The organism is Kitasatospora sp. NPDC042419 (genome assembly GCF_056437345.1).
In genome coordinates this window covers 57,672-114,424 of the sequence record NZ_JBWKAW010000013.1, presented here as the reverse complement: position 1 = coordinate 114,424, position 56,753 = coordinate 57,672, and the positions used below count along the sequence as shown (strand labels likewise).

General features: G+C 74.7%; 47 protein-coding genes (1 of these 47 only partly in view). 28 read left to right on the top strand and 19 right to left on the bottom strand.

The genetic code is table 11. The features are described 5' to 3' along the window. The first annotated feature begins 192 nt into the window (after positions 1-192). Positions 193-813: an L-threonylcarbamoyladenylate synthase gene (locus AC067J_RS23970; RefSeq protein WP_478302339.1), complete on the top strand. Its 621-nt coding sequence runs from the start codon at positions 193-195 to the stop codon at positions 811-813. A 349-nt stretch (positions 814-1,162) separates the two neighbouring features. On the opposite strand, the gene AC067J_RS23965 is transcribed toward AC067J_RS23970, so the two are convergent. The 3 genes from AC067J_RS23965 to AC067J_RS23955 all read right to left on the bottom strand — a co-directional run bounded on the left by AC067J_RS23965 (position 1,163) and on the right by AC067J_RS23955 (position 3,194). Beyond that, positions 1,163-1,444: a hypothetical protein gene (locus AC067J_RS23965; RefSeq protein WP_478302336.1), complete on the bottom strand. Its 282-nt coding sequence runs from the start codon at positions 1,442-1,444 to the stop codon at positions 1,163-1,165. Positions 1,445-1,555: 111 nt separating this feature from the next. Then, complete coding sequence (locus AC067J_RS23960; protein WP_478302334.1) at positions 1,556-1,927, bottom strand: hypothetical protein; 372 nt, start codon at positions 1,925-1,927, stop codon at positions 1,556-1,558. A 526-nt stretch (positions 1,928-2,453) separates the two neighbouring features. Then, positions 2,454-3,194 carry a response regulator transcription factor gene (locus AC067J_RS23955; RefSeq protein WP_478302333.1) on the bottom strand — a complete coding sequence of 247 codons (741 nt, stop codon included), beginning with the start codon at positions 3,192-3,194 and terminating at the stop codon, positions 2,454-2,456. Positions 3,195-3,592: 398 nt separating this feature from the next. Between AC067J_RS23955 and AC067J_RS23950 the strand changes: the two genes are divergently transcribed. Beyond that, positions 3,593-4,660 (top strand): helix-turn-helix transcriptional regulator, encoded by a 1,068-nt coding sequence (locus AC067J_RS23950; protein WP_478302331.1) that lies wholly within the window; start codon positions 3,593-3,595, stop codon positions 4,658-4,660. Positions 4,661-5,083: 423 nt separating this feature from the next. On the opposite strand, the gene AC067J_RS23945 is transcribed toward AC067J_RS23950, so the two are convergent. Beyond that, positions 5,084-5,218 (bottom strand): hypothetical protein, encoded by a 135-nt coding sequence (locus tag AC067J_RS23945; protein ID WP_478302329.1) that lies wholly within the window; start codon positions 5,216-5,218, stop codon positions 5,084-5,086. Positions 5,219-5,282: 64 nt separating this feature from the next. After that, a complete protein-coding gene (gene lanKC / locus AC067J_RS23940) occupies positions 5,283-7,871 on the bottom strand; it encodes a class III lanthionine synthetase LanKC (protein ID WP_478302328.1) in 2,589 nt (862 codons plus the stop codon). Between the two features lie 513 nt (positions 7,872-8,384). Between lanKC and AC067J_RS23935 the strand changes: the two genes are divergently transcribed. From AC067J_RS23935 to AC067J_RS23915, 5 genes are all read left to right on the top strand, one after another. Then, the gene (locus tag AC067J_RS23935; protein ID WP_478302326.1) at positions 8,385-9,272 is read left to right on the top strand and encodes a LysR family transcriptional regulator; all 888 of its coding nucleotides are present in this window, start codon (positions 8,385-8,387) and stop codon (positions 9,270-9,272) included. Positions 9,273-9,360: 88 nt separating this feature from the next. Next, positions 9,361-10,920, top strand: coding sequence for an AMP-binding protein (locus AC067J_RS23930; protein ID WP_478302324.1), 1,560 nt, complete (start codon positions 9,361-9,363; stop codon positions 10,918-10,920). 521 nt (positions 10,921-11,441) lie between these two features. Next, positions 11,442-11,612, top strand: a complete 171-nt coding sequence (locus tag AC067J_RS23925; RefSeq protein ID WP_478302323.1) for a hypothetical protein — start codon at positions 11,442-11,444, stop codon at positions 11,610-11,612. A gap of 707 nt (positions 11,613-12,319) precedes the next feature. Then, positions 12,320-13,018 carry an alpha/beta hydrolase gene (locus AC067J_RS23920; protein ID WP_478302321.1) on the top strand — a complete coding sequence of 233 codons (699 nt, stop codon included), beginning with the start codon at positions 12,320-12,322 and terminating at the stop codon, positions 13,016-13,018. A gap of 669 nt (positions 13,019-13,687) precedes the next feature. After that, a complete protein-coding gene (locus AC067J_RS23915; RefSeq protein WP_478302319.1) occupies positions 13,688-14,368 on the top strand; it encodes a polysaccharide deacetylase family protein in 681 nt (226 codons plus the stop codon). A gap of 136 nt (positions 14,369-14,504) precedes the next feature. Here the strand turns inward: AC067J_RS23915 and AC067J_RS23910 are convergent, their stop codons facing one another. After that, positions 14,505-15,230, bottom strand: a complete 726-nt coding sequence (locus AC067J_RS23910; RefSeq protein ID WP_478302317.1) for a HEAT repeat domain-containing protein — start codon at positions 15,228-15,230, stop codon at positions 14,505-14,507. A gap of 157 nt (positions 15,231-15,387) precedes the next feature. Continuing rightward, the gene (locus AC067J_RS23905) at positions 15,388-17,142 is read right to left on the bottom strand and encodes a pentapeptide repeat-containing protein (protein WP_478302316.1); all 1,755 of its coding nucleotides are present in this window, start codon (positions 17,140-17,142) and stop codon (positions 15,388-15,390) included. Between the two features lie 443 nt (positions 17,143-17,585). Here AC067J_RS23905 and AC067J_RS23900 point away from each other — a divergent pair, with 443 nt between their 5' ends. Continuing rightward, complete coding sequence (locus AC067J_RS23900; RefSeq protein ID WP_478302314.1) at positions 17,586-17,786, top strand: hypothetical protein; 201 nt, start codon at positions 17,586-17,588, stop codon at positions 17,784-17,786. 111 nt (positions 17,787-17,897) lie between these two features. On the opposite strand, the gene AC067J_RS23895 is transcribed toward AC067J_RS23900, so the two are convergent. From AC067J_RS23895 to AC067J_RS23885, 3 genes are all read right to left on the bottom strand, one after another. Then, positions 17,898-18,866, bottom strand: a complete 969-nt coding sequence (locus AC067J_RS23895; protein WP_478302312.1) for a histone H1-like repetitive region-containing protein — start codon at positions 18,864-18,866, stop codon at positions 17,898-17,900. A gap of 203 nt (positions 18,867-19,069) precedes the next feature. Beyond that, positions 19,070-20,473 (bottom strand): cytochrome P450, encoded by a 1,404-nt coding sequence (locus AC067J_RS23890; protein WP_478302310.1) that lies wholly within the window; start codon positions 20,471-20,473, stop codon positions 19,070-19,072. Positions 20,474-20,843: 370 nt separating this feature from the next. After that, positions 20,844-21,662, bottom strand: coding sequence for a maleylpyruvate isomerase family mycothiol-dependent enzyme (locus AC067J_RS23885; protein ID WP_478302308.1), 819 nt, complete (start codon positions 21,660-21,662; stop codon positions 20,844-20,846). 181 nt (positions 21,663-21,843) lie between these two features. Here AC067J_RS23885 and AC067J_RS23880 point away from each other — a divergent pair, with 181 nt between their 5' ends. After that, positions 21,844-21,999 (top strand): hypothetical protein, encoded by a 156-nt coding sequence (locus tag AC067J_RS23880; RefSeq protein ID WP_478302306.1) that lies wholly within the window; start codon positions 21,844-21,846, stop codon positions 21,997-21,999. Between the two features lie 246 nt (positions 22,000-22,245). Here AC067J_RS23880 and AC067J_RS23875 read toward each other — a convergent pair whose 3' ends face one another. Further along, the gene (locus AC067J_RS23875) at positions 22,246-22,770 is read right to left on the bottom strand and encodes a GtrA domain-containing protein (RefSeq protein WP_478302305.1); all 525 of its coding nucleotides are present in this window, start codon (positions 22,768-22,770) and stop codon (positions 22,246-22,248) included. Between the two features lie 490 nt (positions 22,771-23,260). Then, positions 23,261-24,505 carry a serine hydrolase domain-containing protein gene (locus AC067J_RS23870; protein WP_478302303.1) on the bottom strand — a complete coding sequence of 415 codons (1,245 nt, stop codon included), beginning with the start codon at positions 24,503-24,505 and terminating at the stop codon, positions 23,261-23,263. A gap of 420 nt (positions 24,506-24,925) precedes the next feature. Here AC067J_RS23870 and AC067J_RS23865 point away from each other — a divergent pair, with 420 nt between their 5' ends. Together AC067J_RS23865 and AC067J_RS23860 are read left to right on the top strand one after the other, a co-directional pair. Then, the gene (locus AC067J_RS23865) at positions 24,926-26,479 is read left to right on the top strand and encodes an IPT/TIG domain-containing protein (RefSeq protein ID WP_478302301.1); all 1,554 of its coding nucleotides are present in this window, start codon (positions 24,926-24,928) and stop codon (positions 26,477-26,479) included. Between the two features lie 601 nt (positions 26,480-27,080). Continuing rightward, positions 27,081-27,920: a hypothetical protein gene (locus AC067J_RS23860; protein ID WP_478302527.1), complete on the top strand. Its 840-nt coding sequence runs from the start codon at positions 27,081-27,083 to the stop codon at positions 27,918-27,920. A gap of 133 nt (positions 27,921-28,053) precedes the next feature. Here the strand turns inward: AC067J_RS23860 and AC067J_RS23855 are convergent, their stop codons facing one another. Next, positions 28,054-28,614, bottom strand: a complete 561-nt coding sequence (locus tag AC067J_RS23855; protein ID WP_478302299.1) for a hypothetical protein — start codon at positions 28,612-28,614, stop codon at positions 28,054-28,056. Positions 28,615-29,093: 479 nt separating this feature from the next. Between AC067J_RS23855 and AC067J_RS23850 the strand changes: the two genes are divergently transcribed. Next, positions 29,094-30,194: a hypothetical protein gene (locus AC067J_RS23850; protein WP_478302298.1), complete on the top strand. Its 1,101-nt coding sequence runs from the start codon at positions 29,094-29,096 to the stop codon at positions 30,192-30,194. Positions 30,195-30,455: 261 nt separating this feature from the next. On the opposite strand, the gene AC067J_RS23845 is transcribed toward AC067J_RS23850, so the two are convergent. After that, on the bottom strand, positions 30,456-31,025 hold the full coding sequence (locus tag AC067J_RS23845; RefSeq protein WP_478302296.1) for a cupin domain-containing protein: 570 nt from the start codon (positions 31,023-31,025) through the stop codon (positions 30,456-30,458). Positions 31,026-31,367: 342 nt separating this feature from the next. On the opposite strand from AC067J_RS23845, the gene AC067J_RS23840 reads away from it, so the two are divergent. The 12 genes from AC067J_RS23840 to AC067J_RS23785 all read left to right on the top strand — a co-directional run bounded on the left by AC067J_RS23840 (position 31,368) and on the right by AC067J_RS23785 (position 45,633). After that, the gene (locus AC067J_RS23840) at positions 31,368-31,787 is read left to right on the top strand and encodes an RrF2 family transcriptional regulator (RefSeq protein WP_478302294.1); all 420 of its coding nucleotides are present in this window, start codon (positions 31,368-31,370) and stop codon (positions 31,785-31,787) included. After that, positions 31,784-32,830 (top strand): DsbA family oxidoreductase, encoded by a 1,047-nt coding sequence (locus AC067J_RS23835; RefSeq protein ID WP_478302292.1) that lies wholly within the window; start codon positions 31,784-31,786, stop codon positions 32,828-32,830. The genes AC067J_RS23840 and AC067J_RS23835 overlap by 4 nt, the downstream gene beginning before the upstream one ends. Before the next feature lie 924 nt (positions 32,831-33,754). Next, positions 33,755-35,305 carry an ABC transporter substrate-binding protein gene (locus AC067J_RS23830; RefSeq protein ID WP_478302291.1) on the top strand — a complete coding sequence of 517 codons (1,551 nt, stop codon included), beginning with the start codon at positions 33,755-33,757 and terminating at the stop codon, positions 35,303-35,305. Further along, positions 35,302-36,351, top strand: coding sequence for an ABC transporter permease (locus AC067J_RS23825; RefSeq protein ID WP_478302290.1), 1,050 nt, complete (start codon positions 35,302-35,304; stop codon positions 36,349-36,351). The genes AC067J_RS23830 and AC067J_RS23825 overlap by 4 nt, the downstream gene beginning before the upstream one ends. After that, entirely contained in the window at positions 36,348-38,594 is a 2,247-nt protein-coding gene (locus AC067J_RS23820) for a dipeptide/oligopeptide/nickel ABC transporter permease/ATP-binding protein (RefSeq protein WP_478302289.1), read from the top strand. Before AC067J_RS23825 ends, AC067J_RS23820 begins: the two co-directional genes overlap by 4 nt. Continuing rightward, the gene (locus AC067J_RS23815; RefSeq protein ID WP_478302288.1) at positions 38,591-39,733 is read left to right on the top strand and encodes an ABC transporter ATP-binding protein; all 1,143 of its coding nucleotides are present in this window, start codon (positions 38,591-38,593) and stop codon (positions 39,731-39,733) included. The genes AC067J_RS23820 and AC067J_RS23815 overlap by 4 nt, the downstream gene beginning before the upstream one ends. A 51-nt stretch (positions 39,734-39,784) precedes the next feature. After that, positions 39,785-40,984, top strand: a complete 1,200-nt coding sequence (locus tag AC067J_RS23810; protein ID WP_478302286.1) for an acyl-CoA dehydrogenase family protein — start codon at positions 39,785-39,787, stop codon at positions 40,982-40,984. Between the two features lie 135 nt (positions 40,985-41,119). Beyond that, positions 41,120-42,340 (top strand): LLM class flavin-dependent oxidoreductase, encoded by a 1,221-nt coding sequence (locus tag AC067J_RS23805; protein WP_478302285.1) that lies wholly within the window; start codon positions 41,120-41,122, stop codon positions 42,338-42,340. Between the two features lie 44 nt (positions 42,341-42,384). Next, positions 42,385-43,419, top strand: coding sequence for an alpha/beta hydrolase (locus AC067J_RS23800; RefSeq protein ID WP_478302283.1), 1,035 nt, complete (start codon positions 42,385-42,387; stop codon positions 43,417-43,419). Then, the gene (locus AC067J_RS23795; RefSeq protein WP_478302281.1) at positions 43,416-43,988 is read left to right on the top strand and encodes a flavin reductase family protein; all 573 of its coding nucleotides are present in this window, start codon (positions 43,416-43,418) and stop codon (positions 43,986-43,988) included. The genes AC067J_RS23800 and AC067J_RS23795 overlap by 4 nt, the downstream gene beginning before the upstream one ends. A 5-nt stretch (positions 43,989-43,993) precedes the next feature. Beyond that, the gene (locus tag AC067J_RS23790) at positions 43,994-45,094 is read left to right on the top strand and encodes an LLM class flavin-dependent oxidoreductase (protein ID WP_478302279.1); all 1,101 of its coding nucleotides are present in this window, start codon (positions 43,994-43,996) and stop codon (positions 45,092-45,094) included. 215 nt (positions 45,095-45,309) lie between these two features. After that, a complete protein-coding gene (locus AC067J_RS23785) occupies positions 45,310-45,633 on the top strand; it encodes a hypothetical protein (protein ID WP_478302277.1) in 324 nt (107 codons plus the stop codon). 243 nt (positions 45,634-45,876) lie between these two features. On the opposite strand, the gene AC067J_RS23780 is transcribed toward AC067J_RS23785, so the two are convergent. After that, positions 45,877-46,476: a TetR/AcrR family transcriptional regulator gene (locus tag AC067J_RS23780; RefSeq protein WP_478302525.1), complete on the bottom strand. Its 600-nt coding sequence runs from the start codon at positions 46,474-46,476 to the stop codon at positions 45,877-45,879. A gap of 55 nt (positions 46,477-46,531) precedes the next feature. Here AC067J_RS23780 and AC067J_RS23775 point away from each other — a divergent pair, with 55 nt between their 5' ends. Further along, positions 46,532-47,395, top strand: a complete 864-nt coding sequence (locus AC067J_RS23775) for an alpha/beta fold hydrolase (protein WP_478302276.1) — start codon at positions 46,532-46,534, stop codon at positions 47,393-47,395. A gap of 208 nt (positions 47,396-47,603) precedes the next feature. Here the strand turns inward: AC067J_RS23775 and AC067J_RS23770 are convergent, their stop codons facing one another. Both AC067J_RS23770 and AC067J_RS23765 read right to left on the bottom strand, forming a co-directional pair. Beyond that, complete coding sequence (locus AC067J_RS23770) at positions 47,604-48,401, bottom strand: DUF4253 domain-containing protein (RefSeq protein ID WP_478302274.1); 798 nt, start codon at positions 48,399-48,401, stop codon at positions 47,604-47,606. 137 nt (positions 48,402-48,538) lie between these two features. After that, positions 48,539-49,462: an alpha/beta hydrolase family protein gene (locus AC067J_RS23765; RefSeq protein WP_478302272.1), complete on the bottom strand. Its 924-nt coding sequence runs from the start codon at positions 49,460-49,462 to the stop codon at positions 48,539-48,541. Positions 49,463-49,619: 157 nt separating this feature from the next. On the opposite strand from AC067J_RS23765, the gene AC067J_RS23760 reads away from it, so the two are divergent. Continuing rightward, complete coding sequence (locus tag AC067J_RS23760; protein ID WP_478302270.1) at positions 49,620-50,210, top strand: TetR/AcrR family transcriptional regulator; 591 nt, start codon at positions 49,620-49,622, stop codon at positions 50,208-50,210. A 192-nt stretch (positions 50,211-50,402) separates the two neighbouring features. On the opposite strand, the gene AC067J_RS23755 is transcribed toward AC067J_RS23760, so the two are convergent. Then, positions 50,403-52,004: a serine hydrolase gene (locus tag AC067J_RS23755; RefSeq protein ID WP_478302268.1), complete on the bottom strand. Its 1,602-nt coding sequence runs from the start codon at positions 52,002-52,004 to the stop codon at positions 50,403-50,405. 606 nt (positions 52,005-52,610) lie between these two features. Here AC067J_RS23755 and AC067J_RS23750 point away from each other — a divergent pair. Together AC067J_RS23750 and AC067J_RS23745 are read left to right on the top strand one after the other, a co-directional pair. Then, complete coding sequence (locus AC067J_RS23750) at positions 52,611-53,453, top strand: hypothetical protein (protein ID WP_478302266.1); 843 nt, start codon at positions 52,611-52,613, stop codon at positions 53,451-53,453. Between the two features lie 515 nt (positions 53,454-53,968). Further along, the gene (locus AC067J_RS23745) at positions 53,969-55,438 is read left to right on the top strand and encodes a glutamate synthase subunit beta (protein WP_478302265.1); all 1,470 of its coding nucleotides are present in this window, start codon (positions 53,969-53,971) and stop codon (positions 55,436-55,438) included. Positions 55,439-55,582: 144 nt separating this feature from the next. On the opposite strand, the gene AC067J_RS23740 is transcribed toward AC067J_RS23745, so the two are convergent. After that, a protein-coding gene (locus AC067J_RS23740) for a hypothetical protein (RefSeq protein WP_478302263.1) crosses the window boundary here: on the bottom strand, positions 55,583-56,753 show its 3' end. Its footprint extends 2,927 nt past the window's final position; only the last 1,171 of its 4,098 coding nucleotides appear in the window; the start codon falls outside the window, past its right edge — the gene reads right to left on this strand; its stop codon occupies positions 55,583-55,585.

Below are 56,753 nucleotides of genomic sequence, written 5' to 3'. Positions count from 1 at the left end.
CTCGCTGCCACCAGGCCCAGCCCGGTGGACAGCGAGCGGCGGTGGTGCGCCGGCGGGTGCTCGACTCCGGTGGCGAACGCCTCCGGGTGTCCGATGCCCGCCTTTGCAGGGAGACCGGTGGTGGTGGCCGCCTCCCGGCCTTCGCCGCGGGCCGTCGCCGCGTCGGCCTGGCGGATCCCGTAGGGTCGGCCAATGGCGAAGTACTTCGACGTGCACCCGCAGTCCCCCCAGACCCGCACCATCAACACCGTGGCCGACAGCCTCCGTTCCGGAGCGCTGATCGCGTACCCGACCGACTCCTGTTTCGCCCTGGGCTGCCGCATGGGCAACCACGAGGGCCTCGACAGGATCCGGTCGATCCGGCGTCTCGACGACCGCCACCACTTCACCCTGATGTGTGAGAACTTCGCGCAGCTGGGGCAGTTCGTCCACATCGACAATGCCGTCTTCCGCGCAGTCAAGGCGGCGACGCCGGGCAGCTACACCTTCATCCTCCCCGCGACGAAGGAGGTCCCGCGCCGTCTGATGCACCCGAAGAAGAAGACGGTGGGGGTCAGGATCCCCGACCACGTCGTCACCCGGGCCCTGCTCGCCGAACTCGGCGAGCCCCTTCTCTCCAGCACCCTGCTCCTGCCCGGCGAGGACGAGCCGATGACCCAGGGGTGGGAGATCAAGGAGCGGCTCGACCACGTGCTGGACGCCGTGGTGGACTCCGGCGACTGCGGTACGGAACCGACGACGGTCGTCGACTTCTCCAGCGGCGCGGCGGAGATCGTCCGGCGCGGGGCCGGCGACCCCGCGCGTTTCGAGTGACGGCGCGGCCCCGGTCGGGCTGACGAAAGCCGTCAGGGTCGGGTGCCGCCGAGCCCGGCCTGCCCGGACCGCCCGAGGTGCGGGAGTGCGGGGACCTGGGGATGCCGCCGGAAGCCTGCATCCGGAGTCGACGGCCTCGGCTGCGGCGGACGAGGTCGGCGGCAGCCGGCGGCGGTGCGGCGGCGGCCCCCTCGGGACCGCGCTCTGCCGCCGCCCGGTCCCGGAGGTCGCGCGGGCAGCGGGGTGCGGCACGCCGCCGGCGGAGCCGCCCGAGTCACCGCCGTGGACGTAGGTCGCCCTCCGGCGTGACACCACTGCGGGCTCCGGCCTGCGGCGTGCCGCACGGCGGTCAGCCGAACAGGCCGGTGAGCCGGCGCCACACGGACGTGGGCAGGACGTCAGGGCGCCCCGCCCGCCCGCCTCCGGCCGTTCGGGCCGCGGCGAGTGCCGGCCCGTACGGTGCTCCGGCCGCCGTAGCGGACCGGTCGGCGCGGGCCGCCCCGGTCGGCAGCGCGCCCGCGGGCACGGCGACCGACGGCCGGGAAGAGGCGGGGGCAGGGGCGGGTTCGTGGGCGCGGACGGCCTCGGCGCGCACCAGCGCGCCCATCGCGGCATAGACATCGAATGGCATGACGGATCTCCTGCGGTCTGCGGAGTCGGACGGTGGTCGCGGCAGGCCGGGCGCCGACCCGATCCGCGGCGACACCGTCCGCGCGTCCCGGCACCTCCCGGCCGGGCACCGTCAGCAGCGCAGGACCACCTCACGGACGGACGCGGCGCCTTCACCGATCCGGGAGGGCCGTCCGCCGCACCCTCCGGGCGCCGAAGCCCCGGCACGGACGGCACGGTGGACGACGACGCCCGCCGACACGTCCGCCCGGTCGCGGCGGCGCCCGGAGGGTACGGGGCAGCCCTGCGGGTCGGGCGCGCCGGGCGGCACCACGGGGACGCCCTCACCTGCGGGCCACTCCTGGCCTGCCGCGCAGAGGCCGCCCGCCGCCCGCTCCGGGACGCCGGTGTCACCACCGCCGCCGAGCAGGGCGAGTGCGGCGCCCAGCAGCACCGCGACCACGAACCGGGCCGCGCAACGGCCGAGCCGGGTCGTACGCGCCATGGGGCATCCTCCAGGAATCCGCCCCCAGCCAACTCCCGGCCCGCCTTCGGCAACCTCCCGAAGCGCGCCCGCCTCACCCATCAGGGGACCTGGTTCACCCCGACGGCGTACGACCGGGACGTCCCACGGTCACTCTCCGTGCACGTCAGGGCCGGCCGGCCCCGTCCACGAGGCTCGGGCACGTCAGAAGGCCGGCGACCGGACCCTGTTGCCGGGGACGGCATGCCGGGCTGCCCGTGTGCCGTGGGGTCCCCCGAAGCCCGGTCTCCGGAGGACGCGCGTTCCCGTTCCGCGAAGCACCGGGTCGGAAGTCCGCCGGGGTGCCTGGGGCCCCGATCAGCCGGGTCGCGGCTCCCTGCACGGGACGTGGGTGGGCTTCGACCTCGTCCTGCTCCCGGCCGTGGCGTCCGTGGCGGCTACGGACACGGCTGCGGCTGCGGCTGCGGGAAGGTCGCGGGAGAGCGCCGTTCGCGAAGGTCTCGGCGCCGGACCGCTCCGGTCGGCGGGGTCGTCGGCCCGGGGCCGCTCAGTGGTGGAGCAGGTACCGATCGGGGCCGTCGGCGTGCGGGGCTTGCCGGAGGCGTTCGCCGTCGGCATCTCCGTCGTCGCCGTCGCCGTTGTCCGGTGCCCGGCCGTCCGCGCGGCGGTGGTCGTCGGGTCTCCCGGTGAGACCGTGGCGCTCCGCCAGCACACCCGCCTGGAAGCGGCTGTCTGCGCCCAGCGTGCTGTACAGGCCGGCGATGTGCCGCCGGCAGTTGCGCAGCGACAGGCCGAGCCGGCGGGCGATGGCCTCGTCCTTCAGCCCGTCCGCGAGCAGCCGCAGGATCGCGGTGCGCAGTTCGCCGGAGACCGCGCGGGCGGCGGCCGGTCCGCTGCGGAAGGCTTCGCCCCGGTGCCAGAGCGTCTCGAAGGCGTCGGCCAGGTGGGCCACCACCGAGGGGTCCGTCACCAGCACCAGTGCGTCGGGCCTGCCCCGTTCCGGCAGGAGAGCGCTCTCCCGGTCGATGACCAGCAGCGGGCCGTGGCTGTCCCCGGTGGTCCGCACCTCGGCGCCGGCCCGGGCCGCGGTGCGGGCCTGGCGCTGGGCGGGCAGGTGGAAGCGCGCCGGGTGCTGGTGGACGATCCGGGTGCGCAGCGCGGGGTCGGTGCGCGGCAGTTCGGCCAGGACGAGGTCGGCCAGTGCCGCCGCGGTCGGGTCTGCGCCGGGGCAGCACAGGAGGACCTCCCGGCGGGCCTGAAGCAGCCGGTCGCCGACGGTCGCGCGCACGGCTTCGGTGGCAAGCGCGGCCCCGGCGGCGGGCGCGGCTTCGGAGTCCGCCGGCGCGGGTGCGGCCGGGGCGGATACGGCCGGGGCGGCGGGCGCGGCGGTTCGCGGCAGCGCTCGGACCGCCGGTGGGGATGCGGGTGACGGTGGGCCTGCGGGTGGGGGTGCGGTGAACGGGGCCCGGGCGGTTCCGCGGTCGTTCATGGCGGCCCTCTCGGTGACGGTGACGGTGACGGTGGCGATGGCAGTGGCAGTGGCGATGGCGATGGCGGTCGACAGTCGGCGGTCGCGTCCGGTGAACGGTCGATCACCGGAGCAGCCGTTCGATAGTCGTCACAGTTTGCGAGGTCAGCCAAGCGGAGAGGGGGCCAGGAAGATGATGGCCGACTGAGGAGGGGTGGATGAATCCGGTGAATACGGACCCGATCCGGCCGTTGGGGCAGGAGGCCCTGCTCGATCGGGAAGCGCGGCTGGTCTACGAGTGGGCGGTGCGGCACCGGCGGGTCGAGCCGGCCGACCTGGCGCGGATGGCCGGTGAGCTCGGGCTCACCGAGGCACGCTGCCGTCGGGCCGTCGACCAGCTGGCCGCGCTGTGCCTGCTGATCCGGCGTCCGGAGGCCGAGCGGGGCTGCTTCGCCGTGGCCGGACCGGAGGCGGCCGCGGCGCGGTTGACCGGGCAGAAGGAGGCGCGGCTGCGCCTGTACGAGGCCGAACTGGGCCGCCGCCGGGCGGCGCTGGCCAGCCTGCGCGCCGAGGTGGCCTCGCTGGAGCCCGTGTACCGGTCACAGAGCGACCGGACGGACGACTCGGTCCGGTTGCTGGAGGAGGCGCAGGTGGTCCGCTCCGTGCTGGACTCCCTGGTCGGCGCGGCCGAGGAGGAGGTACTGGCCATCCAGCCCGGGGGCCGCCACCCGGGCCAGGCCCTGGCGGAAGCACTGCCCCGGGACCTGGCCCTGCTGGAACGGGGCGTGCAGGTGCGGAGCCTCTACCAGCACCCGACCCGGTTCGACCCGCCCACGCGCTCCTACGCGCAGGCGATCACCGCTGCGGGGGCGCAGATCCGCACCCGCGCCGAGGTGCCGGACCAGCTGGTCCTGGTGGACCGGGCCACGGCTTTCGTGCCGGCCCGGCTCGCCGCCGGCGGGGCGCTGCTCGTCCGCGAGCCGTCCCTGGTGGCGTACTTCGTCCGACTGTTCGAACACGAGTGGAGCCAGGCGCTCCCGTACGACACCGCGCCCACCGCGGCCCGCGCGCTCTCCCGCGAGGTCGAGGACGTGATCGCGGTGCTGCTCGCGGCCGGGGAGAAGGACGACGCGATCGCCCGACGGCTGGGCATGTCGACCCGCACCTGCCGGCGGCACATCGCCGAACTGCTGCAGCGCCTGGGCGCGCAGAGCCGGTTCCAGGCCGGCGTGCTGGCCGAGCGCGAGGGAGTGACCGTCCCGGTGGACGCCACGGCGTCGCCCTGAGCCGGGCCGGCCGCCGGGCCGGGTGGCGCGCGGGCGGGACGGAGGTGAGAGGACGGACGGTGCCGGGGACCGTGGCCGGTGGCCGGGGCCGGGCCGGGGCCGGGGTCAGCGGGCCGGGCCGGGGGCCGGGGTCAGCGGGCCGGGCCGGGGGCCGGGGTCAGCGGGCCAGGCCCGGCCCCGGGGCAGCAGCCGGGGCGTGGGTGACGGCGCGCCGGGCCGACGCCCCGGGACGGAACACGGGGCGGAACACGGGCGACTGCCCGCCGGACGGGCCGGCGGGCAGTCGCCTCGCAGTCAGCCGACCACTGCGCGGCCTCGGCCGGGGCAGCCGCCGTCAGGCGGGCGTCGGTACTGACGGGGCCCGCCGGGGCGGCCGAGCCGTCCCGGCGGACCCGAGCCCTCGCGGGGCCGGGACCTGCGACGTCAGGAAGCGTCCTCGTCCACGAGGTGGGTGTGGGTGAACTGGTGGAAGGAGCTGCTGAGGTAGCTGTACTTGGCGACGGCGAACGTGGTGTCGTTCTCGGTCTCCAGCGCCTGCAGAGCCAGGATCTGCGCCATGGTTCGGTTCCTTTCAGGTGGTGGTACCGGCCACCGGACGGTGGCCGGCGTGCTCCCGCCGGCGTCAGGGCCGGGGGAAGTCCGTGATGCCGGGCAGCGGCACCGGGCCGTGCACCGCCTCGTGCAGGACGGCCAGGATCCCGGCCGCGCCGGTGGCCAGGTCCGCCGAGAGCCGCATCGAGCGGCGGCCCGGGAACGCCAGGTGGCCCCGGTGGTTCATCACCTGCCACTCCAGCAGCCTCAGGTGGCGGTCGGCCCCGGCCCGGTTCCCGGTCCGCAACTGGTGCAGGGCCAACCCGGCCCGGCCCTCGAACAGGCCCGACGCCGCGACCAGCTCCGGGAGGCAGCCGCGCTCGGCGGCGGCCGCCGCCTCGGCGAACCGGGCCGGGAGGCGGTCCGGGCCGGTGCGGCGGGCCAGTTCGGCGATCACGCCGGCGGTGCCCACTCCGCCGGCGGCCAGGTACGGCAGCTTGCGGTGGTGGCGCTCCTCCAGCAGGAAGAGCATCCCGTCGGAGATGTCGGCCCCGTCCAGCTCGCGGCCCAGTGCCGCCTCGGCGGCCGCCAGCCAGCCGGGCTCCCCGGTGTGCCCGTGCAGCCGCAGGAACAGCGCGGCCTGTCCGCTCCAGCCGTCCAGCAGACCGCGCAGCCGCGACGCCCGCTCCTCCCGCGCCAGCTGGTGCCCGAGCGCCAGGGCGTGTTCGGCGAGCCGGTCCTCGCCGAGCGCACCGGCCAGGTCGAGCAGCCCGAGCGCGATTCCGGCGCGTCCCGAACCGAGACCCGGGTCGGCCGGCACCTCACCGGCGAGCAGCCGCTCGACCAGCGCGCCGGCCTCCTGGTACGCACCGAGGCGCGCCAGCGTCCAGGCGATGCCGGTCAGCCCGTCGTACAGTCCCGGCGGCAGGTCCCGCGCCGCGTTCGTACGGGCCAGCAGCCAGTCGGTGTGCCCGGGCGGGGCGGGGTGGCCGCAGGCCTGCAGCACGTGCAGCACTCCGGCCGCGCCGTAGGCCAGGCCCAGGCCGCCGTGGCCCGGTCCGAACTGCGCGATGTCGCCCGGGAAGAGACGGTCGTTGCGCTCCGGCGTCGCCATCGCGACGATGCCGGCGGCCAGCGAGTCCAGCACCGGGCGCCAGGCGGCGGTGTCCGCGGCCGGCTCCTGCGGCCAGGCCGGCGCCGGACCGGTTCCGGCGTCGGCCCCGTGGCGCTCGGTGGCACCCGGCGGGAGCTTCCCGCCGGCCGCCCGGTGCAGCGCCTCGGCGAGCTCGGCCCCGTACCCGGGCGGCACGGGGTAGCGCCGCTCGACCTCCCGGCCGGCCAGTTCGGCCTTGCCCGAGTCCAGTGGGAGCAGGATGTTCACCGGCAGGAAGAGGTAGAGCCGCAGCGCGGCGAGCGCGTACTCGTCGACCGCGGTGCCGCGCCGGGCCCGGGGCGAGACGAAGCCGGGCGTGCCCAGCGGAGGGGCGGCGGTGTCCTCGGTCGGGAAGGAGATCTCGAAGTCGACCAGCGCGCAGCGCCCGTCCGGCCGGACCAGCACGTTGTTGGGCTGCAGGTCGCCGAAGACCAGCCCGCGCGCGTGCAACGCCGCCAGCATGCCGGAGACCTGGTCGAGCACGTCGAGCGCCCAGGCGGTGTACTCGGCCAGCTCGGCCTCGCCCGGGTCGGGGTGGGCGAGCGGGCAGGTGCGGGTGAAGACCTCCTCCAGCCGCTCGCCCTCGATGTACTCCTCGACGAGGTAGTGGTGCTCCCAGACCTGCCGGTACTCGTACAGCGCGGGCACGAAGTCCAGCCCGGCCAGCGCCTCCAGCACCCGGCGCTCACTCAGCAGCCGCTGCACCGCGTCCCGGCGGGCGCCGTCCAGACCGGCGTGCGGCCGGGCCTCGCGCAACACCACCTGACGCCCGTCGCGCCGGTCGGTGGCCAGGTAGACCCCGCCGCCGTTGGAGAAGTGCAGCGCCCGGCTGACCTCGAACGGGAACTCGGTGGTCCCGGCCTCGGCCTCCCGCGCCGCGTCAGCGGCCAGTTGGCCCGCGACGACCTCCGGCACCGGTACCCAGTCCGGCACCGAGAAGACCGTGCCGCGGGTGTCGGGCACGAGTTCGCCGTCCGGCCCGAACATGGCCGGCACCCGCTCGCCCCGCGCGTCGGTGCAGTAGCGCTCGACGAACGAGCCGTAGCGCAGGTAGAGCGGACCGTCCCCGTAGCGCAGGTCGCTCAGCACGTACGGGCCCGCCACACCCTTGAGCAGGACGGACAGGTCGTCGAGCACCCGCGTCAGCCCGGCCTCGTCCTGCGGGTAGAGCGTGATCAGCTTGCCGCTGGAGCGGCGGTCGGCGTACTTGCTGTTCGCCGAGACCACGGTCGCCGGGCTGCGCAGGAACTTCCACGTCAGCTCGTGTTCCAGGCAGTACTCCAGGACCTGGTCGATCACCCGCCCGGCCTCGTCCAGCGCCGCCGAGACGTGCACCTTCCAGCCCTGGTCGGGCAGTTGCGCCCCCGGCGGCCTCAGGTGCACCCAGCCGCCGTGTGCCTGGCGCTGCCAGCCGGGCGGCAACGGGGCGGTGGCGGCGGCGAAGCGGTCCTCCGCGCGCTCGGCACGCACCGGCTCGTCGTAGAACAGCGGGTCGGCGAGGCAGTGGCGCTCGTAGAGGTCGTCCATGACGCCCGCCTCAGCCCGCGGTCCGCAGCCGGAGAGGCTGCTGCCGGCGGGGCTCCGGTCGGAGGGGCTGCGGTCGGAGGGCTCGCGCCCGGCACCCGTCCAGGTCCGGACCGGTGGCCGTCCGGATCTCGGATGTCGTCGTCAAGGGAACCCCCCGGATGCAGTGGACCCCGCCGACCGCGGGCTGCCATCGACCCTGCCAGCCCGGCCGCACGAGGTCGACAGATCCCATCCGCCACCTTCCTGCCAGACCGCTCCGGCCCCGGGACACACCCGCGTGACCGGCCCGGTCGGAGCCGGAGGCGGGCAGGGCGGGAGTCGGGCGAGGCGGAGGCGGGCAACGAGGCGGGCAACGGTGCGGGCCCGGAGTCGGGCAGGGCCGGAGGCGGGCCGGTGCACAGCGGTCCGAGCGCGCGCCGGCCACCGGGGCCGGCAGGCCCGGCACCCGCCGACCGGCTGCCCGCCCCCGGGGGCAGCCGCCCACCCACCGGGCGCAGCGGCCAGACTGGCGGCATGGACCTGCTCTCCCTTCGCTACTTCCAGGCCGTCGCCCGGCACGAGCACATCACCCGGGCCGCGGAGCAACTCCGGGTCGCCCAACCATCGTTGAGCCGGACCATCCTGCGCCTGGAGGCGGAACTCGGGCTGCCGCTGTTCGACCGCCGGGGCCGCCGGATCCGCCTCAACGAACGCGGCGCGGCCTTCCTACGCCGAGTCGACCGGGCGCTGGCCGAACTCGACGACGCCCGAAGGGAGATCGCCGACGCCGCCGGCGGGGGACCGGGCCGGGTGGCGGTGGTCGCCGAGACGCTCGTCCAACTGTCCGCGGTCCTGGTCGCCTTCCGTGAGCGGCGCCCCGGGGTGAGGGCACAACTGCTCCAGGCGCCGGTCGATGTGATGCGTCGTCATCTTCTGGCGGGGGAGGCCGACTTCGCGCTCGCCTCGCAGCCCCTCGCCGGACCGGGCCTGTCCTCCCTCGAACTGGTCCGCGAGGAGGTGCTGCTGGCCGTACCGCCCGGGCACCCGATCGCCGGCCGGGAATCCGTCACCGTACCCGAACTGGCCGCCGAGGAATTCGTCACCACCCGCACCGGACACTGGCAACGCACGCTGCTGGACGGCCTGTTCGCCCGCGAGGGGCTGGCTCCGCGCGTGGCCTGCGAGAGCGACGAGGCCGCCGCCACCCCGGAACTGGTCGCCGCCGGACTCGGTCTGGCCCTGATGCCCGCCGTCGCCCACCGCAGCCTCGTCGGACGCAGCCCGGTCGGGTGGCTGCGACTGGACGCCCAGGACTGCCACCGGACCTTGACCCTGGTCTGGCGCGAGGACGGCCATCTCTCCCCGGCCGCACTGGACTTCCGCCGCCTGGCCGTGGAGCAGCTCATGCCCGGGCACGCATGAGCACATGGCCGAACCGGTCGTGGAAGGCATGAAGGGGCCGCGGCTAGCGTCGACGGCGTCCACCGGTTCCCGACAGGGGAGAACGACGATGAGTCAGCAACGCACCGCCACCGCGGTCGACGGGTACGGCGGCGGCTACGTGGAGGTACTCCTCGGAGCACTGGCCGCCGACCCCGCACGCGAGGTCCTCACCACCGCCGAGGGCGTGCCGATCCGCGCGGACACGCTCCGCGACCGCGTGTACCGGCTCGCCGCCGAACTGGCCGACCGCGGGGTGGGGCGCGGCGACACCGTCGCCCTGCTCACCGGAAACACCGCCGAGGCCCTCGTCGCCCGCTACGCCGCCAACCTGGCGGGCGCCCGCGTGGTCGCCCTCTACGAGGGCATGAGCGCGCCCACCACGGCACACATCACGGCGAGCGTGGACGGCACCCTCCTGCTCGTCGACGACCGCCGGCACACCGCCGCCGGGGAACTCCTGCACCTCGGCGGCCTCCCCCCGGTCCTCTCCCTGGGGCCGAGCGATTTCGCCGAGGACGTCCTCTCCGCCGCCGAACGCCGCTCTCCGCACCCGATCGGCGGACTGTGCGGCCCGGACGACGACTGGTGCATCCGCCACACCGGCGGAACCACCGGCATCCCCAAGGGCATCCGGATGGCCCACGGCCCCTACCTGCGCAGCCTGCGGCTCGGCCGGCCCCTCGACGACGGCGCCCCGGCCCGCTACCTGGCCTGCACCGCACTCGCGCACCTCGCCGGCATCCTGACCGACGCGACACTCCTCCAGGGCGGCTCGGTCGTCCTGCGCCACGGCTTCGACCCCGGCGACGCGCTGGCCGCGATCGAGCGCGAGCGGATCACCGACACCTGGCTGCTGCCGCCCCTGCTCTACCAACTCCTCGACCACCCGGCCCTGGCCACCACCGACCTGTCCAGCCTGCGCCGGGTCTGCTACGGCGGCACCCCCGCCTCACCGGCCAGGATCCGCCGGGCGGCCGAGGTCCTGGGGCCGGTGCTCCACGGCTGGTACGGACAGGCGGAGACGCAGCACATCACCGAAGCGGGCCCCGGTGACCAGGACGTGATCGGCCACGACGGGCAGCTGACCGTCGGCCGGGCCTTCCCCGGGGTCGAGATCGCGATCCGGGCCGCCGACGGCACCACCGTCGCCCCGGGCCTGCGGGGCGAGGTGCAGGTGCGCTCGCCCTACACGATGGCCGGCTACTGGAAACAGCCCGAACTGACCGCCGAGGTCCTGCGCGACGGCTGGATCCACACCGGCGACATCGGCTACCTCGACGAGGCCGGCCACCTCTTCATCGTCGACCGGATCAAGGACATGATCGTCGTCACCGGCGGCCACGTCCACCCGTCGGAACTGGAGGAGCTCCTCCTCCAGCACCCCGCCGTCGCCCAGTGCGCGGTCTTCGGCGTCCGGGACGACGAGGCAGTGGAACACGTCCACGCCGCCGTGGTCCCCGCCCCCGGCCACCGGCCCACGCTGCAGGACGTCCGGCAGCACGTCATCACCCGCAAGGGCCGCCTCTACGCCCCCGAGGCCCTCCACCTCCTCCCCCACCTCCCGCTCACGGCAGCCGGCAAGCCGGACAAGAACCTCCTGCGCGCCCGGCTGGCCCGCCACCTCTGAGCTCGCCGACGAGCCCGCCGAACCCACCGAGCCCGCCCCCGGAGGACGGCACGGCCGCCCGGCACGAGGGCCCGCCGACGCCGCGGTGACGCCCCGGCGACAGGGCCGGGGCGTCACCGCGCACCCCTGGAAGGGACGGTGGCCGGCGGGCCGGTGAGCCCGGGCCCCGGCCGGGCGTCGTCGCCACCTAGACGACGCCGGCCGGGGCTGCCCCTCGTCGGCTACTCGTCGGCCACCTGTCGGGCTACTCGTCGGCTACTTGTCGGCTACTTGTCGTCCGGCTTCTTCCAGAGCACGTAGCTGACGTTCCAGATGTACTTCTGGCTCGTCCCGCCCCAGGCGGGCGTCCCGTAGCGTCCCTCGCCGCTGCGCACGCACCAGACGTCCTTGCCCACGTCACGGGACGGGGCGCTGTCGTACAGCTCGGTCGTCCACGACGCCTCCGGCAGCGAGCCGCAGCCCGCCAGGGTGGGCAGATCCGGCGAGGTCCAGCGTACCGGTGGTCACCGGTCAGCAGGTCGATGACGGTCGAGGGCGACACCCCGACGGTCGCGGTGAGGAAGGGGACCTGGCCGCCCTGGGCGTCCGTGACCACGATCGTCGAGTCGGTGCCGGGCTCGACCGTGATGGTGATCTTCCTGGGCTCGATGTCCTGGACGAACTTCCCGTTCATCGCCACGGTCAGCTTGTGACTCGTGGTGATCTTGAAAACACTGGTCTCGGACTTCCCGTCGATCGTCTGGTTGATCAGCAGGAGGATGGCGTCACCGGCCTCCCGCACCGACTTCTGCTCGTCCGCGAGCTTCGCGGAGAGCACGTCGACCCCCCACACGCCGACCAGCGCGATACCCGCCACCAGTGGATTGCCGCCCGCCTTCGTGGCCACCTGCACCAGCCCTCCGCGGACGACCTCCAGGACGATGGGCGTGATCGGACTCTGCGCCGCCCCCTTCACCACCGGATTCGCCTTCACCGAGCAACCCGCCACCGAGCAACCCGCCACCGCCAGCACGATCCCCAGGCCCACAGCTGCCGTCCTGCGCATGCCGCCCCCTCGTGATTACCCTCGACACCCGACGGCCGCTTCTTCCCCACGCCCCCGTCACAGCCGCCGATGATCTCTCTTTCCAGGCAACTCCGGTGACAAACAAGACATTTGACCACAGACGAGCCTCACACGCACCGTGCGTCGACGGAGGGCCGGCCCTGGCGGCAGAGCGGGGGCCGGAGCGGGAACGGGCACCGGGCCTGACACACCGCCCACGCACCCGCGACCGGCCGCCGGAGCCCGGACGGCGGTCGGCCGGGCGCGGCGCGGCGCGGCGGCGAGGGCCGGCGAGCTGCCTAACGTGGGCAGGGCAGTCGGACACCCCTCCCCCGTCTCGCAGAAAGGCTCCTCATGGCCGACAAGCCCTCCATCGTCCTGGTCCACGGTTTCTGGGGCGGCGCCGCCCACTGGTCCAAGGTCATCACCGAACTCCACCGCCGCGGCTTCCGCGACCTGCACGCCGTCGAGAACCCGCTGACCTCCCTGGCGGACGACGCCGAACGCACCCGCAAGATGATCCGCCAGGTCGACGGCCCCGTCGTGCTCGTCGGGCACTCGTACGGCGGCGCGGTCGTCACCGAGGCCGGCGACCTGCCGAACGTGGCCGCCCTGGTCTACGTCGCGGCGTTCGCACCGGACGCGGGCGAGAGCCCGGGTTCGATCAGCCAGGAGCTGCCGCCGGCGGCGTTCCCGAACATCGCCCCCGACTCGGACGGCTACCTGTGGGTGCGGCAGGACCGCTTCCACGAGAGCTTCGCGCAGGACCTCACACCCGACGAGGCGCTGGTGATGGCCGTGACGCAGAAGGCACCGCTCGCCTCCACCTTCGGTGACGCCGTCACCGCGCCCGCCTGGCGCAAGAAGCCGTCCTGGTACCAGGTGTCCGCCCAGGACCGCATGATCCACCCGGACAACGAACGCCGCATGGCCGAACGGCTCCAGCCCCGCAAGACGATCGAGCTGGACGCCTCGCACGCCTCCCTGGCCTCCCAGCCGGGCGCGGTCACCGACCTCATCGAGGCCGCCGCGAACGACGTGACCGGCCGGTAGCGGACACACCCGGTGCGGGGTCCCGCCCCGGCCCCGCACCGCACCACACGGCCTGGACCGGACCGGACCGGACCGGACCGGACCACAGGACCGGGCCCCACGACCGGTCCCGCCAGCACCCGCCGACCTTCGGGTCCTTGCGCCTCGGCCAAACCGCCGCCGCTTCCGGTGCCGATCGATGCATCGCCTGGAATCCGTTCACGTGTGCTTGGAGAAACACGTCCGACCCGCGATCACGGTCGAATTCGCACCCATCCCTGTGCTCGACGTCGGGGACACGTCAGAGGTCGCCGTCACACTGACCAACGCCGGCACATTCGCCGCCACGAACGTCGTGGTCCTCGGAAAGTCACCTCATACAAAGTCATTTGACGAAGCATCACGGAAACCTCTCTTGTCCGGAACGGAATCCGCGCTCGCCGTATCGCGGAACCGCCGGGTCGCGTTCAATGGTGTCGGGCCGAGACCCGCACGACCGTGCGGGGAACTCGGCCTCCCGCGGACCTCCCCGACCGGCCGTGGCGATTCGGCGACCCGGCGATCGAGAGGACACCCGCAGTGCGATCCACAGCGAAGACAGCGAACGTTCAAGCGAAGGACGGAACGACGCCCCGGAGGACGTTCCGGCTCCGGCTCGGCACCGCCCTGGCCGCGCTGATGGCATGCGCCGTGGCACCGGCGACGGCACAGGCCGCCCAGGGCACCCAGGCCGGGCCCGGCGACCCCGGGCGGCGCTGCTCCGCGGGCTACGTGGCACTCACCTTCGACGACGGTCCGACGGCGAGCACGCCCGCGTACCTGAAGGCGCTGCGCGACGCCGGAAACACCAGGGCCACCTTCTTCGTGACCGGCGACCTGGCGCAGGCACGCCCGGACGGGACCTCGCGGATCGCCGCGGAGGGCCACCGGATCGGCAACCACTCCTACACCCACGCCAACCTGGTCGAACTCGACGCACCCACCGCGTTCGCGGAACTGCGCGACACCAGCCGGCTCATCCGGTCACAGACCGGCCGGGCACCGACGCTCTTCCGCCCGCCGTTCGGCAGCACCGACGCACGGACCAGGCAGGACGCGTCCAGACTCGGGATGACCGAAGTCATCTGGACCGCCGACACCGTCGACTGGAGCGGCATCCCCACCGAGACCGTCGTCGCGAACGCGCTCACCGTGAAACCGGGCGGCATCGTCCTGCTCCACGACGGCCTGCCGACCACCCTCGCGGCGATCCCGAAGATCATCCAGGGGCTCGCCGAACGACGCCTGTGCGCGGGCCGGATCGTCTACTCGGCCGAACCGGTCGAGGCCTGGCCGGGGCTCACCTTCCACGCCAAGGCCGACCGCTGGTGACACGGCCGTCAGAACCCTCCGGCCGTACGGGCGCGACCGCCCGGACGGCCGGAGGCCTGGCACCCGGACCGCCCTGAACCGCACACCCCGACCGACGGCCCCTGTCAGGGCACCGCGCACCGCGCAGGAACGGCCGTCACAGGTCGGAGGCGTCGATCCAACAGACCGTCGCCACCAGATCGGGCGCCTTGCCGGTCGCTTCGGCCGCCAGAAGCGCCCAGTCCCGGCAGTCGGTCACGATCCGCGCCCAGGACGACCGGCGGTCGACGTCCCAGTCGATGCCCGGCGAGTGGCCCCCGAAGGCCCGCCCGTCGTGCTTGACCTGCCACACCTGGAAACCGAGCACCGCCTGATCGTGAGCGGCAAGGTCCTCGACGACCTCAGCGAGGTGAACCGTCGGCCAGGCCAGGCCCAGGCTCCCCGGCGGGACGCGCAGCGCAGCGGCCCGCGGCGGGATCACGACCTCACGCGCTCCGAGATCCGTCAGCGCCCAGCGAAGCGCCACTCCTTCACTGTCGTCAGGGGCCAGGCCTCGCTGCCGGAACGCTTCATGGGCCTGTTGGAGAGCCGGCACGGCAGAACGGATCCCCAGGTCCGCCAGGGCTTCGGCCGCCCACTGGCGGACGGTGGCGTTCGCGCTGCCCAGCAAACCGATCAGCACGTCTCCCGGCCGCGGATCCTTCAGCGCGGTGAAGACCTCGACGGCGCAGAGCTGCCCGAACACCCCCAGGTGGGGCACCGCCGCGATCAGCTCGTCCAGCACCTCCGGTCCCACGGCGGTCAGCGAATGCTGAGCCTCCTCTGCCACCACGCGCGAATCCGCACCGAGCTCGCCGACCCACCGGGCAATCCTGCCGTCCATGACCACGGAGTCTCGCTCATCCCGTCCACCACGACCAGGCAATAATCCGGGCACACCGGCGTCGGGGTGCCGGTGCCGACGCCGCCACGGGCGGATCCGTGCCGTTGCGCAGGTGCGCAACGCGGTGCCGCTCACCGGCGGAGCGCAGGTCAGGGTTTCAGACAGCGCGCCAAGGCCGGAGCTCGTCCGAGGCCCCGCTCCCGGCCTCCCCCAGGAGGTCCATGACCTGGAGCGGGTTGGCACCGACCTCCGCGGCGTAGAGGGTCACCACCTCTCGGAACCGCAGACTGCGGGGATCGTCCGCCTCGATCCCCGCCAGAAGCCCCTCGGAAGCCCCCAGCCGGGCGCTCACCCCCGCCAAGGAGTGGCCCTGGCGCGTGCGGAGCTCTCGCAGCAGTCGGCCGACACTCATCCCTTCCACGGGCGCGGTGAGCGGTTCCGGCACGGTGTTGTGCTCGGGCTCGGCCAGCGCCCACCGCCCCCACAGCCGCCGGGCGAGGACCAGGTTGTCCGGCGGGCACGTGTGCTTGTCGATCCTGGCCTCCGCAACGGCCTCGGCGGTGAGGTGGGTCGCCCCCACGAGCTTCGTGCCGTGCAGCGTCGCGCCGTCGAAGTTGGCCCTGCGCAGAACGGCGCCCTGGAGGTCCGCCTCGGTCAGATCGGTGTCCCGAAAGCTCACACGTTCGAGGAGGCACCTGGACAGCCGGACATGGCGCAGATCCCGGCCCCGGAAGGTCATGTAGGACAGGTCGGTGCCACTGAGGTCCGCAGACGTCCGCTCGGCGTGGGGCTCGCCCAACAGCTCGACGACGAAGTGGACGGTCTCGCGGCCCGCACGCACCCATCCCGTCGTCGACGGGTCGATCCGGCGAACGGACCTGACGTACCTGCAGAGCAGGTCGATCGCCATGCCCTGCATCTGCGGGAACTCACGCAGGAGTCTCCTCAGTTGAGAGAGGACCGAGCTCTCGTCCGCATCCGTGGTCACCACGTCCAGCTGCGCGATCACGGCGGCGACGTCCCCGATCCGCGGACTCCTCGGCGCCGGCCGGGGCTCGACCTCGAACTGCTCGGCGGGCAGCGGTGCCGTCAGCTCCTGGTACACCGAATGCAGTTGTTCCTCGGCCCTCAGCCGCTTCACCCTCTCCTCCTCGACGTCCCGCAGCGTCGCCTCCCAGCGCACGACCTGGTGCGCAACCGCCGCTTCGTGCTGCTCGACCAGGACCTGGCGCTCCACCGCCGCCGCCTCGACGGCGGCCCCCAGCTCGGCCTTCAACTCGTCGTAGCTGCGCCGGATGTGGTCCCGCTCCTGCTGGACGTGGGTGAGGTCCTCCTTCAACTCCCCTATCCTCGCGGCGAGGACGGCGCGTCGGTCCTCGTTGCGGCGCAGCGCCGTGGTGTCCAGCTCCGCCTGCTCCCGCAGGAGCTTGTTCTCCTCGTCGAGTGTGTCCCGCTCGGCGCGGGCCCGCTCCAGTTCGTCCCGCAGGTCCTCGACCAACTGCCGGAGGCCTTCGTACCGGTCGCCGAGGGCTTGGTGCTGCTCGCGGAGTTCGAGCAGGCGGGCCCGCGAGGGCTGCGTGACCCGGATCGCGTCCGTGTACAGCCGCAGCGTGTCGATCCGCAGGTCGTCGGTCAGCCGCGGCCCGCCGGCCCCGCCGTTCCCCCGGTCCTCCTCCAACGCCTCGAAGAACTCGTCGAGGAACTCCTCGGTCACACGGCGCGGGCGGTCCCGGGCGCCGCTCCTGCCGCCGCCGCGCATGTAGTGGGACAGTGTGCCGACATCGGGCTTGAGATGGGGCATGTCGTCGAGCGTCGAGCCGAGTCTTCTGGCCCTCACCCTCCCGATCGCCTCGCTGAACTCGCGCAGGCTCGTCCAACTGCTCCCCTCGTACAGCTCGCGGAGCCGTTCCATCAGCAGCCGGTCAGGACCTCGGACCTCCGTGTCTATCGGCTTGAGCTCGGCTTTCCGCCTTCTGCTCGGCAGGCCGTCGGCCACGTCCACCCCCAGGTCGGCGTTGCGCAGGTACGCAATGGTGACAGGCCGTCATCCGAACGGAAAAATCCGCTCGCTGCGCGTTCCGGCAACGGCCGCGCGTCGAGGAGTCTGGGACCGGCATCAGCCACTGCTGGTCGGAGGGTTCCCGTCCAGGGCCCGGAACCCGGTACCCGCCGCCCCGACCCGGACGTTGCCGAAAACCACTGCCGGCGGCCGACGCTTCCGTTCGAGGGAGCACGGCCACCGGTCGCGCCCCGCCGCGCCACGGCACCGGGGAGGGCGCAACCCGCTGAATCGTTCACATCCCGTCGGAGGCGGGCCCAGTACCCGCCGCCGAGCACCACAGGAGAAGACCCGCGATGACCATCCCGTTCGCCACCCGCTGCCTGATCGTCGGCATCGCGATCCTGCTCTCCGCCTTGCTCGGCGTGGCCGGTGGACTCCTCAGCCGCAGTGACGGCGCCACGATCCCCACCGCGATCTTCCAGGCCGGAAAGACCTTCACCGGATCGATGACCGTCTGCACGGGCATCCTCATCGCGCTGGGCCTGCTCCTCTGAGCGAAGGGCCGGACCAACGGTCCTGCCGTCCGGCATGCTCGAAGGCGCCGGGGGCCCGGCTCACGCCGGGCCCCTTGTGCTTTCCGGTCGACCGTCCGCCCGAGGTGTCCGTCAGGCGTCCAGCCTGGCGTACAGGCCCCGGCCCGAACGCCGGGCGCGGCCTGCCTTGGCCAGGCGCTCCAAGGCGGTGCGCACGGCGTTCACGCCCCCCGGTGTGCCGTCGATCCCGAGCGCGGCGACCACGTCCCGGGCCCGCAGGGCCTCTTCGGACTCCGACAGGACCTTGAGGATGCCCTCGGCGGTGGTGCCGGTGCGCCGTCGCGTGGACGCGGGCGCCTCCGGGGTGGCCTCGTCCTTCTGCGGTTCGACGGGCCGGTCCGTCTCCGGCTGCCCGGTGACCTCCTTCGCCGCGGTTCGCTTCGCGGCGCGGCGCGTCCGTGTGCCCGCGTCGGCAACCGTCTCCGTCTGCGTCTGCGTCTCCGTCACCGTCTCCGAAGCCGACGTCGCGACCGGCCGCTTCGCGGCGGCCTTGGCCGTGTTCCTTCGAGCACCGGCCTTCCTGGCCGCGGTCTTCTTGACGGCGCCCTTCACCTCCGCCGCCGCCTCCCCGGCCACGGTCTCCTCGGCCCCGGTCGCCTCGGCGGTGCTCTTCCCGGCCGTGGCCTTCTCCGCCGTCTTCCTGACGGCGGGCTTCCTGACAGCGGGCTTCCGAGCGGCGGGCTTCCTGGCCGCAGGCTTCCTCACGGCGGGCTTCGCGGCCGGGGCGCTGTTCGACACCGGTGCCGGGGTGGCGTCCGGCTCGGCCTCCGGCTCGGCTGCGGGGGCTTCGGCGAGTTGCTCGCGCTCGCCGGCCGCAGTGGGGACCTCCGCATCGGAGTCCTCGGGAACAGCAGCCTCCACCGCTTCCTGAAGAACCGGCGAACTCGGCAGCAGGCGCAGGCTCTCGATCGCGCCACGCAGGGCGTTCTCGTGGGCGACGGCCCTCGCCAACTCGGCCTCGAGTTCACGCCGACGTGTCTCGGCTTCGGGAAGCTCCCGTTCCAGCTGGGAGATGGTGTTGCTGAATCGACTGTCCGTCACGGCTTCTCGTTCCGTCCGTCCGCATGAGCGGGAGAGTGTTGCGACTGTCCCCCCTCCTACCACCGTTGGTGCTGTTTGAAGCGGAAGTGCGTTGTAGGAAAGGAATTTCGCCCGGCCCGACGGGAACCGCGGTGCGCCGACGCCACAACCATCGACATCGCTCCGTCCCGAACTCGCGCCCCCGTCAGCAGAATCCGCCGCGGTCAGGACGGCCTGACGCCCGGATGCGGATCGCCCGCCGGGGCCACGGGCCGCTCGCGGTCGAGGACACACAGGTTCAGGCGGTGCGGGCGCAGGACGGTGGTCAGCCGCACCGGGCGGTCGTCGGGCCGCCGGCCGGGCGGCGCGACCGGGTGCCAGCGGGCCAGGACGGTGGCCAGCGCGATGACCGCCTCGGCGCGGGCGTAGTCGGCTCCGAGGCACTGCCGCGGGCCGTTGGCGAACCCCGCGAACCCCCAACGTGGCAGCGCGGCGGCCCGCTCCGGCAGCCAGCGGTCGGGGTCGAAGCGGGCCGGGTCGGCGAAGATCTGCGGATTGTGGTGGGCGACGTACGGGCTGAGCAGCACCTGGCCCCCACGCGGCAGGGTGCGCCCGCCGAGCTCGGTCTCACGGGTGCACGTGCGCAGCAGGACCCAGCCGGGCGGATACAGCCGCAGCGCCTCGGTCAGCACCCGGTCGGTGCGGGGCAGGCGCGGCAGGTCGGTCCACCCGGCGGGGCGGCCGCCCGGCAGTGCCGCGTCGACCTCCGCCTGCACGGCGGCCAGGACTTCGGGGTGGGCCGTCAGCAGGCGCAGCGTCCAGGAGAGCTGCGACGCGGTCGTCTCGGTACCGGCCAGCAGCAGGGCGACGACCTGGTCGTGCACCTCGGTGTCGGACAGCGCCCGGCCGTCCTCGTCGCGGGCGGCGAGCAGCCCGGCCAGCAGGTCGGTGCGGCCCGGGCCGTGGGCCCGGTGGGTGCGCACCAGGTCCGCGACCGTCCGCTCCAGGGTGCGGAGCGCCGTCCGGTAGCCGGCGCCCGCGGGCAGCCGCATCACCCGCCGCAGGGCGCCGGCGAACGCGGTCTCGAAGGCGTGCTGCAGCCGGTCCGACAGCACGTCCGGGGCCTCGGTGCCGAGCAGGGTGCGGGTCACCACCCGCAGGGTGAACCGGTAGCAGGCGGGGAAGACGTCCACCACCTCGCCGTGCCGCCAGGAGCCGGCCAGCAGCGCCGCCTCCCTGGTCATCACCTCGGCGTAGGCGGCCAGCCGGTCGGGCCGGAACTCCGGTTGCAGCATGCGCCGTTGGCGCCGGTGCTCGGCATGGGCACAGGTGGCCAGCCCGTTGCCGAGGATCTCACGGAACCGCCCGTAGACCGGTCCGCCCTTGTCGAAGGTGCGGTCGTCGGCGTACACCTGCCGGAGCAGTTCCGGGTGGCAGGGCGCCACCATCCGGTAGGGCCCCAGCCGGATCTCCACCAAGTCCCCGTACCGGTGCAGCCGCGCCAGGAACCGCGCCGGATCCCGGACCAGCGCGGGCAGGTGACCGAGCACCGGCACCGCCCCCGGCGGGCTTCCGTGCACATAGGCCGCGGGCGCGGCGCCCCGCGCCGACGAGGAGGTCGAGGACACACCAGCAGGGTAGGCGCACCGGAGAGGGGCGGACAACAGGCACGGACCCGGTTCACCCGGCCGACGGCCCTCGCCCCTTCGAGCGCCTCCACCACGGAAGCTGACCCACATGCTGGGGCACCTCTCGGACGGCGCTGCGCCACCCCGCGGCCGTGGCCACCGTTCGCGGGCCGGCGTGCGGTTGCTTCGCTCAGCCGTCACCGAGGGGCCATCCGCGGCTTCACGGGGCTCGGGCTCGGGCTCGGGTTCGGGTTCGGGCTCGGGTTCGGGTTCGGGCTCGGGCTCGGGCTCGGGTTCGGGCTCGGGGGGATTCGAGCCGGAGACAACGCCCTTCACCTCGCCGTCGGCTGCTCGGAGGAGAGTCCCGTTCTCAGGGGGCGGCGAACAGGCCGGGGAAGGCCGGGGCCAGCCACGGCCGGCGGCCCCAGGCGAACACCCTGCCCCGGGCGAGGGCGCCGGTGGCGCTGTAGCGGCCCAGCGCGATGAGGAGGAACGCCACCGGCTCGGTGAGGATCGTGCAGTCCGGGCGGCGCGGCGGCTCCTGGCTAACCACGGCGGAGCCGTCCGTGAAGGTCACCGCGAACCCGCCCAGTCCGCGGACCCGCAGCCGGTAGCAGGCGCTGTGGCCGGCCGCGGCACGGGCGTCCGTCACCCGGGGCATGGCCGTCCGCAGGAACGGCATCGTCAGCGCGACGCGGTCCCGGTTGATCGGGTGGGGCTTCCCGAGGGCGACGGCGATGTCGTAGAGGTGCCCCAGCATGTGGGTCAGCAGGTAGGCGCCGAGGGTGTCCAGGTCCATCGGGCCGAGCGGGGTCGACACCGGCTCGGTGCCTGCGCGCGAGCCGGCTGCAACTGTGAACTCCCGTGCCTGCCGGGCGATTTCCTCGGCGAGCACCGCGGGATCCCGCTCCGGCCGCTCCGCCAGCGAGGCCGCGTTCGCCGCGGCCAGCGAGCCCGGAGTGCCGTCCCCGTACGGCCGTTCGCGGCCGGCGGCCAGTGCGGCCATCAGCTCGTTCGCCATCGCCAGGTGGGCGGCGGCCTCGGCGACCGTCCACTCGGCGCCGGGTATCGGGGTGTCGCCGCGGCAGCCGGAGAGCAGCGCGACGGCCTCGTCACCGACCGCGGTGACCGCCTCGAAGAGCACGGCGCGCGCGGAATTCGGAGAGTGCGGGGGAAACGGGAGGGTCATGGTGGTGAAGAGTGGCCGACTACCGCACCGCTGTCCAGACCCGCGAGGCGGTCGGAATGCCGCACGGCCGCGGGCCCCGTCCGGGCCGTGCAGCCATCCGGGTGAGCTGCGGCATGAGTGCCACGTCGGGCGGGAACTCCAGCCCTTCCAACGACCGACCACCGCAGAGAAGAGGACCCGCATGGGCAGCCAGGACCAGCACCGGACGAACGAGCACGCCGAAGCCCACCGGACCGCACCCGGTACACCCGCACCCCAGGACCCCGCGCCGACGGCGCCGACCACCGACCAGGCCCAACAGGCGTCCCACACCGCCCCCACGAGCCCCGGCACCTGACACACCGGCACCTGATACATCGTCAACACCGGTGCATGAAGCGACGGACCACGACAGCCCGCCCCCGGGCCGCAGCAGGCCAACGGTGGCCGCAGCCCCGGCAACAGCGGCCCGGGTCGCAGGAGGCGACCGCGGACCGCCCCGGGGCGCGCGTCGTGCGGCACCGCGAGCGGCGGGAGCGCGACGGCCGGCGGGCGGCGGGCCGAGCGGCCCGAGCGGCGCAACCGGCTTCAACCAGCGCCCTGTTCAGGCGGCGCGGCAGAGGGCCGCGGGGTCGGTCGGGGTGGTGGTGCGGGCCAGGGTCGCCGGCACGGGGTGGACGGTCGGGACCGTGTCTGCGGCCCGGGAGCGGTCGCGTGCGAAGACGACCAGGCGCAGGACCGCGAACCGTGCGACGCCGGTGAGCGCGGAGGCGGAGAGGTAGACGGTCTGCGCGAGCATCGCGCCGGGCTCGGCCGTCAGTTGCCGGAGGACGAGCATCGCCAGGCAGGTCACGGCGTACGCCGCCGCCGCCGAGCCGGCCGACTGCAGGTGCTGGCGCCGGGTCGCGCGCCCGCCCGCGCCGAAGGTGAAGCGGGCGTGCAACTCGGTGGCAAGGAGCGTGGAGACCACGGTGGTCAGGGCGTTCGCCAGGACCCAGGGCATCCAGGACGCGAGACCCGTCACGGCGAAGCTGGAGGCGAGCCCCACCCCGCCGCCGCAGACGACGAAGCGGGCGAAGGCCGCCAAGGCTCCGGGCGCCGCCTGCTCCCGGTTCTGTGCTGTCTCCATGACCCGCCCCCTGTGATGACCCACCCCGTGCAACGCGCGCCGGTCCGCCCACGAGACCGCGGGAGGCATCGCCCCCGTGGTCTCCGCGACTCGCCAGCGCCGTTTCTGACAATGGAAACGCTACGTTGCCTTCATGAATGGCGCAACATGGTAGTTGCACAGAATCATCATTGATGCAGCTCAACGCCTTGATTTCGTTGCAAAGAGTCGACGATCGAATGCAATGCGAGCTTGGAAATCGTTGCAACGGATTGTCTGTGAACGCTATGCCACGAGGAGCTGCGGAGCGGCCGTCGGACCGGGCGCTCACCGGCCCCGGAAACGGCGGAACCCGCCTGGGCCGCGTGGCCCAGGCGGGGAAGGTGACAACTGCGCGTCGGCCGGGACCGCGGGGGCGGTAGGCGGGCGGGCCCCGGCGAGCGCGCGAGCGTCCGGCCTCGGATGAGGGGTGAGGGGTGAGGAGTGAGGAGTGAGGAGTGAGGGGCGCGGCTCAGCCGAAGTCGGGGATCGGGTGGTCCGGGGCGAGCGCGGCCGCGATCCGCTGGGTGACCACCTGCGCGGTGTGGCCGTCCGGGGTGGTGCGGCCCTTGGTGGTGGACACGGCGATGGACAGGTGCTCGCACGGGAGGTAGGCCTGGGAGGCGGCGTAGCCGAAGAACAGCGGGTGCTGGGCGACCCAGTCGCCCAGGACGAGCAGGCCCATCCCGTAGTGGGTGGCTTCGGTGTTCGGAATGCAGACCTTCTCCGGGCACTTGCCGGTCGGCGTGCCCAGGCCCACCGTCCCGGGGTTCAGCAGCTCCCGATAGGAGGACGGCGAGAGCAGTTCGCCCGAGCCGATGCCGGCGGCCGAACGGGCCAGGTCGCAGATGTCGGTGGTCTGCACCGCGCCGGGAGCGGTCGTCCACGAGGGGTTCCAGAAGGTGGACTCCTCGTACGTCCCGCGTTCGGCGGTGAAGGCGTGCAGTACGGGCGTGGGGATGTCGGGCGTGGAGCTGTTGCGGGTCTCGTGCAGTCCGAGCGGGTCGGTGACCTTCTGCCGGAGCAGGACGTCCAGCGGCTCCCCCGTGATCTTCTCCAGGGCGGCGCCGAGGAGGACGAAGTTGGCGTGCGAGTAGCTCCAGTTGGTGCCCGGCTCGTACCAGGGCGACCGGCCGGTGGAGATGGCCACCAGTTCCTCGGCCGTCCACTGGCGGAACGGGTCCGCGTAGACGGTGTCGGAGAAGCCCGGGCTGGTGACGTAGTCGACGAGGCCGGTGGTGGAGTCGGCGAGCATGCGCAGGGTGGTCCGGTCGCCGTCCCGGAGGTCGGGCAGCCAGCGCGCGACGGGGTCGTCGAGGCCGACCGTGCCCTCGTCGACCAGCCGCAGCAGCGCCGTGCCCATGTAGCTGATCGCCACGTTGCCGTTGCGGAAGTGCATGGCGGGGTCGGCCGGGACGCCGGTCATCGACTCTCCGAGCGCGGCCGTGACGACCTCGCGGCCCTCGGCGCTGACCCGCAGGATGACCGACTTCAGGTCCAGCTCCGCCTTCGCCTCCTCCGCGATCCGCAGGACGTCGCGTGCGGGGCCGCTGTCGGGCACCCGGGAACCGACACAGGGGTGGCGGCCGTCGCCGCCACCCGCCGTGCCCCCGGCGGCCGCTCCGCCGACGGCTGTCGCAGGAACGCCGAGGGCGACGAGCGCGGTGACCGAGGCCACGCACAGCAGGGACGTCGAACGGGTGGGTCTGAGTCTCATGTCCGCACTATCGGCCGCGGACGCCCGGGAGGCGGCCCGCCGGGAACCCGACCCTCGCGAGGTTCCCCCGTTGGGCCCCACGGGGGAAAGGGAGACCGCGGTCGCCTTCGTCCGCAGGACGCCCGGCGCCCAGCACCTGGGGCCCAGCACCTGGGGCCCGGGTGCCCACACGCGGCACGCCTGCGCGTCGGGTGCCGGGACGACCGCCGGTCCGTCGCGGTACGGGCGGGCAGGGCTTGCCCCGCCCGCCGGACACCCGGCGCGTCCTGTCGTGCCGCCGGTTAGACCGGCGGAACGACAGGACGCTGCGCCGTCCGTTCGCACGGGTACGGTCCGTCCGGCGGTCCCTCGTGGCACCGACGCCCGCGCCCGGACCGCTCCCCACCCTCCGCGTCAGCGCATTCCCGAGGAGCGAGCACCATGCCGCAGCATTCCAACCCGACGGTCGCCCAGGTGACCATGACGCTGGCCGCCCTGGCCGACACGGCCGCCACGCCGCGCCCGTCCGGGGAGAGCCTCCAACAGCAGTCGACCCGAATCCTCCGGGGCATCACGGCGCAACTGGAGATTGCGCAGCTCGCCACGGGAGGCACCTGGGAGCTCGCGTGGCTGGCGTTGAGCCCGGACAACGCCAACATGGCGTACATCGCCCGCAACACCGACGGCTCCAACGAGTTCGCCGTGGTCGTGCGCGGGACGACCCCCAGCCTGGCCGACATCCTGGAGGACCTGGACGTCGGCACGGTCGTCCCCTTCGCCGCCGGCGGATCGCCGGAGCCCGTCGCCGTCTCGAAGGGGGCCATGGACGCCTTCACCCAGATCGCCGGCGCACGCTCGATCATCTCGCCGGCGGAGGCGCGCGCCGCCGGGGAACCCGCGCCGGAGGCCGGCTTCCCCGCTCCGGGCACCGTGCTCCTGGGGGCGCTCGCGGACCTCCTGGAGTCGGTGCCGGCCTTCCCGCAGCCGACCGTCTACGTGACCGGCCACAGTCTGGGCGGCTGCATCGCCACCATGCTCGCGCCCTACCTCCGGGCAAGGCTCTCCACGGGACCGCTCGGACCGGCGTTCGCGCTGGTCACCCACGCCGCTCCGACCGCCGGTCTGCAGGGCTTCGCGGACTACGTCGACTCCCTTCCGTGGCTGGTGCAGGAGCGCCACGTCAACGCCTTCGACCTGGTGCCGCTCGCCTGGGCCGACCTCACCGACGCCGACAGCTGGTACCCGAGCCCGGGACCCGCCGCGACGGACGAGGTGACGGGCCTTCTCGCGGTGATCGCCCGCCGCACGAACGGCAACACCTACGTCCAGCCCGGCACGGCCTCGCTGGAGAACCCCGACTACACCGTCCTGGCGAAGAACCTCACCAACCACACCACTGCGGACTTCCTCGGCCAGGTCTCGTTCCAGCACGCCAACTCGACCTACCTGAGCCTGCTGGGGGCGCCCGCGGTCCCCGCCGGCCCGGTGGTGACGGAGATCGAACCGACCTTCGGTGACGGGAACGAGCCCCTGGTCATCCGCGGCAGCGGATTCACCGCGGACAGCGTGGTCGACTTCGGCACCCTGCCCGCCCACCGGTTCTCCGTCGACTCCGACACGCAGATCACCGCCGCCGTACCGTACGGGATCGGCATCGTCGACGTGCGGGTCACCAACATGTTCGGCACCTCTCCGGCCGTCCCGCTGGGGCAGTTCGCCTTCGGCGGCCCCGCGCCCGTGGTGGTCAGCGCCGTCAGCCCGACCAGTGGGAGGGCCCTCAGCCAGGTCACGATCACCGGCTCGGGGTTCACCGCCGCCGCCACCGTGCAGTTCAAGGAGACGGCGGCCAAGATCCTTTCCCAGTCACCCACCCAGCTCACGGTGGTCGTACCGGTGCGGTTCGACGACCGTCAGACGGTCGACATCACCGTGACGTCCGGCGTGGCGACCTCTCCCACCAGCCCCGCCGACGAGTTCACCTACACCGGGCTGTGACGCGCGCTGCACGACCGGCCGGTGACCGGCCCGGGCGCAGCCGTAGAGTCCAGCGGTTCGGGCCGTGACCGTAAATCCTTCGGCTCAGGCCGGTGAGCAACTGTCATTTCTCCGGGCCCGAACCGAAGGATTTCCCGTCACCATGAACGCAACCGCAAGCGAAACCGCGACCGCCCGTGCCCACCGGCAGACCGGCAGGCCCACGGGCCCGAAGTGACGGAGGAACGGATGCCGGACAGGCGGCCGATCGCCGGGGGCATCACCCTGGTCTCCTCCATCGAGAGCACGGTGCTGTCGATCGACGAACCGGGACACCACGATCCTTGGGGCGCACGACGTCCGGGCTCGCGCCCGTCCCTCCCCCCGTCCCCGTCCCCGGGAGCGAGCTGCCGTGACGATCGATCCGTCCCGGCGGCGGTGACCGCGTGCGGCGGGTCTCGGCCATGACTTGCCGTGCCCGGTTGGGCGGGGAACGCGGGCGGGAAGGCTGCCCTGTGACCGCTTCGTCGTGGTGGGGAGTGTCGTAGTGCGCAGAGGTGTGGGTACGACCGCTCAGAAGGGGCACCCGTTCGGTCGCCGGCCTGCCGGCGGGTTGGCCGACGTGCTGTGGGACTGGTCGAAGTCCGGCACCCGCAACGCGGTGCGCAACCGGCTGCTGCGGCGACTGCCAGGCGTCGGTTCCGCGGCGGCGTACCGGTTCGGGCTGGTCGAACGGCCGCACTACGCCTACGGGGTGCGCCGGGCCACCGAGTCGGCCGCGCGGCTGGGACACCCGGGCGTCACGGTGGTCGAGTTCGGGGTGGCCGGGGGAAACGGACTGCTGGCCCTCGCCGAGCACGCCCGGTACTACGCCGCCGCCACCGGTGTGGCGGTGCGGGTGGTCGGCTTCGACGGCGGCGCGGGACTGCCCCCTGCCAAGGACCCCCGCGACATGCCCTACCTGTTCGCTCCCGGCTTCTACACCATGGACCACGACCGGCTGCGCGCCCGCCTGGGCTCGTCCGAGCTGGTGATCGGCGACCTCGCCCGAACCCTGCCCCACTACCTCGACACCCACGCCGACGTGCTGCGCGACCATCCGGTCGGCTTCGTCTCCCTCGACCTGGACTACTACTCCTCGACGGCGACCGCCCTCGACCTGTTCCGGGCCCCGGGGCACGGGCACCTCCTGCCCCGGGTCACGCTCTACCTCGACGACCTGCCGGGAACCATCGAGCAGATCGGCGAGGCCGCCGCGATCGCCGACTTCAACGCCGCCCACCCGGACCGGCCGATCGGACGGGTCCTGGGCCTGCGCGCGTTCACGCCGTTCGACCCGCCGTGGGCCGACCAGATCCACGCCCACCACCGGCTGGACCACCCGGACTACGCACGCCTGGAAGCCGGCGCCACCGGCGACCAGCTCCCCCTCGCCCCCGCCCGGCGACCGCGCGGACGCTGACCCGGCACCGGAGCGGCAGCAGCGGACGGCAGGCCCGGCAGGCAAGCCGGGCGGACAGGACGGGGCGGACAGCACCGAGAGGGCAGGACGGGCCGGGACCGGACGGCAGCGGCCGCCGGTCCGGCTCGGCCCGCTACTCCACCCGGTTCCAGCCACCCTGGCACTGCCACAACGGCTCGTCCGGAGAGGCCGGCGCCACCTCGTCCGCGTAGGCGTACGCGCCGTCGACGACGGCGAGCAGGAACGCCGAGAATCCGCCGTCGAAGCGATCCCACTCCTCCAGGCTCCGGAAGAAGGCCACCACCGGCCAGGACTCCGGATCGTCACCCTCCGTCAGCCAGAAGAACCGGTCCGCGTTCAGATTGGACCCCCAGGAGAGAAGTCCCCCGGGCTCGGGGTGAACGGGGTACGGGCATTCCGGGTCGGCGGCCAGCTCGGCGGCGATCCCCTCCGTCGTCAGCCGGACGAAGCCGGGGAAGCCGACGATCGGCCCGCCGTCGTAGGAGCGCAAGGTCGGAATCGTCACCGACAGCTCGCCGTTGATCCGAACGCATCCGTATCGGTCGACGAACTCCCTGTAGTCCGTGGGGAAGGCGAAGCCGACCTCCGCGGCGGAGCGCTCCCACGGTACGGCCGCCGGCTGCTGCGGCGGCGCGCCGAGGATCCGGGCCAGGCGGTCGTTCTCCGTATTCATCTTCCGTCCGCTCCTCGTGCTGCCCGGGTCGGCCTCGCCCGTGCCACGACCGCAGGCACGATGTGGAGGCGGTGGTGCGGCAGCGCGTTGCCGTGGTCGGTCACGGGACGAGGGTACTCAGCCGGTGACCGGCCGGGGCCGTCGGCTTCCGGCGGGCCCGGCCAGGCTGTCGGTGCTCAGCTGGCAGGAGGCGAATCGACTTCGCCGCCGACGCCGGAGTGTCCTGCCCGGAACGCCGACGACGTACGCCGTCACCGTCACCGTCACGTGCTGTCGGACGGGTTGCCGAAGACCCTCACCACCGCATCGGTGACGGATGAGCTCAGCCGCGCGGGGGCGCTGCCGACCCCCGGCAGGTTCAACGCCGCTTCACGCACGTTCAGCGAGTTGCGGGATCCGCCGTCCCTGCCACCCGCCGTCCGGCCACCCGCCGCCCCGACGGCCCGTACGCGCCGGGTGGAGCCGGATAGGGTTCCGGCATGACGGATACGGGGGGCATCCGGCTCGACCTCGCGGGAATCGAGCGGGCGCTCGAACACAACGGGTACGACGGCTGCCACGTCGAGTTCGTACCGGACCGCCCCGGCGGTTCGCGGTGGGACGGCGACAACACGCCTCTGCTCGCAGCGACGTCGGCGGCACTGGCGGTCACGGACGGGGGCGGCCCGGGCGAAACGATGTGGGGCCAGGGCCCGGTACTCACCCTGGACGGCGCCGGCCTGACGCTCAAGAGTTACGCGGGCCCCGATTCGCTGACCACCTGGCTCGGCGCGTTCTGCACGTCACTGCGGCGGCAGGGGCTGACGGGCCTGGTCCGTGCGACACCGTGTGTGAAGCCACCGCGCCGGCTGCAGCTCGGGCCCGAGCCGAGAGCCACGGCGTTCCTCGCCCTCGACCACGCGCTCATCGAGCACTCCGACGTCCGCCCGTGGTCCGGTCGCGCGGCCGCCTGGACCGCGCGCGGCGGCGGAGACGCGCACCTGAGCGCGACACCGCTCCTCCAGCACGACCCCGCCCCACCGACGGAGGTCGCGGCGCACCTGGCCGCGGCGCTGCGCTGCTCCGACACCGCCGCGCTCGTCCAGCTCGACGGTTCGCAGGTCCGCGCCTCCCGGGTGTTCGCGCAGCAGGACGGACTGGTCGTCTACCAGGCCTACGATCCCGCTCGCCCGTGGGCCGAACCGGTCGCCCGCGCCCGGGAGGCCGTGGTCGCCGAGGCGGACCGGGCACGGCTCGCGTTCATCGCCATGACCGACCGGTGGGCCTACGGCTGGGAGCAGCGCGGCAGGGCGCTTCCCCCGCTGCCCACCGTCCCCGTGGACGCCCTGCGGTCCAACACCGTTGCCTGGCGTCGGCACGTGCCGGACGCCCACGGCGTCCAGGTCCTCACCCGCGCCCACCTCGACCGGGCCGACGACCTGTCCGGGTGGGCCGCCACGGAGATCGGGCCGGGCCGCTTCCTGGTGGAGGACCCCGATCCGGCGGCCTGGTTCTCCCCCGGCGGCCCGTCCCTCGAAGTCGTCGAGCGGGCGCGCCGAGACTTCGGACGGCTCATCGTCCCGGTCGGGGGCCTGGACTGATCCACCGATGCCCCGGGGCAGCCGCTCGCTCCCGGTCCGCGGGCCGGGCGGCCGCCTCGTGAGCCTCCTCGCTCCCGCCCCCGCCGGTCGTGCCGTCGGGGGGCGCTCGGCGAGGGCGTCGTGGGGGTGGGGGTGGGCGGGTCGGTGGTCCGGACGGGACGGTCAGGGCCGGGGTGTGACGACGGGGCGCCGGTCCGGGCGGCGCGTGGGAGGCCTCGGGGGCAGCGGGTGGGCCCGGGGCAGGCCTTCCAGCGGACGGGCCTACGCCTCCCCGTCGGCGCCGAGGGCGTACAGGCCGGGGAGGTTGACCACGATGGCCTCCTGGGTGCTGCGGGCGATCACGACCACGGCCTCCTCGTCGGGGTCCGGGTTCTCCTCACGGTGCGGGACGAACGGCGGGACGAAGATGTAGTCGCCGGGGCCGGTGCGCAGCCGGATCTCCTCCGGTGTGCCGGAGGAGTCGTCGACGAACACGAACTCGGGGTGGCCGCTGACGACATGGATGGCGGTCTCGGATTCGCCGTGGTGGTGGTCGGACGACGCGGTCGCGGGCGCGACGTGGGTCTGCCCCATCCAGAGCTTCTCGGAACCGACCGTCCGCCCGCTGATGGCCGCGAAGCGGCGCATCCCGCCGGTCTGGGCGGTGTCGCCGTCGAGGTCGCCGGCGCGGACGTGGTGCAGGCGGGCGCGCAGGCCGGTGCCGGGGGCGGCTTCGCCGTGGTGCAGGTGGGGGTGGAAGCCGGTGCCCGCCTGGGTCACCACGGGGAGGTCTGCCCGGCCCTCCCCGGAGCCGTCGGCGGGCGGGTGGTGCGGGGGGCGGGCGGTGGACATGGCGGCTCCTCGGTCGGGGCGACGGCAGGGCGATGGCAGGGCGACGGCGGCTGGCGGTGGGCGGGGCGGCGGGGTGAGGGCTGGATGAGGGTGAGCGGGACGGCAGGCGGGCGCGGGGCAGTGCGGGGCGGTGCGGGGCGGGAAGGAGCGGGCGCCCGTGGCGGAGGGGGGCGGACACGCGCCTGGATGCGGCGGTCCGGCGCCTGACGGAATGTCCCGGCCGACTTCGGACGCTAGGCCCAGCGGGAAAAGGATGTCAAGAGGTGTCCTTTTCGGCCACGTCCTCCGCACCGCCGCGGACAAGGGACTTGAGCACGACCGCGACCGGGGGATACTCGGCCCATGCATATCTCCGCCAAGGCGGACTACGCCGCTCGGGCTCTGGTCGAGCTCGCCTGCGACACGTCCCGCCCGCTGACCTGTGAGGCCATCGCCGCCTCCCAGGGCATCCCGTTCCGATTCCTGAAGTCCGTGGTGGGCGAGCTGCGGCGAGCCGGGCTGGTCCGCAGTCAGCGCGGCTGCGAGGGCGGTTACTGGCTGGGCCGGGCCGCCGCCGAGATCACCCTGCTGGACGTGGTCCGCGCGGTCGACGGCGAGGTCATCACGCTGCGCGGTGAACCGCTGGCCGGCCTCGACTACCCCGGCCCCGCGCAGGGACTGCCCGCGGTGTGGCGCAGTGTGGAGGACCGCGCCGTGGAGATCCTCGCGGAGACCACCGTGGCGCACCTCGTCGGGACGGCCCGGCAGGCGGCACCCGCATGACGCCCGGCCAGGCGGCGGGGCCGGCCGGGCCGGCGGAGCACGAAGCGGCGGGGCACGGGCCGGCCGGACGCGAGCCGGCAGGGCACGGGCCGGCGGACAGCCCGGCGCACGGCCCGGCGCACGGCCCGCCGGACGGCCCCGCGTCCGTGGAGGTCGCGGAGTACACCGACCCGATGTGCCCGTGGTCCTGGGGTGCCGAGCCCCGGCTGCGGCGGCTGTTGCGGGAGCTCGGAGGCGCGGTCCGGCACCGCCGGGTGTTCGGCATCCTGTTCGACGACGGCGAGGAGCCCGCGCCCGACCCCGCGGCCGAGACCGCCTGGTACGCCCGGTACGTCGCGGAGGTGGCCGGGCACACCGGCGCCCCGCGCGCCGCCCGGCTGCGGTGGGTGGCGGAGAGCAGCTGGCCGTCCTCGCTGGCCTCGGCCGCCGCCGAGGCCCAGGGGCCGCTGGTGGCCGAGCGGGTACTGCGACGGCTGCGGGAGAGCGCGTTCGTGCTCGGCGAGCCGGCCGACACCCCCGACCGGGTGAGGGCGGCGCTGGCCGGGATCCCCGGCCTCGACGAGGGGCGGCTGCTGGCCGCGGTGGCCGACCCGGCCGTGCGCGAGCGGGTCCGCCGGGACCGCGCCGAGGCGCGCCGGCCGAGGCCGGAGGTGATCGGCCTGCGCGGCAGCGGCCCGCACCCGGGGGCGGCCAAGGAGACCGAGGACGGGCACCGCTACGCGCTGCCGACGCTGGTGTTCAGCGGTCCGGCCGGCTGCCTGGCGGTGCCGGGATGGCGGACGGTCGAGGAGTACCTGGCCGCGGCGGTGGCCGTCGCGCCCGGCCTCCGGGCGGGGGGCCGCCCGGAGCCGACGGCGACGGAGCTGCTGGAGCGCTACCGGAGCCTGAGCGAGCCGGAGGTGACCGGGGCACCGGGGGCACTGCCCGAGGACGCGCTGCGGGTGACGACCGGCCACGGCGTGCTGGTGCTGCACCCCGGGGAGCGCCCGGGCCCGGCTTGGGCGGCGGCGCACCGCTCCCCCGGGGCCGTCGCCGACGCCTGAGGCCTCACCGGACCCGGGGGCTCGACCGGGAAAGACCCGGGAGAACGGTCGGAGGCAGGCCGGAGAGCGATCCGGGGCGAGCGGCCGTCCGGCCCGCGAGACGGACGGCCGGGCGGGCGCCCGAGCGGTGAGACGTCACACGGCCGTCGCAGCACGCGCGGCTCCCCGGAGCGTGTGCCGACGCGGTACCGGCCCTCCGTGGGCGACGCAAGAGCGCGGCGTGAACGGCGTGTTGAGGGAGTGTTGCAGCGCTCCCGCAGCAAACAGACACCTTTTGGTATCCATTGACAGCAGGCCGCTGACCTGGCCAGGATGAGCGCATGAACCCCACGCACCCCGTCCCGGTGCGCCGCTCCACGAGCCACCGACGCGCCGGCAACGACCTCTGTTGTTGACCGCGCCCCGGCCAGGCGGCCACCCCGCCGCCGGGCCCCGCCCCGGCCCTCGCGGCCGGTAGTGCCGTACCGCCGAAGCCCCCCGGCCGCGGCCGGACGCGACCTCTACCGCCGCACCGTGCCGCAGCACAGCGAACACGGTGCCGGACCTCACCGCACCCCGGCAGCAGGCACCCGCGCACAGCACCGCACAGCACCGCGCGCAGCACCGAGTCGAACCGCCACACAGGGGCGTGCCACCGACGCGTCCACGCGCCGACACCCCGCCCGGACGACCCGCGCCACGCGTCGCACGGCCCCGCCGACCCCACTCACCACGCCCACCCATCACGCCCACTCGTCGCGCCCACCCACCGCGCCAGCCGACTCCGCCCCGCCCCACCCCGCCGCGAGCCCCGCCCCTGCCGTACGCCCGAGCGCACGGCAGGCCCCGCCGCCGCACCTCCCCTCCTGCCCGCGCCCGGCACCCCACCGCGCCCCGCCGCACCGTGCCACCGTCCGCGCACCACCCGAAAGGTGACGAACCGTCATGACCAGCTCGCCCACCCACCGCACCCTGCTCGGCAGACGTTCGCTGCTCGGCCTGGGCCTCGGCCTCGGCGCCTCCCTCGCCCTCGCCGCGTGCGGCGACGCCGGACAGGCCGGTACCGGCGGCAGCGGACCCGGCGGCACCCTCAAGTGGGGCTGGGCACTGCCCACTTCGTGGGACCCCGTGTTCTCCTCGGCCGGCTGGGACGTGCACGGGCTCTCCCTGGTCTACGCGGGCCTCACCAAGCTGGACGAGAAGGGCACCGCCGTCCCCGCGCTCGCCACGTCCTGGAACTACGGCCCGGACGGCGCCTCGGTGACCTTCACCCTGCGCACCGGCCTGACCTTCTCGGACGGCACCCCGCTGGACGCCGCCGCCGTCAAGAAAAGCCTGGACCGCGGCCGGACGGACCCCAAGTCGCTGGTCGCCCCGCAGCTGACCAGTGTCCGCGAGGTCTCCGCACCGGACCCGCAGACCGTGGTGATCCACCTGTCCCGGCCCGACTACCAGATCCCCAACCTGCTGGCCGGCAAGACCGGCATGATCGTCAACCCCAAGGCCTTCGAGTCGGACGCCGCCGCGCTGGCCACCCGCCCGGCGGGCGCGGGCCCGTTCACCCTCGTCTCGTACACCCAGAACGCCAAGGCCGTGCTGCGGCGCAACCCCGCGTACTGGGACGCCGCCTCGATCCGGCTGGAGAACTTCGAGCTCCACCCGCTGCCCGACGCCGCCACCGTGGTCGGCGGGCTCCAGTCCGGGCAGTTCGACGTGGCGCAGATCCCCGGCAGCCAGGTCGCCGCCGCCAAGGCCGCGGGCCTGGAGGTCCAGGAGATCCCCTCCCTGGTGGTCGCGGTGCTGGACGTCAACATCGAGAAGGCGCCGTTCGACAACCCCAAGGTGGTCGAGGCGCTGAAGTTCGCGATCGACCGCGAGGCCCTGGTGAAGACCCAGCTCTTCGGCCACGGCGAGGTCAACTACCAGCCCTTCCCGAAGGGTTACGCGGGCCACGACCCCGCCCTGGGGGACGTCTTCAAGTACGACCCGGCGCGGGCGCGCACCCTGCTGGCCGAGGCCGGCTTCGCCGGCGGGGTCGACCTCACGCTGACCACCACCGCCGCGCAGGGCCTGCCCGAGCAGCTCCAGGCGCAGCTGAAGGACGTCGGCATCCGGGCCACCATCGAGGTCATCCCGGCGGCGCAGGCCACCCAGATCATGTACATCCAGCACGCCAGGGCGCTCGCCACCGACCAGTTCGCCGGCCGGGACTCCGCCGCCCAGGCCTTCCAGGTGCTCTTCGGCGAGCAGGGCCTGATGAACCCCGGCCGGCGCACCCCGCCCGAGCTGGCGGCGGCGGTCGACCTGATCTCCCGCACCCCGCTGGACTCCCCCGACTACCCGAAGGTGCTCCAGGCCGCGACCGCGACCGCCGTGCGCACGATGCCCAACACCTTCCTGTACAGCGTTCCGCGCCTGCTGGCCCGGCGGAAGTCGGTCTCGCCGATCCCCGCCTTCACGGTCGTCCAGCGGTTCGAAGGAGTGACCGCGTCGTGAGCGCCGTCCTCTCGCCCCCACGCGCCCGGCGGGCGGGCCCGCTCGTCCGCCGGACGGCGCGCGCACCGCGCCCGCTGGGGCGGGTCCTGACCGGCGCCGCCACCGTGTTCCTGCTCTCCTCGCTGCTCACCTTCGGCCTGGGCGCCGTCTCCGACGCCAATCCGGCCGCGGCCGTACTCGGCGAGACCGCCACCCCCGCCGACATCGCCCGGCTGGACCACCAGTTCGGCCTGGACCGCCCGCTGCCCGTGCAGTACGGCAGCTGGCTGCTCGACGCACTCGGCGGCGACCTCGGGGTCTCCTGGTTCACCACCGTCCCGGTGGCCGACTCGATCGCCTCCGCCCTGCCGGTGGACCTGTCGATCGCCGGCCTCGCCCTGGTGCTGGCAGTGCTGCTGGGCGGCGCCGCCGGAGTCGCGGCGGCGCTCAGCAACGGCGGCCGGCTGGACCGCGCGGTCACCGCCGTCTGCACCCTGCTCGGCACCCTGCCGGCGTTCGTGGTCGCGATCGGCCTGATCACCCTGGTCGCCGTCCAGCTACAGCTGCTGCCCTCCGGCGGGTACGTGCCGTTCTCGCAGAGTCCCGCCGAGTGGCTGCGCTTCGCCCTGCTGCCCGCCCTGGCCCTCAGTCTGGACGCCGCCGCCGGGATCGCCCGCCAACTCCGGACCTCGCTGGTCGCGGAGCTGCGCGAGAACTACGCCACCGGCGCGCTGATGCGCGGACTGTCCGGACGGCGGGTGCTGTTCGGACACGCGCTGCGCAACGCCGCCGGCCCCGCCGTCACCGTGCTGGGCATGAGCGTGCCGGTGCTGATCGGCGGCGCCGTCGTCACCGAGCGGATCTTCAACCTGCCCGGAATCGCCCAACTGTCGCTGCGGGCGGCCGAACAGCACGACGTGCCGGTGATCCAGGGCACGCTGCTGGTGACCGTCGCGGTCGTGCTGGCCGCCAACCTCACCGTGGACGCGCTGCTGTTCGCGCTCAACCCGGCGGCCCGCCGCCGGACCCGGCCGGCAGGCGGTACGGCCGCGGGAGGTGGCCGGTGAACGCGCTGCGCACCACCCTGCGGGTGCCGATCGCCCGGGCCGCACTGGCCGTCCTGGCCGCCGTCCTGCTGCTGGCGCTGTTCGGCGAGCGGCTCGCACCGATGGACCCGCTCGCCCAGGACGCCGGCGGAGTGCTGCGCGGCCCCGGCGCCGGACACCTGCTCGGCACCGACTACCTCGGGCGCGACGTGCTCAGCCGGCTGCTCGCGGGGACCGGTCCGTCCGTCCTGGCCGCCGTCGAGGCGGTCGCGGTGGCCGCCCTGCTCGGGGTCGTCCCCGGCCTGCTCTCGGTCCGGTTCGGCTCGGCCGGGGCCTGGCTGGCCCTGCGCTCGGTGGACGCGCTGATGACACTGCCGTTCACGCTGTTCGCGATCGCCGCCGTCGGACTGCTCGGCAACGGACTGCACCAGGCGATGGTGGCGCTCGGGGTGCTGCTGTCGCCGCTGTTCTTCCGGGTCGTCCGGGCCGCCGCGCTGGGCTTGGACCGCGCCCAGTACGTGGAGGCCGCGGAGCTGATGGGCGCCTCCCGGGCCTGGATCCTGCGGGTGCACACCTGGCGCAAGGTGCTGCCGACCGTCGCCGTCACCACCGCGCACGCGCTGGCGACCAGCCTGCTCGCGGTCTCCTCCCTCACCTTCCTCGGCATCGGCGTCCAGCCGCCGGCCCCCACCTGGGGCGGCATGCTGGCCAGCGACCTCGGTTTCCTCGCCCAGCAACCGTGGGCGCCCGCCCTTCCCACCGTCCTGATCATGGTCACCATCGGAGCGCTCAACCTGCTCGCCGACGTCCTCGCCGACGCCGACCGCTCGGACGCCGACGCGGGCTCCCCGGCCGGCGGGCCGACGGCGGGCGGGCGGCGGGCGGTCCGCAAGCGGGCGGTCCGCAAGCGAGAGGGTCGGAGGCGGACGGGTCGGAGGCGGGAGGGTCGGACGTCGATCGGGGAGCGTGCCCCGGCCGGGCTCACGACGACCCCGGCGGAACGCACCGCCGCCGGATCCGCGGACGGATCTGCGGACGGATCCGCCGACGCCGTTGCCCTGCGCGTGGACGGACTGCACGTCACCGTCGGGCACGGCCGGACCGAGGCCGTCCGGGACGTCTCGTTCACCGTCCGCCCCGGCGAAGCCGTCGGCCTGGTCGGCGAGTCCGGCAGCGGCAAGACCCTCACCTGCCGCTCCGTGCTCGGCCTGCTCGCACCCGGTGTCGCGGTCTCGGCCGGACGGATCGCCCTCGGCCCCGCCGAACCGACCACCCCGGCCGAAGCCGCCGACACGACCGGGCCCGCCGCCCCGGCCGGAACCGCCGAGCCGGCCGGACCCACCGAACCCACCGAACTGACCGAACTCACCGACCGGCAGTGGCAGCAGGTCCGGGGAGACCGCCTCGGCGCGGTGTTCCAGGACCCCGGCTCGTACCTCAACCCCTCGATCACCGTAGGCCGCCAGCTCGGCGAACCCCTGCGGCGGCGCCACGGCCTGAGCCGGGACGAGGCCCGCCACCGCGCGGTGGAACTGTTCCGGGCGGTCGGCCTGCGCGACCCGGAGACCGTCCACGACAGCTACCCGCACGAGCTCTCCGGCGGCATGCTCCAACGGGTCCTGATCGCCATCGCCGTCGCCGGCGACCCCGGGCTGCTGGTCGCCGACGAGGCGACCACCGCACTGGACACCGTCGTCCAGGCCGAGGTGCTGGACCTGCTCGACGGGCTGCGCAGGCAACGCGGACTGGCACTGCTGCTGGTCAGCCACGACCTCGCGGTGGTGGCCGACGTCTGCGACCGGATCCTGGTGTTCTACGCCGGGGAGATCGTCGAGGAGGGCCCGACCGCCGAAGTCGTCGCCCACCCAGCTCACCCGTACACCCAGGCGCTGCTCCAGGTCGCCTCGCTCGGCCGGCGCCACCGCCGGGAGCTCGCCGTCATCCCCGGCCGGCCGCCCGAGCCCGGCACCGCGGGCCCCGGCTGCCGGTTCGCCGACCGCTGCGTCCACGCCACCCCCGACTGCACCCGGGAGGACGTCGCGCTCGGCCCGGTCCGCGGGGACGGAACCCGCCGGGTCCGCTGCATCCGCGCCGACGACCTCGTCCTCACCGGAGCCACGGCCACGGCGACGGCGACGGCGACGGCGACGGCGACGGCGACGGCCGAGCCGACGGCAGGACGACCGGGCGACGGACCTCCGCGCGACGAACCCGCGGCCGTGGCCCCCGCAGCCCCGGACCACCGAACGGAGGCCCCCGTATGAGCACCACCACCGCCCCGGCGGCGCCGCTCGCCCGCAGCGGCGGACCCGCACCGACCGCACCGGCCACCGCCCTGCGGATCAGCGGACTCTCCGTCACCTACGGCCGCACGCCGGTCCTCACCGGGATCGACCTGGAGGCGCACTCCGGCGAGATCCTCGGACTCATCGGCGAGACCGGCTCCGGCAAGACCACGCTGGCCCGCGCGGTCGCGGGCCTCGCCCCCGTCACCGCGGGCCGGATCACCGTGGACGGCACCGACCACGGCGCCCTGCGCGGCCGGGCGCTGCGCACGGCCCGCCGAGCCGGGACGGTGCAGTACATGTTCCAGGACCCGCTGCGCTCCCTGGACCCGGACCTGACGGTCGGCCGGCTCGTCGGCGAGCCGCTGGCCGTGGCGCGCGTCCCCCGCGCCGAGCGGGAGGAGCGCGTCCGGGAGGCGCTGGACCGGGTCGGCCTCGACCCCGCGCTCACCACCCGCACCCCCGGGCGGCTGTCCGGCGGCCAGCGGCAGCGGGTCGCCCTCGCCCGGGCCGTCGTCGGGCGGCCCCGGCTGCTGCTGGCCGACGAACCGGTCAGCGCACTCGACGCCTCCAACCGCAACCACGTCCTGCGGCTGCTCGACCGGCTGCGCCGCGAGCTGGACCTGGCCGTCGTGGTGATCTCGCACGACCTCGACTCGCTGTCCGGGATCGCCGACCGCATCGCCGTCCTCTACCGGGGCCGGATCGTCGAACAGGGCCCGGCCCGAACGGTCCTGGAACAGCCGCTGCACCCGTACAGCGCGCTGCTGGGCGCCGCCGCTCCGAGCCTCGACCCGACCCGGCGGGCCGCCCTGGATCTGCTGCGCACCCCGGCCCCCGCCCCGGCCCCCGCCGCCACCGGCCCGGAAGGCGCCGGCCGGACCGCCTGCGTCTTCGCCCACCGCTGCCCGTTCGCGGACGCGGCCTGCGCCGTGCACCCCGAGCCGCTCCCGGCCGCCCCGCCCTCCACCACCTCCCTGTCCGGCTCACCGTCCCTGTCCGCCCTGCCCTCCCCCGCCGCCCCACCCGCTCCGGCCACAGGCGCGGCCCCCGCGACGGCCGCGCACACCGTGGCCTGCCACCACTCCCCCGGCTGGCGCACACGGCTGCCCCGCTGATACCGCCGCCCGCCGCCCGTCGCCCGTCGCCTCCCGTACCGGAGTACACCCATGCCCGCCGCACCCCCCGCCCCGGCACGCCCGGCGGCGCCGCTGCCACCGCTGCCGGTGCCCGAGCTGCACCGGCTTCCCGAGATCACCACCGCCCTGGCCACCCGCGCCGCCGAGCACGACCGGGACGCCTCCTTCCCCACCGAGGGCATCGAACTCGTCCACCGAGCAGGCCTGTTGACCGCGACCGTCGCCCGGCGGAACGGTGGCCCCGGCAGCGGACTGGCCGACACCGTCCGGATCCTGCGCGCGCTCGGCGCCGGCGACCCGGCCGTCGCGCTGGTCACCGCGATGACCCTGTTCGTCCACGCGGCCGAGGCCCGCGACCCGCGCTGGCCGGCCGGCCCGCTCGCCGACCTGCTCGCCGAATCCGCCGCCCGCCCCGCCCTGGTCAACCACGTCCGGGTCGAGGCCGAACTCGGCACTCCGGTCCGCGGCGGGCTGCCCGCCACCGTCGCACGGCGCAGCGGCGACGCCTGGGAGCTGACCGGGCGCAAGATCTACTCCACCGGCGCCCCGGCCCTGCGCTGGCTGCTGGTCTGGGCCAGGACCGAGGAGTCCGAACCGCGGGTCGGCTCGTTCCTGGTCCGCGGAGACCGGCCCGGGATCACCGTCGAGCCGACCTGGGACCACCTCGGCCTGCGGGCCAGCCGCAGCGACGACATCCTGCTCGACGCCGTACGGATCCCGCTCGACCACACCGCCGGGCTGGCCGTCCCCGACCCGGAGGGCGGACGGGACGCCCTCGGCGGTGCGTGGAACTCGCTCGGACTCGCCGCCCTGTACCTGGGCGTGGCCCGCGCCGCACAGGCCTGGCTCACCGGGTTCCTGCACGAGCGGACCCCGACCTCGCTGGGCGCCCCGCTCGCCACCCTGCCCCGCTTCCAGAGCGAGCTGGGCGGCATCGACGTCGACCTCACCGGCGCCGAGCGGCTGGTCGCGGCACTCGCCGAGGCGGTCGACGCGGGCGACCCGCGGGCCACCGAGGAGAGCCCCGGTGCCAAGCTGCTCGCCACCCGGGCCGCCGTGGAGGCCGTCCAGCGGGCCGTCGCCCTCACCGGCAACCACGGTCTGACCCACCACCACCCGCTGCAACGGCATCTGCGGGACGTGCTGTGCAGCCGGGTCCACACCCCGCAGGACGACACCGTCCTGCTGGCCCGCGGCCGGGCGGCACTGCACCGCTCCCCGAGTCGCTGACCGCTCCTCGCCCTTCCCTCCCCTCCTCCTGCCACTTCCCCCCTTCCCCCTGTTCTCCCTTTCCCTCCCGCCCTCCCTCCCGCCCGTCCCTCTCCCCTGAGTCCCGACACCCGCTGTCATGAAAGGTCGTTCGCCATGTCCGTCGAGTTCATCGGCATGATCTCCACCCACGACGTCTCGGAGACCCGCCCGGCCCACGGCCCGGTGGTCGACGCGGACTACACCCGCCGCTTCGCCCGGGCGCACGAGGAGGCCGGCTTCGACCGCATCCTGGTCGCGCACTCCTCCGCCAGCCCCGACCCCAACCAGGTCGCCGCGTACGCCGCCGCGCACACCGAGCGGCTGGGCCTGCTGATCGCCCACCGCCCGGGCTTCATCGCCCCGACGGTCGCCGCCCGCACCTTCGCCACCCTGGACCAGTTCTCCGGCGGCCGGGTGGCCGTGCACATCATCACCGGCGGCCACGACGCCGAGCAGCGGCGCGACGGCGACTACCTCTCCAAGGACGAGCGGTACGCCAGGACCGACGACTACCTGACCGTGCTCACCCGTGCGTGGACCGAGGAGGGCCCGTTCGACCACGAGGGCCCGTACTACCGTTTCGCCGACTTCCACTCCGAGGTCCGGCCGGTCCAGGAGCCCCGGATCCCGCTCTTCTTCGGCGGCTCCTCGGAGGCCGCCTACCGGGTCGGCGGCAAGCACGCCGACACCTTCGCCCTCTGGGGCGAGCCGCTGGCGGAGACCGCGCAGCAGATCGCCTCGGTGCGCGCCGCCGCCACCGCCGCCGGCCGCACCGACGTCCCGGGCATCAGCGTCTCCTTCCGCCCGATCCTGGGCCGCACCGAGGACGAGGCCTGGGAGCGCGCGCACGGCATCCTGGCCACCGTCAAGGAGCGGGCCGACGCCTTCGGGGGCCGACGCCAGGTGCTGCCGGTCGGCCCGGGCGCCAGCCCGCAGAACGTCGGCTCCCAGCGGCTGCTGGCCGCCGCCGCCAAGGCCGACCGGCACGACCGCGCGCTGTGGACCGCGCCCGCCGCCGCGACCGGCGCGGCCGGGAACTCGACCGCGTTGGTCGGCACGCCCGAGACGGTCGCGCAGGCACTGCTGGACTACGTCGACATCGGTGTCACCACACTGCTGATCCGCGGCTACGACCCGCTGGACGACGCCGTCGACTACGGCCGGGAGCTGCTGCCGCTGGTGCGCCAGGAGATCGCGCGCCGCGACGAGCGGGCGGCCCGCGAGGCGGCGGCCCAGGCCGAGGCCGAGGCGGCGGCGTCCGAGGCCGCGCGCTCCGGGGCCGTGAACTCCGGGGCCCCGCTGTCCGACGCCGAGCCTGCGGGCGCCGCCCGATGAGCGCCCTCGCCCCCGCCGCACCATCCGATCCCGCTTCCGCTTCCGTGTCCACGCTCGCCCCCCTGCCGTCGCAGTCGCCGCCGCCGCCACCGTCACGCGTTCCGCAGGACGGCCCCGCCGAGGCCGACGCCCCGGTCTCCTGGGCCCCGGCGGCCGGAGTCGTCGTCCGCGGCACCGTCCTGCTGCTCCCCGGCCGCGGCGAACACCCCGGCGTGTACACCCGGTTCGGGCGCCGGCTCGCCTTCGACGGCTACCGCGTGGCAGCCCTGGGACACACCGGCAGTCCGGCCGAGGCCACCCGGCTGGCGGACCGGGTCGCCGAGGCCCGCAGCGCGCTCCCGGCCGGCGCCCCCGTCGTGCTGGCCGGCTCCGACACCGGCGCGCTGCTCGCTCTGGCCGCCGCCGGCCGGGCCGCGCCCGACGGCCTGCTGCTCGTCGGCCTCCCCGCGGCCGATCCGGAGCCGGCCGGCCCCGAGGGCGGCCGGGAGGTCGGCCGGGAGGTCGGCCGGGAGGTCGGCCGGGAGGTCGGCGCGGTGAGGGACAGCGGGGACGGCGCGGCGGGCGGCCCCGAGGAGCGCGCGGCGGGCGGCGCACCTGCCGCCTGGCCGGACGAACTCGCCGCCCGTACCGCCTGCCCGGTACACCGCAGCCTGCTCGACACCGATCCCCACTACCGGCCGGGCGCCCTGGAACAGCCCGTGCCCGCCGAACTCGCCGAGGCGGCCGGACTCGCCGCCCCGGGCCTGCCCGCCCTCGTGATCCACGGCGACGCCGACCAGGTCTCGCCGCCCGCGACCGCCCGGTGGTACGCCGCCCGGCTGGCGGCCGAGTTGGTGCTGGTCACCGACGGCCGGCACGACGCGCTCAACGACGCCCCCCACCGCAGCGTGGCCGCCGCCGTCGTCCAGTGGCTGGAACGGCTGCGCGGCGGACCGCACCTGCCCCCGCAGCTCGTCCCGGTCACCAGCCCCGCACCGGAGGCACCCGCCCCGGACGCACCCACTCCGGACACGTCGACGCCGGACGCGTCGGCAACGAGCGAGCCGGCACCGCACCCCACTGAAGGAGTCCCGGCATGACCACCATCGACGAACGCCCCGTACTCACCCTCGTCACCGACGCCACCGAAGCCGCCACCACGACCGACGGCGCACCGGCGGCTGCCGCCCCCGCCGCCGACCTGCTGCGCGGCGCGCTGCGGCGGCACGCCTCGGGTGTCACCGTGATCACCGTCGCCGGCCCCGCCGGTCCGGCCGGGTTCACCGCGACCTCGTTCACCTCGGTGAGCCTGGAGCCCGCCCTGGTCTCCTTCTACGTCTCCGCCACCGCCTCCTCGGCCCCCGCCGTCCGGGCCGCCGAGGCGTTCACCGTGCACATCCTGCGCCACGACCAGCAGGAGTTGGCGAGCCGGTTCGCCCGCAGCGGGATCGACCGCTTCGCCGGTACGCCGTGGCACACCGGGCCGCACGGCACGCCGGTCCTTCCCGGCGCCGCCGCCCGGCTGACCGCCAGGACGACCGCGGTGACCCCGGTCGGCGACCACCTGCTGGTCGTCGGCGAGGTGCTGGGCGCGGACGCCGACGGCGGCCCGCCGCTGGTGCACCACGACGGCGGGTACGGCCGGTTCGCCGCCGACCCGGAGGGCTGAGCCCGATGGCGCTGACCGCCCACTGGTTCCTGCCCACCACCGGGGACAGCCGGCACATCGTCGGCGGAGGCCACGGTTCGGTCCCCGGCACGGCAGGCTCGGACCGCCCGCCGAGCATCGCCTACCTCGGCCAGATCGCCCGCGCGGCGGAGCAGTCGGGCTTCACCGGGGCGCTCACCCCGACCGGCGCCTGGTGCGAGGACGCCTGGCTGACCACGGCGATGCTCACCCGGGTGACCGAGCGGCTCAGGTACCTGGTCGCCTTCCGCCCCGGCCAGCTCAGCCCGACCCTGGCCGCCCAGATGGCCACGAGCTACCAGAACCAGTCGGGCGGCCGGCTGCTGCTCAACGTCGTCACCGGCGGCGAGTCGGCCGAGCAGCGCGCGTACGGGGACTTCCTCGACAAGGCGGGCCGCTACGCCCGCACCGGGGAGTTCCTCGACATCACCGGCCGGCTCTGGCGCGGCGAGCGGGTGGACCACCACGGTGCCCATCTGCGCGTCGAGGGCGCGCAGTTGACCCGGCTTCCGGAGCCCGTCCCGGAGGTGTACTTCGGCGGCTCCTCCCCGGAGGCCGCCGAGGTCGCCGCGCGGTACGCCGACGTCTACCTCACCTGGGGCGAACCGCCGGACATGGTCGGTGAGAAGGTCCGGCACATCCGCGGGCTCGCCGCCCGGCACGGGCGCCGCCCGCGCTTCGGCATCCGGCTGCACGTGATCAGCCGGGACACCTCGGAGGCGGCCTGGGCGGAGGCCCGCCGGCTGCTGGCCGGCATGGACCCGGCGCGGATCGCCGAAACCCAGGAGGCGCTGGCCCGCAGCGAGTCGGAGGGCCAGCGGCGGATGCGGCTGCTGCACGGCGGGTCGGCGCAGCGGCTGGAGGTGTCCCCCGGGCTGTGGGCGGGGATCGGCCTGGTCCGCGGCGGCGCGGGCACGGCCCTGGTGGGCAGCCACGGCGAGGTCGCCGACCGGATCGAGGAGTACCACCGCCTGGGCATCGACGAGTTCGTCCTCTCCGGGGTCCCGCACCTGGAGGAGGCGTACCGGGTCGGCGAGAACGTGCTGCCCCTGCTGGCGGCCCGCGGCCTCTGGAAGCCCGGGACCTGAGGCGGCGTTCGGCAGCCGCCGCGTCACCGGACTCGGGCTGCAGGCGCAGCAGTCACGAGCAGGCAGAGCGAGCGCAGCAGGCACAGCGGGCGAATGTCCCGATCCGGCGGCCCCGTCCCGGTGGTTCCGTCCCCGACGGCCGGGCGGTGTCGTAGGTCTCCCCTAGCGTCCAGGGCATGACCTCTGTGACAGCAAGGACATGGTCTGCTGTCCCCGTGCGCGCGCACCGGGACAGCAGTGGACATCCCGCTCTCGGCGGCGCATCCGTCGCCTACCTCTCCGACACCCTCCGCCAGGCACTCCACGACCTCGCGGCCGGCCTCGACCCGGCCGGTACGGCGGTCGACCCCGAAGGCGCGGTGTGCGACGCGCTGCGGCTGCTGGTGGCCGCGGCGTACGACACCGCCGAGCCGGGCGAGGAGCCGGGGCTGCTGTACGTCACGCCGCCGGTCACCCAGTTGGGCCGCCGGCCGGTGTGGCTGGAACGGGCGCGGCAGGACGGACCGGTCACCGCCCGCTTTCCGGCCGATCGCTGCTGACCGATCACTGCTGACCGATCGCTGCTGACCGACGAGCACGGTCGGCGCCCTGTGCACCCGTCAGGTCCGCTGGCGGGCGCGGGCGGACGGCTGCTGCCAGGTTCCTCCTCCGCCGCCCGCCCCGCTCGCGTCCGGGGCCCGTCCGGGGCCGTCGCCGACCTCTCACCGACCTCTCGCCGACCCGGCCGCCACACGGCCGGGCCGGTCGAGCGGGCCGCACCGCGCCGCACCGCGCCTGACCGCTCAGGGCGTCCGGAACAGATCGTCCAGGTGGTGGGTGAGCACCGCCAGTGCGGCGTCGCCGGTGCGCTGGCCGCCGAGCACACTCGAACCGAGGCCGTTCACCATGGCGAGCAGTCCGGCGGCGGTCATCTCGGGGTCCTTGGCGGGGTCGATCTCCCGGGCCTGCTGGGCGGCGCGGATCTGCTTGGTGAGGAAGCCCTCAAGGAGGTCGGGCTGGGCCGTTCCGTGCTTCGCCAGCACCTCGGGATCGCTGAGCACCAGCGTGTAGTAGGCGGCGTACGTCCTGGTGATCCGGCGGCTCTCCGGATCGGTCGGCAGGATGCACGACAGGACGGCGGTCACGATGCCGCGCGGTGTGGGCGGGGAGCCTGCCGCGGCGATCCATTCCTCCATGCGCGCCTGGAGTTGGGTGCCGAGCCTGGCCAGCGCGTCCAGCAGCAGCCCTTCCTTGCTCGCGAAGTAGTACTGCACCAACCGCAGGGAGACGCCGGCCTCGGTGGCGACCGCCCGCATGCTGGCCGACTGCAGGCCCTCGGTGTCGGCGATGCGCAGCAGCGCCTCGGCGATCTGTCGTCGGCGTTCCTCGTGATCGACCCGCACAGTCATGGTGAGACCTCCCTGGTACACCCGTATCATGCCGTGATACACATGTATCATGCGAATCAGTCAGTTCAGGAACGACCAGGCCGGCGACCGGTTCCGGAGCGCCTACGAGCAGGCCCTGGAAGCGCTGTGGCCCGGAGCGCGGACGACACTCGACCTTCCGACCGCGTTCGGGACCACCCGCGTCTATCGAACGGGCCCGGCAGGCGGCGAGCCGATCGTGCTGCTGCCCGGCTCAGGTGGAAACGCGCTGATGTGGCACCGGTACATCGACGTACTCGCCGAGCACCACCCGGTCATCGCCGTCGACACGATCGGCGAACCGGGCGCGAGCGTGCAGACCGCCCCGATCGGCGACGGACGGGACGGCGCCGCCTGGCTGGACGAGCTCCTCACCGCGCTGGAGGTGACGGCCGCCCACCTCGTCGGCTGCTCCTACGGCGGCTGGCTGGCGCTCAGCCACCAGATCCACCACCCCGGACGGAACGCTTCCCTCACCCTGGTCGACCCGGCGGGATTCGCCCGCGTCGGCCCCCGGTTCTACGCGTGGCTGATCGCCGGCGGCCTCGCCGCGGCGGCGCCGCGCCCACTCCGCCCCCGCCTGGCCCGCCTGGTCGGCAACAGCACCATCCTGGACACCGAACTGATGAGCCTGATGCGCGCATCGATGGGATTCCGCCGCGCACTCCCGGTGCCGCCGGTCTTCTCCGACGAGGAACTGCGCGGCCTCGACGCCCCCGCACTGTTCCTGCTCGGGGCGCGCAGCGCCCTGCACGACTCTCGCGAGGTCGCCGACCGCCTCGGCGGGCTCGTCCCCTCGGCCCGGGTCGAGGTCGTGCCCGGAGCCGGCCACGCACTGCCGACCGACCTGCCGGACCTGGTGGCCGACCGCATCCTCCGCACCGTCGGGCGGTAGCACCCCGGGGGCAGGCCGCAGCTCCCCGAGAACCTCGACCACCCCGTAGCCCCTGCCCGGTCCGGTCCGGTCCCGCAGCCGAGGGCAGAGTACGACTCTTGACAGAAGATATGTGAGCTTCAACGGCCATGCCCGGACTGCGGGCTGATCCGGTACAGGTAGAGGCGTCGGGGCTGCGGATTTGCGAGCCCGGGCCGTGGGGTCCGACTCAGTCCCACCAGAACGACCACTGGTGGGAGCCGACCAGCGTCTCGGCGTAGGCGGTGAGGGTACCGGCGCCCTGGAAGACCAGGTCGGAGCAGAGCGCGGTGTGCTCGGCGGCCACCGGGAGTGCCTCGGCGAGCGTCGCGGGCGGCACGGCGACGCTCAACTGCAGAGTGTCGTAACCGACTTCGACGACCTGCGCGCCGAAGCGGCGTTCCCAGTCGGCGAGCACGGCGGCGATCTTCGCGATGTCGTTCTCGTGGTTGACCGGGCCGCTCCAGCCGCAGACCGCCAGCGCCTCGGCGCCGCTGCCCGCCCGCACCAGCCCGAGGCGCACGCTCCGCACGGACGGCAGCACGCCCGCCAGCCCGCGGGCCTCGGCGCCGGCGGCGCCGGCGGGGACGGCGGCGGCGGGTGCGAGCCCGGGCCAGGTCAGGCCGTAGGGGGCCAGGGCACCGACCAGGTCGTCGTCGTCCTCGCCGCCGGACTCCGACTCCCACCGGTCGCGCAGCAGAGCGGCCGGGTCGTGGAGCGAGACGTCGGAGGCCAGATCCGGGTAGAGCTCGCCGGACAGCCAGGGGCGGTAGTCGGCGCCGTCGTCCAGCGGGCTGAGCAGGAGCGGCCACAGGCCGGTCTCCGGGTGGGCCCGGTGGAGGCGTTCCCACAGGCCGGCGGGGGCGGGGGCGTCGCTGATCCACAGCAGCGGTTGCCGCCCGTCGTCCTCGCCCGCGACCAGGCGTCCGGGCGGCAGGGTGACGGACAGGTCGGTGACAGCGCGGGCGAGGTCCGGGGGCTCGGTCATGCGAGCACCATAGGACCGGGCTCCGACAGTGGCCGGTGGCGGGCCGCAGCGGTGGGCGGGCCGTAGGGAGCGCGCGGACCGGTAGGAGCTCAAGGCCCGCGCGGCAGGCTCCGTGTGGGCGCGTCAGGAGATCCGCGCTACTTGCTCTGCAGCGTCCCCAGCGGGTCGGCGTCCTCCGCCAGTGCGCCGGCCGCCGTCTCCCAGGCCGCGTCCTCGGGGTCGAGGGCGCTGCGCAGGTAGGCGGTGGTGAGCCGCTGGACCAGTGCGACGCGCGCGGGGCTCTCGTCGGTCGTCTCGGCGGCTTCGTACCCGGGGATGCCGCCGAGCGAGTGCTCGGCCCCGAACAGGGTGAGCAGGCTCTTGCGCCCCGGGCTGTGGGTGAAGGGGTCGGTGAACCAGTCCGGTCCGCGCGTGGACAGGTGCGACTGGTCGTGGTCGCCGGCGACGATGAGGGCGGGGGCCGTCATGGTGGCGAAGGACGGCTTCATGAAGGGGAAGTGCTCGGCCGCGAACGGAACCAGGTCGTCGCCCAGGCCGGTCAGGGCCAGCAGCGCACCGGCCGTGACGCGGGGGTCGGACATGTCCTCGCCGGGGACGCCGTCGGCGTCGAGGACGCGCGCGCCGAGCAGCGTGCTCGCCGTCTGGGCTCCCCAGGAGTGGCCGGCGACGGCGATGCGGCCGTGGTCGACGCGCCCGGCGAGGCCCGGCACGGCGGCTTCGAGGGCGTGGAGTCCGTCCAGGACGCGCGTGAGGTCCTCGATGCGCAGGCGCCAGATCCGCGGCGTGCGGGGGTCGTCGGCCGGCAGGCCCAAGGTGCGGGAGTCGAGGTGGGTGGGCTGGACGACGACGAAGCCGGCGGCCGCCCAGTGGTCCGCCAGCGGGGCGTAGCCGTCCATCGACCAGCCGAAGCCGTGCGAGAAGACGATGACGGGCAGTTCGCCGCCGGTCGCGGGGGCGGACACGCGGACCCGGAGATCGTCACCGCGGCCCGGGGCCGGCAGGACGACCGGCTTCGCGGAGATCACCGCGGTGGGCGCGGCAAGGGTGTTCGAGTCGGACATGGAAGTGCCTTCCGTTCGGTGTTCTGGGCGCGCGACAGCGGCGGACGACCTGGTCACCGGCCTCCGGCTCTGCCATCATGAATGAAACGGAACCTCGTTCCGCAGACGATACGGAACGTGGTTCCGCTTCGCAAGGACCCACGGAAGGAGCACCACGGTGAGCGACAGCGGCCAGGAGACGGGAACGGTGGCCGACCCCAGGCGCAAGGACGTCCGGCGCAACCAGCAGGCCCTGCTGGACGCGGCCGCCGCGGCCTTCCTCGCCTCGGGCGTCGACGCGCCCGTGCGCGACATCGCCGCCCGGGCCGGCGTCGGCACGGGCACCATCTACCGGCACTTCCCCACCCGGGCGGACCTGGTCATCGCCGTCTACCGCCACCAGGTCGAGGCCTGCGCGGAAGCCGGGCCCGCCCTGCTGAGGACCAGTCCGACCGCCCACGCCGCACTCACCCGGTGGGCCGACCTCTTCGTCGACTTCCTGGTCACCAAGCACGGCCTGGCGGCCGCCCTCCGGAACGACAGCAGCGGCTTCGAGGCACTGCACGCCTACTTCCTCGACCGCCTCCTGCCGGTGTGCGCCCAGCTCCTCGACACCGCCGCCGCCTCCGGGGAGATCCGCCCGGACCTCGACGCCTACCAGCTCATGCGCGGCATCGGGAACCTGTGCATCGGCGCCGACAGCGACCCCCGCTACGACGCGCGCCCGCTGGTCGCACTCCTCGTCGCGGGACTGCGCCGCCCGCACTGACCTCGGCCGCGGCGAACGGCCCCCGCGCTCAAGGCCGTGGCCCACGGCCTGCCCCGACCCCTCTCGGGAGGCCGGGGCAGGCCGCTGCGAGGGGGCGACCCCGCCGGAGCCGCCGGAACGGTGCCGCCTCACGTACCCGGCGGGGCGGGCGACGCGCGCCGGTACCCGGTTGCGCCGCCTGCCCCGGCCGGGTCAGCTGCGGGTGAAGGTCCCGAGGCCCCCCTGGTTCAGTTGCTCGACCACCACGTCGGACGCCTGGCCGTCGGCGCCCACGGTGAACGTCACCCCGGACAGGCCGACCGCGTTCTCGCCCCGGGTCTGGAAGCTGAACGTGTTGCCGTCGTAGTGCCGGAGCGGGAACCGGAGGTTCTCCGGCCCCAGGGTCATCACCAGCCCGCCGCTCTCGGCGCTCACGGCGAGCGGCCCGTAGTAGCCGTTGGCGTACGTCCCCGCGTAGCCCGCGTCCGGACCGGCCGGGGCCGCGCCGGCAGGCGGCTTGCCGTAGTCGGTGGGCGAGGCCGCGGGCTCCGCGGCCGCGGCGACGACCTTGCCGAAGAAGCCCAGCCAGTCGACCGTCTCCCGGCCGTTCTGGGCGACGTCGAAGAACTGCGAGGCCACCGCCTCGGCGGCGCCGATGGGCTGGCCGTTGGTCAGGACGACGATCCCGAGCTGCTCGGACGGCAGCAGGGTCACCACGGTGCCCGCGCCCAGGTCGAAGCCTCCGGAGTGGTTGAGCCGCAGCCGGCCCTCGGGGTCGTAGCTGACGTTCCAGCCGAGGCCGTAGAAGCCGGTGGCGCCCGCGGGCTCCCTCGGCGGGCCGGAGACGACGTGCGGCAGCCGGGTCTCGTTCAGGCCCTGCGCCTCGATGACCTGCCGGCCCTCGAAGCTCCCGTCGGCCAGCTGCAGCCGCATCCACCGGGTGAGGTCCCGCGCGGTGGACGTCACCCCGCCGGCCGGCGCCTGCGGGTCCGGGTTCTGGGTGGTGCTCACCTGCCAGCCGTCGGCGCCCTTCACGTGCGGCGTCGCCTTGTTCGCCGCGGCGTCGTAGGCGGAGCGCAGGGAACTCGTGGAGGCCATCCCCAGCGGCTCGTACAGGACGTCGGCCACCAGGTCCTCCCAGGCCACCCCCTTGGCCTTGGCCGCGGCCACCGCCGCCTCGGTGAGACCGTAGTTGGTGTACGCGTAGCTCGCCCGGAAGGGTGCGAGCGGGTGGTCCCGCAGGTGCTGAAGGATGTAGTCGCGCTGGTAGCCGAGGTCCTCCAGCAGGTCGCCGGCGTGGTCCGGCAGCCCGCTGCGGTGCGAGAACAGGTCGGCGATCGTCACATGGCTGCTCACCCACGGGTCCGCCAGCGCGAAGCCCGGGTCGTGGGCGGCGACCGGGTCGTCCCACTTGACGGTCTTCTGACCGACCAGCCCGGCCACCACGGTCGACGAGATCGGCTTGGAGAGCGAGGCGAGCTGGAACACGGTGTCCTGGTTCACGGTCTCCGGCGCGCCGATCCGGCGGACGCCGAAGCCCTTCGCGGAGACGACCTTGTCCTGGTGGACGACCGCGACGGCCACTCCGGGGACGCCCGTCTTCGCCATCACGTTCTGCACGTAGCCGTCGAGCCCGGCGGCAGCGGCGGACACCTGGGCCTCCGTCAGCCGGGGCGGGGGCTGCTGCGGCGGCGCCGTGGCCAGGGCGGACGAGGGGGCCGGCGTGGGCGCGGCCCCGGGGTCGGTGGCCTCCGCCGAGGTGCAGCCCGCGAGCGACGGACCGCCCAGGAGCAGTACGGCCAGCAGTGGCACCACGGCGCGCGACCCCTGCCGAGGGGCCGTTCGCCGGGCTGCGCCGTGACAATGCATGAGGTCTCCGCTCCTCCGTCCGGCGCGCCCGCTCCGGCGCCGCCTGGTTCACGGCGCGAGTATCGGCCGCGCCGGCGGGGCCGGGCTCCCGCCGCGCACCGGGCGCGCCGGGCAATCCACCCGCTCGGTCCAGCGCCGGCCTCGCGCGGGAGGCGCGGTGGGGGCGGCGCGGCGCGGGGAGACGGCGAGGGCGGCGCGGCGCCACGTCCACGGGCGGCGAGGGCCGGTCGTCACCGTCGGTGCCGCCGTGCCGACGGGCGGCGCGGGCGGGCACGGGCCCGCACGGGCAGGTACAGGCGGACACGGGCAGGCACGGGCGGACACCGTACGCGGCCGTAGCTTCACCGGGGGCGGCCGGGAACGGCCCGGAGGCGGTCCGCAGAAAGTCCGCAGACAACGATTCCGTTCCAGGGGCTGTCTGAGCGGCGACCGGAAGCCTAGGCTGCGGCGATGTCGATCCTACGAAGACTTCGCGCTTCCGGCCCGCGCCTCCGGCCGGAACTAGACGACGACCAGCTCGGTCGCATCCGGCGACATCTCACCTCCTCCGGAATGCCGGGCCAGAACGTCGTCCTGATCGATCAGATCGAGCAGTTGCTCCGCGAACCGGGCACGGACTGGGACCGCCGCACGCACCGCTTCGCCGTACTCGCCGAAGCCGCCGCTCCCTCGTCGCTCGCGCGCGCCTGGCGGATGAACCGCTCGCGCAGCACCGACCCGCTGGTCTTCGAGGCGTGGGTCGAGCTGGTCCGGGGCCGCCACGCGGGGCAGATGGAGGACGCCCGGGCCGCCGCCGACCGCTGTTACCGCGCCGCCGAGGAGCTCCCCGCCGACCCGGTGCCCTGGGTGGTGCTGCTCGGCATGCTGCGGCTGATGCGCGCCGACTCGCGCGACACGTTCGCCGTCTGGAACGAGGTGATCGCCCGCGACCCGTGGAACCGCGAGGCCCACCTGCAGATGCTGCGCTACCTGTCGCCGGAGGAGTGCGGGTCCCGCAGCAGCCAGCTGGACTTCGTGGAGAACGTGCGGGCTTCGGTGCCGCCGACCGCGCCGGCCGTCGGCGTGGAGCTGACCGCGCTCGTCGACGAGCACACCCGCACCGCCGGGCAGGGCGGGATCGAGGCGCTGCTGGTGCGCCGTCAGTGGGAGAACGGCCGGGCCACCCGCGTGCTGAACGCCGCGCTGGCCGACTGGCCCCGCCCCGGCCACCTGCGGCACGCGGCCGCCCTGGCCGACCTCAATCTGCTCGCCTTCGCCCTGGTCAAGGCCGGCCGGACGAGCGCGAGTGCCGACGTCTTCCGCCTGATCGGCGACACGGTCACGGCCTGGCCGTGGGCTCTCGACGACGAGCCGGTCGCGGAGTTCGGCCACTGGCGCTCCAGGGCGCTGGCCTGACGCCACGTCAATTCGCGGCCGTCCGGGGTTGGTCGAAGGCCCGGCCGCCGGGGCCGGCACGCGCGGCTCCGGGCGTCGCCCGCGCGCAGCCGCGCCCGGGCCCCGGGTGCGCCGCCGGGCGAGCGGCGCCCGCCCCTGGCGGGGGTGGCGGCCCACGGCGCGCGGACCGGCCCGGGCCGGTCCGCTGGCGGGTGTCGGGACCGGCGCCCGCCCGGCGGGCGGGCGGGTCGTGCGGGCAGGTCGTGCGGGGCGGGCAGGACCGGCGGCGCGCGCAGAACCGGCGGCGGACGGGGCGGCGCACCGGGCAGGAGGGTCGCCGCGGGCAGGACGGCCCGCCCGGTGGGACGCCTCGGCCGGGCGGGCCTTCGGCACTGGACCCGACGGCCAGGTGCCGTCCCCGGAACCGGCCGGCCCGCGCTTCCGCAGCGGTCCTCCGTGGGCGTACCGTGGCCATGCGGTGGCGCGTCCGCCGGGTGCCACCGGATCCGCGTCGGCACGCCCCGCCGGAGGCCGCGATGACAGACCGGATGGCCTTCCTCACCACTGCGCGCGCGGAGCGCGCGCGGCGGGACGTGCGGAAGCGGCTGCACGACTGGCAGGAGGTCTACCGGGAGGGCGCGCTCCTGCCCGTGGTCGGCGGGCAGGCGGCCCGCTGCATGGACTGCGGGCTGCCCTTCTGCCACAACACCTGCCCGCTCGGCAACGTCATACCGGACTGGAACCGGCTGGTGGCGGTCGAGGGCTGGCGAGCCGCGGCCGCACGCCTGCTGGCGACCGACAACTTCCCCGAGTTCACCGGTCGGCTGTGCCCGGCGCCCTGCGAGAGCGCGTGCGTGCTGGCGATCGACGGGGAGGCCGTGACGATCAGGAACATCGAGCTGGCGATCGCCGACCGGGCGCGGGACGAGGGCTGGGACCGCCCGCAGCCGCCCGACCGGACCACCGGGCACCGGGTGGCGGTGGTCGGTTCGGGACCGGCCGGGCTGGCGGCGGCGCAGCAGCTGACCCGCGCCGGGCACGCCACCACGGTGTACGAGCGGGCCGACCGCCTCGGCGGGCTGCTGCGCTACGGAATCCCGCCGTTCCGGCTGGAGAAGCACCGCCTGGACCGCCGGCTCGACCAGATGCGGGCCGAGGGCACCGTCTTCCGCACCGGGACGTGCGTCGGCCGGGACGTTCCGGCTGACGAGCTGCGGGCCGGATGCGACGCGCTGGTGGTCGCGGTCGGCGCCACCGCCTGCCGGGAGCTGCCGGTGCCGGGGCGCGCGCTTCCCGGCGTGTGCCAGGCGATCGGCTACCTGACCTGGTCGAACCGGGTGGACGAGGGCGACCGCCCGGCCCCGGGGGTGTCCGCCGAGGGCCTGCACGTGGTGATCGTCGGCGGCGGGGACACCGCGTCGGACTGCGCCGGCACGGCGCTGCGGCAGCGGGCCGCGTCCGTCACCCAGCTCGACATCAATCCGCGCCCGCCCGCGCGCCGGGCGGACGGGCAGCCCTGGCCGGTCCATCCGAAGGTCTACCGGGAGACGACCTCGCACGAGGAGTGCGCCGCCGCGGCGGCCGGGCCGAGGGTGTTCGCGGCGACGACTGTCGCGTTCGACTCCGGCCCGGACGGTCGGCTCGCCGCCGTCCGCTTCGCCGGCGCCGACCCGCGGGACCGCAGCCCGCGGAGCGGCACCGAGCGCACCCTCCCCGCGGAGCTGGCCCTCCTCGCGCTGGGTTTCACCGGCCCCGACCCGGACCAGCCGCTGACGGTCCAGCTCGGCCTCGCCACCGGCCCGGACGGTGCCCTCGACCGGGACGACGGGTTCGCCACCGGCACCGAGGGCGTCTTCGTCGCCGGGGACGCCGGGCGCGGACAGTCGCTGATCGTGTGGGCGATCGCCGAGGGCCGGTCGGCGGCCGCGGCGGTGGACCGCTACCTGCGCGGCGACACCGAACTCCCGGCGCCGATACGGGCGTCGGCGCGGGCGCTCACCCTGTGAACGGGCCGTCCCGCCGCACCGGGGCAGCCGCGGTTCCGGGCACCGGCCGGGAAACGGCACTGCCGCGCCGCCGGGAGGGGTCCCGGGCGGCGCGGCAGTGCCGGTGCAGCACTGAGGCTGCGGCAGTGGTGGTGCGGTGGCGGGTCAGGCCGAGAAGTAGCCGATCAGGTCGGCGACGACGTCGGTGCTGCCCCACTGGTTGGCGAACGACACCCGGCCGTCCACCACCGGGACCATCACCAGCGCGGAGACGACGTCCCCCGGCCGGTAGTTGATGTTCGAGGCGTCCGGACGGACGGTCCCGTGCGGGAAGACCGTCAGGAAGCTGGTGTTGCTGGGCCAGACGACGGTGACGTTCAGCAGCGCCGAGGTCACACCGCTGTAGGGCACGCCCTCGACCCCGGACACCTTGACGCTCACGACGTCGCCGTCGCCGCCCAGGGTGCCGGCGCGGGCGCCGGTGCCGTCCCGGGTGTCGAGCAGCCGCACGAGGTTCGACGGCGTGTAGGTCGCGCCGGAGCCGGAGTAGTAGCCGACGACGTCGACCCCCAGGTCCGCCTCGCCCCACGCGTTGCGCAGGTCGACCCTGCCGTCCGCCCCGACCGGGACGGTGACCAGGTTCGACACGTTCTGCCCCGCCGCGTAGTTGACGCTCGACGCGTCCGGCACCGGATCGCCGTGCGGGTACACGGTGAGGTAGCTGGTCCGGGACGGGTTGACGGCCGACACGCTCATCACGACCGCCGTCACACCGGTGGCCGGCACACCGGCCACACCGGTCACCTTCAGCGGCACGACGCCGCCCCAGCCGACCCGGCCGGCGGGTGCGCCGACGCCCAGGACGGTGTTCAGGATGCGCGTCGGGTTGACCGGGCTCAGCAGCGAGCCCGCGCCGCCGTCGGTGTAGTACCCGGCGATGTCGACCCCCAGGTCCACCTCGCCCCACGCGTTGCGCAGGTCCACCTTGCCGCCGTTCGCCAGCGGGACCGTCACCAGGTTGGTGACGATCTGGCCGGCGGCGAAGCTGACGGTCGGCAGGTCCGGCACCGCCTGGCCGCTCGGGTAGACCGAGACGGCGCTGTTGCGGGTCGGGTTGACGGCCGTCACGTTCATCACGACCGCCGTCACACCGGTGGCCGGCACACCGCCGACACCGGCGACCTGGAGCGGCACCACGCCGCCCTGGCCGACCCGCCCGGCGGGCGCGCCGACACCCGACACCGTGTTCAGGATGCGCGAGGGCGACACGGGCACGAAGCGGCCCTTCGTCGGCGTCGGCGCGGCCGTCACCGTGAAGGCCCTGGGCAGGCTGGTG

What these genes read in the sequence shown, in the direction of transcription:
- AC067J_RS23970 (WP_478302339.1), top strand. Translation starts at nt 193, where the DNA reads ATGGCGAAGTACTTCGACGTGCACCCGCAGTCCCCCCAGACCCGCACC.
- AC067J_RS23965 (WP_478302336.1), bottom strand. Translation starts at nt 1,444, where the DNA reads ATGCCATTCGATGTCTATGCCGCGATGGGCGCGCTGGTGCGCGCCGAG.
- AC067J_RS23960 (WP_478302334.1), bottom strand. Translation starts at nt 1,927, where the DNA reads ATGGCGCGTACGACCCGGCTCGGCCGTTGCGCGGCCCGGTTCGTGGTC.
- AC067J_RS23950 (WP_478302331.1), top strand. Translation starts at nt 3,593, where the DNA reads ATGAATCCGGTGAATACGGACCCGATCCGGCCGTTGGGGCAGGAGGCC.
- AC067J_RS23945 (WP_478302329.1), bottom strand. Translation starts at nt 5,218, where the DNA reads ATGGCGCAGATCCTGGCTCTGCAGGCGCTGGAGACCGAGAACGACACC.
- lanKC (WP_478302328.1), bottom strand. Translation starts at nt 7,871, where the DNA reads ATGGACGACCTCTACGAGCGCCACTGCCTCGCCGACCCGCTGTTCTAC.
- AC067J_RS23935 (WP_478302326.1), top strand. Translation starts at nt 8,385, where the DNA reads ATGGACCTGCTCTCCCTTCGCTACTTCCAGGCCGTCGCCCGGCACGAG.
- AC067J_RS23930 (WP_478302324.1), top strand. Translation starts at nt 9,361, where the DNA reads ATGAGTCAGCAACGCACCGCCACCGCGGTCGACGGGTACGGCGGCGGC.
- AC067J_RS23925 (WP_478302323.1), top strand. Translation starts at nt 11,442, where the DNA reads ATGACGGTCGAGGGCGACACCCCGACGGTCGCGGTGAGGAAGGGGACC.
- AC067J_RS23920 (WP_478302321.1), top strand. Translation starts at nt 12,320, where the DNA reads ATGGCCGACAAGCCCTCCATCGTCCTGGTCCACGGTTTCTGGGGCGGC.
- AC067J_RS23910 (WP_478302317.1), bottom strand. Translation starts at nt 15,230, where the DNA reads ATGGACGGCAGGATTGCCCGGTGGGTCGGCGAGCTCGGTGCGGATTCG.
- AC067J_RS23905 (WP_478302316.1), bottom strand. Translation starts at nt 17,142, where the DNA reads ATGGAACGGCTCCGCGAGCTGTACGAGGGGAGCAGTTGGACGAGCCTG.
- AC067J_RS23900 (WP_478302314.1), top strand. Translation starts at nt 17,586, where the DNA reads ATGACCATCCCGTTCGCCACCCGCTGCCTGATCGTCGGCATCGCGATC.
- AC067J_RS23885 (WP_478302308.1), bottom strand. Translation starts at nt 21,662, where the DNA reads ATGACCCTCCCGTTTCCCCCGCACTCTCCGAATTCCGCGCGCGCCGTG.
- AC067J_RS23880 (WP_478302306.1), top strand. Translation starts at nt 21,844, where the DNA reads ATGGGCAGCCAGGACCAGCACCGGACGAACGAGCACGCCGAAGCCCAC.
- AC067J_RS23875 (WP_478302305.1), bottom strand. Translation starts at nt 22,770, where the DNA reads ATGGAGACAGCACAGAACCGGGAGCAGGCGGCGCCCGGAGCCTTGGCG.
- AC067J_RS23870 (WP_478302303.1), bottom strand. Translation starts at nt 24,505, where the DNA reads ATGAGACTCAGACCCACCCGTTCGACGTCCCTGCTGTGCGTGGCCTCG.
- AC067J_RS23865 (WP_478302301.1), top strand. Translation starts at nt 24,926, where the DNA reads ATGCCGCAGCATTCCAACCCGACGGTCGCCCAGGTGACCATGACGCTG.
- AC067J_RS23855 (WP_478302299.1), bottom strand. Translation starts at nt 28,614, where the DNA reads ATGAATACGGAGAACGACCGCCTGGCCCGGATCCTCGGCGCGCCGCCG.
- AC067J_RS23850 (WP_478302298.1), top strand. Translation starts at nt 29,094, where the DNA reads ATGACGGATACGGGGGGCATCCGGCTCGACCTCGCGGGAATCGAGCGG.
- AC067J_RS23845 (WP_478302296.1), bottom strand. Translation starts at nt 31,025, where the DNA reads ATGTCCACCGCCCGCCCCCCGCACCACCCGCCCGCCGACGGCTCCGGG.
- AC067J_RS23840 (WP_478302294.1), top strand. Translation starts at nt 31,368, where the DNA reads ATGCATATCTCCGCCAAGGCGGACTACGCCGCTCGGGCTCTGGTCGAG.
- AC067J_RS23835 (WP_478302292.1), top strand. Translation starts at nt 31,784, where the DNA reads ATGACGCCCGGCCAGGCGGCGGGGCCGGCCGGGCCGGCGGAGCACGAA.
- AC067J_RS23830 (WP_478302291.1), top strand. Translation starts at nt 33,755, where the DNA reads ATGACCAGCTCGCCCACCCACCGCACCCTGCTCGGCAGACGTTCGCTG.
- AC067J_RS23815 (WP_478302288.1), top strand. Translation starts at nt 38,591, where the DNA reads ATGAGCACCACCACCGCCCCGGCGGCGCCGCTCGCCCGCAGCGGCGGA.
- AC067J_RS23810 (WP_478302286.1), top strand. Translation starts at nt 39,785, where the DNA reads ATGCCCGCCGCACCCCCCGCCCCGGCACGCCCGGCGGCGCCGCTGCCA.
- AC067J_RS23805 (WP_478302285.1), top strand. Translation starts at nt 41,120, where the DNA reads ATGTCCGTCGAGTTCATCGGCATGATCTCCACCCACGACGTCTCGGAG.
- AC067J_RS23795 (WP_478302281.1), top strand. Translation starts at nt 43,416, where the DNA reads ATGACCACCATCGACGAACGCCCCGTACTCACCCTCGTCACCGACGCC.
- AC067J_RS23790 (WP_478302279.1), top strand. Translation starts at nt 43,994, where the DNA reads ATGGCGCTGACCGCCCACTGGTTCCTGCCCACCACCGGGGACAGCCGG.
- AC067J_RS23775 (WP_478302276.1), top strand. Translation starts at nt 46,532, where the DNA reads ATGCGAATCAGTCAGTTCAGGAACGACCAGGCCGGCGACCGGTTCCGG.
- AC067J_RS23770 (WP_478302274.1), bottom strand. Translation starts at nt 48,401, where the DNA reads ATGACCGAGCCCCCGGACCTCGCCCGCGCTGTCACCGACCTGTCCGTC.
- AC067J_RS23765 (WP_478302272.1), bottom strand. Translation starts at nt 49,462, where the DNA reads ATGTCCGACTCGAACACCCTTGCCGCGCCCACCGCGGTGATCTCCGCG.
- AC067J_RS23750 (WP_478302266.1), top strand. Translation starts at nt 52,611, where the DNA reads ATGCCGGGCCAGAACGTCGTCCTGATCGATCAGATCGAGCAGTTGCTC.
- AC067J_RS23745 (WP_478302265.1), top strand. Translation starts at nt 53,969, where the DNA reads ATGACAGACCGGATGGCCTTCCTCACCACTGCGCGCGCGGAGCGCGCG.